At 71.9% G+C, this 56,259-nt stretch carries 51 protein-coding genes and 1 tRNA gene (1 of these 52 running past the window's edge); 21 read left to right on the top strand and 31 right to left on the bottom strand.

The window, feature by feature from the left end:
• Positions 1-762 precede the first annotated feature (762 nt).
• Entirely contained in the window at positions 763-2,484 is a 1,722-nt protein-coding gene (locus BXA11_RS44405) for a trypsin-like serine peptidase (RefSeq protein ID WP_244303579.1), read from the bottom strand.
• A 503-nt stretch (positions 2,485-2,987) separates the two neighbouring features.
• Positions 2,988-3,512: a MarR family winged helix-turn-helix transcriptional regulator gene (locus BXA11_RS08800; protein ID WP_076434033.1), complete on the bottom strand. Its 525-nt coding sequence runs from the start codon at positions 3,510-3,512 to the stop codon at positions 2,988-2,990.
• An 83-nt stretch (positions 3,513-3,595) separates the two neighbouring features.
• On the opposite strand from BXA11_RS08800, the gene BXA11_RS08795 reads away from it, so the two are divergent.
• Positions 3,596-4,354 carry a trans-aconitate 2-methyltransferase gene (locus BXA11_RS08795; protein ID WP_208865555.1) on the top strand — a complete coding sequence of 253 codons (759 nt, stop codon included), beginning with the start codon at positions 3,596-3,598 and terminating at the stop codon, positions 4,352-4,354.
• Between the two features lie 59 nt (positions 4,355-4,413).
• Positions 4,414-5,871 carry a CYTH and CHAD domain-containing protein gene (locus BXA11_RS08790; protein WP_076434032.1) on the top strand — a complete coding sequence of 486 codons (1,458 nt, stop codon included), beginning with the start codon at positions 4,414-4,416 and terminating at the stop codon, positions 5,869-5,871.
• Between the two features lie 12 nt (positions 5,872-5,883).
• Here the strand turns inward: BXA11_RS08790 and BXA11_RS08785 are convergent, their stop codons facing one another.
• The 4 genes from BXA11_RS08785 to BXA11_RS08770 all read right to left on the bottom strand — a co-directional run bounded on the left by BXA11_RS08785 (position 5,884) and on the right by BXA11_RS08770 (position 11,488).
• Complete coding sequence (locus BXA11_RS08785; protein ID WP_076434031.1) at positions 5,884-6,813, bottom strand: NUDIX hydrolase; 930 nt, start codon at positions 6,811-6,813, stop codon at positions 5,884-5,886.
• Positions 6,814-6,836: 23 nt separating this feature from the next.
• A complete protein-coding gene (locus BXA11_RS08780; RefSeq protein WP_076434030.1) occupies positions 6,837-8,933 on the bottom strand; it encodes an RNA degradosome polyphosphate kinase in 2,097 nt (698 codons plus the stop codon).
• Positions 8,934-9,207: 274 nt separating this feature from the next.
• On the bottom strand, positions 9,208-10,227 hold the full coding sequence (locus tag BXA11_RS08775; protein WP_083744077.1) for a TetR/AcrR family transcriptional regulator: 1,020 nt from the start codon (positions 10,225-10,227) through the stop codon (positions 9,208-9,210).
• Between the two features lie 322 nt (positions 10,228-10,549).
• Positions 10,550-11,488 carry an acyl-CoA desaturase gene (locus tag BXA11_RS08770; RefSeq protein WP_030507648.1) on the bottom strand — a complete coding sequence of 313 codons (939 nt, stop codon included), beginning with the start codon at positions 11,486-11,488 and terminating at the stop codon, positions 10,550-10,552.
• Between the two features lie 459 nt (positions 11,489-11,947).
• On the opposite strand from BXA11_RS08770, the gene BXA11_RS08765 reads away from it, so the two are divergent.
• The 3 genes from BXA11_RS08765 to BXA11_RS08755 all read left to right on the top strand — a co-directional run bounded on the left by BXA11_RS08765 (position 11,948) and on the right by BXA11_RS08755 (position 14,933).
• Positions 11,948-12,018 (top strand) — tRNA-Gln (locus tag BXA11_RS08765).
• A 182-nt stretch (positions 12,019-12,200) separates the two neighbouring features.
• On the top strand, positions 12,201-13,670 hold the full coding sequence (gene glmU, locus BXA11_RS08760; RefSeq protein ID WP_076434028.1) for a bifunctional UDP-N-acetylglucosamine diphosphorylase/glucosamine-1-phosphate N-acetyltransferase GlmU: 1,470 nt from the start codon (positions 12,201-12,203) through the stop codon (positions 13,668-13,670).
• A gap of 285 nt (positions 13,671-13,955) precedes the next feature.
• Complete coding sequence (locus BXA11_RS08755; RefSeq protein ID WP_030507646.1) at positions 13,956-14,933, top strand: ribose-phosphate diphosphokinase; 978 nt, start codon at positions 13,956-13,958, stop codon at positions 14,931-14,933.
• A 69-nt stretch (positions 14,934-15,002) separates the two neighbouring features.
• On the opposite strand, the gene trpS is transcribed toward BXA11_RS08755, so the two are convergent.
• A complete protein-coding gene (trpS, locus tag BXA11_RS08750; RefSeq protein WP_076434027.1) occupies positions 15,003-16,082 on the bottom strand; it encodes a tryptophan--tRNA ligase in 1,080 nt (359 codons plus the stop codon).
• A gap of 362 nt (positions 16,083-16,444) precedes the next feature.
• Between trpS and BXA11_RS08745 the strand changes: the two genes are divergently transcribed.
• Both BXA11_RS08745 and pth read left to right on the top strand, forming a co-directional pair.
• Positions 16,445-17,032, top strand: coding sequence for a 50S ribosomal protein L25/general stress protein Ctc (locus tag BXA11_RS08745; RefSeq protein WP_076434026.1), 588 nt, complete (start codon positions 16,445-16,447; stop codon positions 17,030-17,032).
• A gap of 126 nt (positions 17,033-17,158) precedes the next feature.
• A complete protein-coding gene (gene pth, locus BXA11_RS08740; protein ID WP_076434025.1) occupies positions 17,159-17,770 on the top strand; it encodes an aminoacyl-tRNA hydrolase in 612 nt (203 codons plus the stop codon).
• On the opposite strand, the gene BXA11_RS08735 is transcribed toward pth, so the two are convergent.
• On the bottom strand, positions 17,745-18,413 hold the full coding sequence (locus tag BXA11_RS08735; protein ID WP_204053742.1) for a 3'-5' exonuclease: 669 nt from the start codon (positions 18,411-18,413) through the stop codon (positions 17,745-17,747). The genes pth and BXA11_RS08735 overlap by 26 nt on opposite strands.
• A gap of 114 nt (positions 18,414-18,527) precedes the next feature.
• Between BXA11_RS08735 and BXA11_RS08730 the strand changes: the two genes are divergently transcribed.
• The 4 genes from BXA11_RS08730 to cysN are packed head-to-tail and all read left to right on the top strand — an operon-like array spanning position 18,528 to position 22,917.
• Positions 18,528-19,952 (top strand): sugar transferase, encoded by a 1,425-nt coding sequence (locus tag BXA11_RS08730; RefSeq protein WP_143734159.1) that lies wholly within the window; start codon positions 18,528-18,530, stop codon positions 19,950-19,952.
• Between the two features lie 3 nt (positions 19,953-19,955).
• A complete protein-coding gene (locus BXA11_RS08725) occupies positions 19,956-20,729 on the top strand; it encodes a 3'(2'),5'-bisphosphate nucleotidase CysQ (protein ID WP_076434024.1) in 774 nt (257 codons plus the stop codon).
• 11 nt (positions 20,730-20,740) lie between these two features.
• Positions 20,741-21,655, top strand: a complete 915-nt coding sequence (gene cysD / locus BXA11_RS08720) for a sulfate adenylyltransferase subunit CysD (protein WP_076434023.1) — start codon at positions 20,741-20,743, stop codon at positions 21,653-21,655.
• Positions 21,655-22,917 carry a sulfate adenylyltransferase subunit CysN gene (cysN, locus tag BXA11_RS08715; RefSeq protein WP_030507638.1) on the top strand — a complete coding sequence of 421 codons (1,263 nt, stop codon included), beginning with the start codon at positions 21,655-21,657 and terminating at the stop codon, positions 22,915-22,917. The genes cysD and cysN overlap by 1 nt, the downstream gene beginning before the upstream one ends.
• 100 nt (positions 22,918-23,017) lie before the next feature.
• On the opposite strand, the gene BXA11_RS08710 is transcribed toward cysN, so the two are convergent.
• The 4 genes from BXA11_RS08710 to BXA11_RS08695 are packed head-to-tail and all read right to left on the bottom strand — an operon-like array spanning position 23,018 to position 25,850.
• Complete coding sequence (locus BXA11_RS08710; RefSeq protein ID WP_076434022.1) at positions 23,018-24,235, bottom strand: NAD(P)/FAD-dependent oxidoreductase; 1,218 nt, start codon at positions 24,233-24,235, stop codon at positions 23,018-23,020.
• Positions 24,236-24,252: 17 nt separating this feature from the next.
• Positions 24,253-24,852 (bottom strand): GTP cyclohydrolase I FolE, encoded by a 600-nt coding sequence (folE, locus tag BXA11_RS08705; protein WP_076434021.1) that lies wholly within the window; start codon positions 24,850-24,852, stop codon positions 24,253-24,255.
• Between the two features lies 1 nt (position 24,853).
• Positions 24,854-25,282 carry a hypothetical protein gene (locus BXA11_RS08700; protein WP_076434020.1) on the bottom strand — a complete coding sequence of 143 codons (429 nt, stop codon included), beginning with the start codon at positions 25,280-25,282 and terminating at the stop codon, positions 24,854-24,856.
• Between the two features lie 34 nt (positions 25,283-25,316).
• Positions 25,317-25,850, bottom strand: a complete 534-nt coding sequence (locus tag BXA11_RS08695) for a DUF2231 domain-containing protein (RefSeq protein WP_076434019.1) — start codon at positions 25,848-25,850, stop codon at positions 25,317-25,319.
• Positions 25,851-25,977: 127 nt separating this feature from the next.
• Here BXA11_RS08695 and BXA11_RS08690 point away from each other — a divergent pair, with 127 nt between their 5' ends.
• The 4 genes from BXA11_RS08690 to BXA11_RS08675 all read left to right on the top strand — a co-directional run bounded on the left by BXA11_RS08690 (position 25,978) and on the right by BXA11_RS08675 (position 29,651).
• Positions 25,978-26,667: a helix-turn-helix transcriptional regulator gene (locus BXA11_RS08690; RefSeq protein WP_076434065.1), complete on the top strand. Its 690-nt coding sequence runs from the start codon at positions 25,978-25,980 to the stop codon at positions 26,665-26,667.
• Between the two features lie 175 nt (positions 26,668-26,842).
• On the top strand, positions 26,843-27,766 hold the full coding sequence (locus tag BXA11_RS08685; RefSeq protein WP_239105058.1) for a sulfotransferase family protein: 924 nt from the start codon (positions 26,843-26,845) through the stop codon (positions 27,764-27,766).
• Complete coding sequence (locus BXA11_RS08680) at positions 27,763-28,734, top strand: glycosyltransferase family 2 protein (RefSeq protein WP_076434018.1); 972 nt, start codon at positions 27,763-27,765, stop codon at positions 28,732-28,734. The genes BXA11_RS08685 and BXA11_RS08680 overlap by 4 nt, the downstream gene beginning before the upstream one ends.
• Positions 28,735-28,877: 143 nt before the next feature.
• Complete coding sequence (locus BXA11_RS08675) at positions 28,878-29,651, top strand: WecB/TagA/CpsF family glycosyltransferase (protein ID WP_239105059.1); 774 nt, start codon at positions 28,878-28,880, stop codon at positions 29,649-29,651.
• Here the strand turns inward: BXA11_RS08675 and BXA11_RS08670 are convergent.
• From BXA11_RS08670 to BXA11_RS08635, 8 genes are all read right to left on the bottom strand, one after another.
• Positions 29,648-30,022 carry a DoxX family protein gene (locus BXA11_RS08670; protein WP_076434063.1) on the bottom strand — a complete coding sequence of 125 codons (375 nt, stop codon included), beginning with the start codon at positions 30,020-30,022 and terminating at the stop codon, positions 29,648-29,650. The genes BXA11_RS08675 and BXA11_RS08670 overlap by 4 nt on opposite strands.
• Before the next feature lie 210 nt (positions 30,023-30,232).
• The gene (locus BXA11_RS08665) at positions 30,233-33,631 is read right to left on the bottom strand and encodes a phosphodiester glycosidase family protein (RefSeq protein WP_159454750.1); all 3,399 of its coding nucleotides are present in this window, start codon (positions 33,629-33,631) and stop codon (positions 30,233-30,235) included.
• A gap of 158 nt (positions 33,632-33,789) precedes the next feature.
• Complete coding sequence (locus tag BXA11_RS08660) at positions 33,790-34,929, bottom strand: magnesium transporter (RefSeq protein WP_076434015.1); 1,140 nt, start codon at positions 34,927-34,929, stop codon at positions 33,790-33,792.
• Between the two features lie 68 nt (positions 34,930-34,997).
• Positions 34,998-35,318, bottom strand: coding sequence for a hypothetical protein (locus BXA11_RS08655; RefSeq protein ID WP_030507626.1), 321 nt, complete (start codon positions 35,316-35,318; stop codon positions 34,998-35,000).
• Positions 35,319-35,493: 175 nt separating this feature from the next.
• The gene (locus BXA11_RS08650) at positions 35,494-35,850 is read right to left on the bottom strand and encodes a hypothetical protein (protein ID WP_076434014.1); all 357 of its coding nucleotides are present in this window, start codon (positions 35,848-35,850) and stop codon (positions 35,494-35,496) included.
• On the bottom strand, positions 35,847-36,293 hold the full coding sequence (locus BXA11_RS08645) for a hypothetical protein (protein WP_204053743.1): 447 nt from the start codon (positions 36,291-36,293) through the stop codon (positions 35,847-35,849). The genes BXA11_RS08650 and BXA11_RS08645 overlap by 4 nt, the downstream gene beginning before the upstream one ends.
• Positions 36,294-36,511: 218 nt before the next feature.
• A complete protein-coding gene (locus tag BXA11_RS08640) occupies positions 36,512-37,756 on the bottom strand; it encodes an RNA polymerase sigma factor (protein ID WP_076434012.1) in 1,245 nt (414 codons plus the stop codon).
• Positions 37,753-38,067: a YciI family protein gene (locus tag BXA11_RS08635; protein ID WP_076434011.1), complete on the bottom strand. Its 315-nt coding sequence runs from the start codon at positions 38,065-38,067 to the stop codon at positions 37,753-37,755. The genes BXA11_RS08640 and BXA11_RS08635 overlap by 4 nt, the downstream gene beginning before the upstream one ends.
• A gap of 232 nt (positions 38,068-38,299) precedes the next feature.
• On the opposite strand from BXA11_RS08635, the gene BXA11_RS08630 reads away from it, so the two are divergent.
• Entirely contained in the window at positions 38,300-39,526 is a 1,227-nt protein-coding gene (locus BXA11_RS08630) for an MFS transporter (RefSeq protein ID WP_159454749.1), read from the top strand.
• A gap of 28 nt (positions 39,527-39,554) precedes the next feature.
• Here the strand turns inward: BXA11_RS08630 and BXA11_RS08625 are convergent, their stop codons facing one another.
• The 3 genes from BXA11_RS08625 to BXA11_RS08615 all read right to left on the bottom strand — a co-directional run bounded on the left by BXA11_RS08625 (position 39,555) and on the right by BXA11_RS08615 (position 42,188).
• On the bottom strand, positions 39,555-40,436 hold the full coding sequence (locus tag BXA11_RS08625) for a bifunctional 5,10-methylenetetrahydrofolate dehydrogenase/5,10-methenyltetrahydrofolate cyclohydrolase (RefSeq protein WP_076434009.1): 882 nt from the start codon (positions 40,434-40,436) through the stop codon (positions 39,555-39,557).
• Positions 40,433-41,053, bottom strand: a complete 621-nt coding sequence (locus tag BXA11_RS08620; RefSeq protein WP_076434008.1) for a cyclodeaminase/cyclohydrolase family protein — start codon at positions 41,051-41,053, stop codon at positions 40,433-40,435. Before BXA11_RS08620 ends, BXA11_RS08625 begins: the two co-directional genes overlap by 4 nt.
• Positions 41,054-41,240: 187 nt before the next feature.
• On the bottom strand, positions 41,241-42,188 hold the full coding sequence (locus BXA11_RS08615; protein ID WP_143734154.1) for an EamA family transporter: 948 nt from the start codon (positions 42,186-42,188) through the stop codon (positions 41,241-41,243).
• Between the two features lie 110 nt (positions 42,189-42,298).
• Here BXA11_RS08615 and BXA11_RS08610 point away from each other — a divergent pair, with 110 nt between their 5' ends.
• Positions 42,299-42,799 carry a MarR family winged helix-turn-helix transcriptional regulator gene (locus tag BXA11_RS08610; protein ID WP_076434006.1) on the top strand — a complete coding sequence of 167 codons (501 nt, stop codon included), beginning with the start codon at positions 42,299-42,301 and terminating at the stop codon, positions 42,797-42,799.
• Positions 42,800-42,886: 87 nt separating this feature from the next.
• On the opposite strand, the gene BXA11_RS45285 is transcribed toward BXA11_RS08610, so the two are convergent.
• The 6 genes from BXA11_RS45285 to BXA11_RS08580 are packed head-to-tail and all read right to left on the bottom strand — an operon-like array spanning position 42,887 to position 49,874.
• Positions 42,887-43,903, bottom strand: a complete 1,017-nt coding sequence (locus BXA11_RS45285; RefSeq protein WP_083744064.1) for a sulfotransferase — start codon at positions 43,901-43,903, stop codon at positions 42,887-42,889.
• Positions 43,900-45,357, bottom strand: coding sequence for a lipopolysaccharide biosynthesis protein (locus tag BXA11_RS08600; RefSeq protein WP_239105060.1), 1,458 nt, complete (start codon positions 45,355-45,357; stop codon positions 43,900-43,902). The genes BXA11_RS45285 and BXA11_RS08600 overlap by 4 nt, the downstream gene beginning before the upstream one ends.
• Positions 45,324-46,181 (bottom strand): sulfotransferase domain-containing protein, encoded by an 858-nt coding sequence (locus BXA11_RS08595; RefSeq protein WP_076434004.1) that lies wholly within the window; start codon positions 46,179-46,181, stop codon positions 45,324-45,326. The genes BXA11_RS08600 and BXA11_RS08595 overlap by 34 nt, the downstream gene beginning before the upstream one ends.
• Positions 46,182-46,219: 38 nt before the next feature.
• Positions 46,220-47,197: a hypothetical protein gene (locus BXA11_RS08590; protein ID WP_076434003.1), complete on the bottom strand. Its 978-nt coding sequence runs from the start codon at positions 47,195-47,197 to the stop codon at positions 46,220-46,222.
• Entirely contained in the window at positions 47,194-48,582 is a 1,389-nt protein-coding gene (locus tag BXA11_RS08585) for a hypothetical protein (RefSeq protein ID WP_239105061.1), read from the bottom strand. The genes BXA11_RS08590 and BXA11_RS08585 overlap by 4 nt, the downstream gene beginning before the upstream one ends.
• A complete protein-coding gene (locus BXA11_RS08580) occupies positions 48,579-49,874 on the bottom strand; it encodes a YveK family protein (protein ID WP_076434002.1) in 1,296 nt (431 codons plus the stop codon). Before BXA11_RS08580 ends, BXA11_RS08585 begins: the two co-directional genes overlap by 4 nt.
• A gap of 323 nt (positions 49,875-50,197) precedes the next feature.
• Between BXA11_RS08580 and BXA11_RS08575 the strand changes: the two genes are divergently transcribed.
• Entirely contained in the window at positions 50,198-51,229 is a 1,032-nt protein-coding gene (locus BXA11_RS08575) for a glycoside hydrolase family 26 protein (RefSeq protein WP_076434001.1), read from the top strand.
• Positions 51,230-51,239: 10 nt separating this feature from the next.
• Here BXA11_RS08575 and cysC read toward each other — a convergent pair whose 3' ends face one another.
• Positions 51,240-52,529 (bottom strand): adenylyl-sulfate kinase, encoded by a 1,290-nt coding sequence (gene cysC / locus BXA11_RS08570; protein WP_275409718.1) that lies wholly within the window; start codon positions 52,527-52,529, stop codon positions 51,240-51,242.
• Positions 52,530-52,583: 54 nt separating this feature from the next.
• Here cysC and BXA11_RS08565 point away from each other — a divergent pair, with 54 nt between their 5' ends.
• Together BXA11_RS08565 and BXA11_RS08560 are read left to right on the top strand one after the other, a co-directional pair.
• A complete protein-coding gene (locus tag BXA11_RS08565) occupies positions 52,584-53,114 on the top strand; it encodes a SigE family RNA polymerase sigma factor (protein WP_308441059.1) in 531 nt (176 codons plus the stop codon).
• Positions 53,111-54,370: a WD40 repeat domain-containing protein gene (locus BXA11_RS08560; protein WP_143734153.1), complete on the top strand. Its 1,260-nt coding sequence runs from the start codon at positions 53,111-53,113 to the stop codon at positions 54,368-54,370. The genes BXA11_RS08565 and BXA11_RS08560 overlap by 4 nt, the downstream gene beginning before the upstream one ends.
• Positions 54,371-54,374: 4 nt before the next feature.
• Here the strand turns inward: BXA11_RS08560 and BXA11_RS08555 are convergent, their stop codons facing one another.
• Positions 54,375-55,106, bottom strand: coding sequence for a methyltransferase domain-containing protein (locus BXA11_RS08555; protein WP_030507608.1), 732 nt, complete (start codon positions 55,104-55,106; stop codon positions 54,375-54,377).
• Positions 55,107-55,332: 226 nt separating this feature from the next.
• Here BXA11_RS08555 and mfd point away from each other — a divergent pair, with 226 nt between their 5' ends.
• On the top strand, positions 55,333-56,259 hold the 5' end (the start) of the coding sequence (mfd, locus tag BXA11_RS08550; protein WP_076433998.1) for a transcription-repair coupling factor. 2,571 nt of this gene lie beyond the right edge of the window; the window shows 927 of its 3,498 coding nt (coding positions 1-927); it begins with the start codon at positions 55,333-55,335; its stop codon lies beyond the right edge, outside the window.

Here is a 56,259-nt window from a genome sequence, read left to right as displayed (position 1 = left end):
GTTCATGATGTGGTCTCATCCGAGGGACCGGCGAGTGGGCTCCCGGAAGGTTGGCGATACCGGGTCGTTGCTCGTTTTCCGGAGGTTCCTCGTCACTTTGTCGTCGGTTGATCTCTGCAATTGGATTTACCGTGTGGTCAGGGGTGATTGTTCTTGATGGGTGGAATTTCCCGTGACCCCCTCGCTCTTTGTTCGGGTGGTTTCCCCTGGGCTCTCTCGGCGGCGTCGGGAAGGGTGCCCCTGACCCCGAGGAAGTGCGTTCCGTAATGCCGATGTGCGGAGTAAAGCCCCGACACCGTGGCTCCGCGAACTCGGCCGGCGATCGGCTGGCTCCACCACGGGCGCGCGGGAAGCCGTGCAGGAAGCAGTGCAAGAAGCGCCAGGAAGCGCCAGGGGGCGCGCTGGAAGCGTCGCGGTCGCGGCGGTGGCGTGCGGGTGGTTCGCCGCGACAGTCGCGGCGTGTTCCAGTACGCGGGGCCGAGGACGCCGCAGAGGACGGACGGTACGGAGGACGGCACGGAACGGCGGTTCCACGGCCGTATTGAGGTAGATGTCGATGCCGCAGGACAGTCGGCCGGCGGCTTCCGGCCGGGCCGCCGAGGCCGGACCGCGGCCGTCGCGACCATGCGAACAGGGCGCTGCCCGCTCTCGTCGCCGATGGGCGAGTGGCCGCCTTTGCTGGACAAAAGGATCTTTAGTGGGCAAAAGGAAAGGGCCCGGCTGCGGACAGCCGGGCCCTCCTGAACGTCAGGAGTCGGAGACTCAGACGATCTTGCCGGACCAGTTGGCCGCGGCGGTCTTGTAGACGGCCAGCGTCTCACCGTCGAAGTACGGCGAGATGCTGGTGTCGATGCGGCCGTTGCCGTCGGTGTCGGCGACACCGATGGTCACACCGTTGAGGTAGCCGAGCCGCTTCGCGTTGCTGTAGCGGTACAGCCAGGACGAGCCGATGGCGCCCTCGCCCGTGAAGGAGGACTTGACGCCCACGAGCTCCTCGCCCTTGACGGCCGCGGCGCTCGCCTTGAAGGTCTTGCCGTAGGCCCACTTCTGGGTCTTGCCGGTGAAGGCGTAGTTGCCGTCCGGGTGCGACCCGCTCGGGTAGCCGAACATGAAGATCGAGGTGCCGATCTTCTGGTTGTAGGCCAGACCCTGACCACCGACGTTGGACCCGAGGGCGCCGACGTCCTTCAGCGTGATCTTCAGGGTGCCGTGCGGCCGGTGGTCGTCGCGGCTCTGCGCCCAGAACGTCCGGGCGTAGTACTTGTACTTCGCCTCGTGGTGAGGCTTGCCCGTCGGCCTGTAGGTGGGAGTGGCGGTGACCGTCGCGGTCGCCGTGACGGTCGCGGTCGCGGTCGTCGTGACCGTGGCGGTCGCGGTGACGGTGGCCGTCGCGGTCGTCGTGACCGTGGCGGTCGGGTGCGGCGGCTTCGGAGGCCCGGGAGGCGTCTGGGGCCCGGGGGGCGCCAGACGGTTGTTCTCGCCGCTGGGCGCGGCCTTCGGCGTGAGCTGCTTGTCGTCGTGCTTCGGACCGCTGTGCTCGTCGTGGTCCCAGACCTTCTTACGGAAGTAGAGGGTCTTCCCGTCACGGCTGACGTACGAGTCCGAGTGGCTGAAGTAGGCGCGCTCGCTGATCTCGTGGGTCTGGACGCCGGTGCCCTTGGCCCAGGGGCCGTTGCCGGTGAGGTCCCTGCCCCGGTTCAGGGCCTGGAACTGCCGGACGGAGACGGGCGCCACGTGCCAGCCGTGCTCGTCGTGGTCACGCCCGCCACGGTACTTGCCGTGGTCGTCGCGCCCGTGGTCGTCGCGCCCGTGGTGGTCGTCACGACCGTGGTGGTCGTCGCGGCCGGGCTTGTCGTAGCGCACGTCCGTGACCTGGACGCCGTTGTAGACCGTGACGAACGCGTAGTCGCGGTCGCCGTCCTCGTACACGCTGTAGTCGTAGTGCGTGTAAGCGGTCTTGCCGACGTAGATGCCCCAGGGGGTCTTGCCCTCGTAGTAACCGGGGATGAAGACCCACTTGTCGAGGGTGGTCGCGTTGGACTTGGTGTCGTACACGCAGTGACCCGCGGTCGCCACCAGGTTCTTGTACTGCGACTGCACGGCGGTGGCGGAGCACCAGTGCGGCTTGTGGTCGGCGCCGATGAAGAACACCTTGCCGGTGGTCTTCGGCAGGTTCACGTTCTTCAGGGTGCCGGTGGCGGCCTTCTGGTCACCGCTGGAGCCCACGACACCGGCCTTGGTGTCGGCGGACGCGCCACCGGTCGACACGTGCTTGGCGGAGATCTTGGTCTCCACGCCGTACGGCGTGGCCTTGATCAGGTTGGCCCGCGCCTCACCGAACCAGAACGCGGCGATTTCCTTCGCGGCGAAGTTGGTCTTGGCGAGGTTGATGGACGGGACTTGGTCGGCGTGAGCCGGGGCGGCGATCGCCGCGGAGGCCAGTAGGCCGGCCGCGACCCCGCCGAGAGCGAGAGTGCGCTTCAACTGGATCTCCCTGGTCTGTCGTGGGGCGTCACTTGCGCCCCATGCGTCAGTGAAGGAACGGTGGGAAGTTATAACGAGAAACCCTCTGAAAACAGAAATTTCAGAGTTTCCCCTCCGTGCCCGCAGGGTCTTCGCCTCGGCGCGAGGGCCGCACCACCGCGGCGATGGGCGCCTCGTCTCTGCTGATCACAGACCATTCGGCCGGGCTTGGGCCGCGACCGGTGCTGGACCGATCCAAGAGACTCGTGTGACGAAAATCACACTTATATCGCCATATTCATGCCGGATGCGAATGAGTCAATGGCGGGTTGACGTGGCGTGCGGTGTGTCGTTGAAAGCGCCAAAAGCGACAAATAGTAAAAATGAGCAGGTCGTGACCTTGATGGGGGCGTTTGTCAGCCTGAAACTCCGCCGAAGTCCGGCCGGTTTCCGTCTCTACCGTGACGTCATCGAGCCTCGGCCTCCCTGCCGCTTCGACCGGGGGTGACAACGGCTCGGCCGGATCAGTGAGCGGGCGCGTCGGAGGCGTCGAAGGGGATCAGAAGCCTGCGCAGCAGGGCGGCGAGGGCCTGCTGCTCGTGCTGTTCGAGGCCCGCGAGGAGTTCGCGTTCACGGCGCAGCAGGTCGGCGAAGGCGGCGTCGACGCGGTGCATGCCGGCCGGGGTCAGCCGCACCAGCACGCCGCGCCGGTCCTCCGGATCCGGGCGCCGGACTACCAGTCCGGCGGCGGCCAGCCTGTCGATGCGGTTCGTCATCGTGCCGGAGGTCACCAGAGTGGCGCGCAGCAGCGCGCCCGGACTGAGCTCGTACGGCTCTCCCGCGCGGCGCAGGGCCGTCAGCACGTCGAACTCCCACGACTCCATGTCGTGCGACGCGAAGGCCGCGCGGCGCTCGCGCTCCAGGTGCCGGCTCAACCGGGAGACCCGGCTCAGCACTTCGAGAGGCGTCACGTCCAGGTCCGGGCGCTCCTGTCTCCAGGCCGCGACCAGCCGGTCCACCTCGTCCTCGACGGGCCTCGAGAAGGTCATGGGCCGAGTCTAGCTTCTCTTGACATCGAGATATCTCCCGCGATATCGATTTATCTCGACGTCAAGATAATGGAGGTGCCGGCATGGGCACGGACATCTGGGATCCGGAGGTCTACGAGCGGTACGCGGCCGAGCGTGGCCGCCCCTTCCACGAGCTCGTGGCCCGGGTGGGCGCCAGGTCGCCCGAGTATGTCGTCGATCTCGGCTGCGGCACCGGGGAACTCACGGCGACCTTGTGTGGTCGATGGCCGGGCGCTCAGGTGCACGGCGTCGACTCCTCGCCCGCGATGATCGCCAAGGCGCCGGCCGGGCCGACGTTCGAGGTGGCCGACGTCCGCGAGTGGCACCCGCCGCGGCCGGTCGACGTGATCGTCTCGAACGCGCTCCTGCAGTGGATCCCGGAACACCCCGACCTGCTGCGCCGGTGGAGGGGCCACCTGACCGAGGGCGGCTGGCTCGCCTTCCAGGTGCCCGGCAACTTCGACGCGCCGAGTCACGCCGTCGTGCGCGAGCTGTGCCGTACGACCTGGCGAGAGGAGCTGGGCGACGTGCCGCGGGGCGCGCCGGTCGGGGAGCCGGCCGACTATGTGGACCTGCTCGCCGGTCTCGGCTTCACCGTGGACGCGTGGGAGACGACCTACGTCCACGTCCTGCCGGGGGAGGACGCCGTGCTGCACTGGATCAAGGGCACGGCCCTGCGGCCCATGCTCGACCGGCTGCCGCCCGAGCGCCACGCCGGCTTCCTCGCCGACTGCGCCCGGGCCCTGCGCGCCGCCTACCCGCCCAGGCCGTACGGCACGCCGTTCCCGTTCCGCCGGATCTTCGTGGCCGCGCACCTGTGAGGGTCTGCGTTCACCTTGGGGTGGCAGTATGACGCCAACCGGGACATTCGGGGGTAACGGTGGCGCTGGAGATCGAGGACAAGTTCGACGTTCCTGAGGGCTTCGCCCTGCCCGACCTGGGCGGTGTGCCGGGGTGTGAGGGGGTGTCCGAGCCGCTGTCCCACCGGCTGACCGCGGTCTATTTCGACACCTCCGATCTACGGCTGGCGGCTCGGGGCGTCACCCTGCGCCGGCGGCGCGGCGGGGACGACGAGGGCTGGCATCTCAAGCTGCCCAAGGCCAAGGGCGCCCGTCAGGAGATCACCCGGCCGCTCACCCGCGGCGCCAAGGTGGTGCCCGCCGAGCTGGCGAGCCTCGTCCTCGCGTACACGCGGGGCGCCGCGCTCGCGCCGGTGGCCCAGCTGGAGACCCGCCGGGGAATCACCCGGCTGCTCGGTCCCGGCGGCACGGTGCTCGTGGAGATCGCCGACGACCGCGTGAAGGGCACGGTGCTCGGGGACGAGCCGGTGGTGCGGCGCTGGCGCGAGGTCGAGGCCGAGCTCAAGGAGGGCGAGCGCGACCTCCTCAAGAAGGTGGCCAAGCGGCTGCGCAAGGCCGGCGCCGCTCCCGCGGACAGCGCGAGCAAACTCGCGCGCGTCCTCGGAGACCGCGTCCCCGCGCCGCCGCCGAGGACCCGGCCCGAGCCCGGTTCTGCCGGGGAGGTCGTCGTCGCCTACCTCCGCGATCACGCCGACGCGCTGATCGCGCAGGACCCGCACGTGCGCCTGGCCGAGGAGGACGCCGTCCACAAGGCCAGAGTCGCCTGCCGCCGCCTGCGCAGCGCGCTCAAGGCGTTCAAGCGGATCGTCGCCGGCACCGAGGACCTTCAGGAGGAGCTCAGGTGGCTCGGTGAGGTGCTGGGCGAGGCCCGTGACCTGGAGGTCATCAGGGCCCGCTTCACCGCCCGGCTCGACGACCTCGATCCCCGCTTCGTCACCGCCGACGCGCGCCGCAGGCTGGGCGACGACCTGATGGCCAGGGAGCACGACGCGTACGAGCGCATCCGGCGCGCGCTCAGCGAGAGCCGTTACTTCGCGCTGCTCGACTCCCTCGACGCGCTGGCCGCCGACCCGCCGTTGACGGCCGCGGCGGCCAAGACTGCGGACAAGGCGCTGCCCAAGATCGTGGACAGGAACTGGCGGCGGGTGACCGACGCCTACGAGGCGGCGCGGCGCATCGAGGAGGGCGAGGAACGGGAGGCGGCCATGCACGACGTGCGCAAGGCGGCCAAGCGGGCCCGATACACGGCGGAGGCCGCCGGCATGTCCGGCGCGGCCGAGCGTGCCACGGAGGTGCAGGAGGTGCTGGGACGGCACCAGGACGGTGTGGTCGCCCAGGGCGTGCTGCTGGAGGAGGCGGAAAGGGCTCGGCAGGCGGGGGAGGACACCTTCACTTACGGTGTGCTCGCGGGCATCGAGAGCGCCGAGGCGGCCCGGGCCCAGGAGGAGTTCCCCGCCGTCTGGTCCCGCCTCTCCTGATCACGCGGGGGGTTAGGTGGTGTAGCGCTCAAGGCTTAGCACGTGCTCGGCCGCGTCGTCGTCCACGTCGTCCACGTCGTTGTCGACGGCGCCCGTGCGGTCCGCCGCCCGGTGGAGTACGGCGAAGCCGCCCTTGGCGAGGGTGCGGTCGGCCGTCCGCACGCCGCGCAGTGCCCCGCCCGCCATGCCCAGCAGCTCGGGCAGGATCTTGCCGTGGCTGCACAGCACCGCCGGCTCGGGCGCGGCCGACAGATCGCGCACCAGCCGCTCCGCCTCCCGCGGGTCGTAGCCGCTCTCCGACAGCGCCGTCTCCTCCCGCACCTCCAGCCCGTGCCGCTCGGCGTACGGCTTGAGCGTCTGCGTGCAGCGCCTGCTGTGCGAGCTGACCAGCACGGCCGGGCGGTAGGCCCCCAGCACCGTGGCCAGGACCTCGGCCTGGGCGCGGCCGCGCTCGTCCAGCGGGCGCAGGTCGTCGTCGCCCTTCCACTCCTGCCGGGAGCCCGCCAGCGCGTGGCGCAGCAGGATCAGCGGCGTGGTCACGAAGGGAGCGGCGCCGGCGGCGCGCAGCAGGCCGCGGTCCCACGCGTAGGTGAGGCGCCGCCGTGCCTCCTGGATCGGCAGCCACGCCACCTCGTCGACCTCGTCGCCGTCGACCGCGACCTGGTCGTCGAGAGCGTGGGCGAGCCAGTAGTCCACCCGCTTGAGCCGGCCGCCGTGCATGTAGTGCACGGGCGGCAGCGCACGGCCGAGCACGACCCGCAGGCCGGTCTCCTCCCGCACCTCGCGCAGGGCTCCCGCGATCACGTGCTCGCCGCGCTTGAGCTTTCCCTTGGGGAGGCTCCAGTCGCCGTACGCCGGGCGGTGCACGAGAGCGACCTCCGGGTCGTCCTCGTTCCCGCGCCAGACGACCGCGCCGGCCGCCCTGATCATGCCCGTGGCCATACCTCTGACCCTGCCCTCGGCCGTCAGTCCGTCACGTCGTCCACGGTCCGCCAGCGCCTCCCCGCGATCAGGTGGTGCTGGAGATCGACCTCGCCCCGGTGACGCAGCCACTTGCCGTCGGAGTGCAGCGTCCAGGCGGTGGTGGTGTCGCGGAACGCCAGGTCGAGCAGGTCGGACAGATACCGGCGCTGCTGCGGGCTGGTGACCTTGACCAGCGCCTCGACCCGCCGGTCCAGGTTGCGGCGCATCAGGTCGGCGCTGCCGATCCAGATCTCCGATCGGCGCCCTCCGCCGAACTCGTACACGCGGGAGTGTTCGAGGAAACGGCCGAGCACGCTGCGTACGCGGATGTTCTCCGACAGGCCGGGAACGCCGGGGCGGAGGGTGCAGATGCCGCGAACCCACAGGTCCACCGGCACCCCCGCCTGCGAGGCGCGATACAGCGCGTCGATGATCGGCTCGTCCACGATCGAATTGGTCTTGATCCGGATCCGGGCCTGGCGGCCCGCTTCGCGATGGACGATCTCCTGCTCGATCCGGGCGAGCAGGCCCTGGCGCAGCGAGTTGGGCGCGACCAGCAGCCGGCGATACTCGGACTGGCGGGAGTAGCCGGTCAGATGGATGAACAGGTCGGTGACGTCCTCACCCACCTGCGGATCGGCGGTCAGCAGGCCGAAGTCCTCATATTGCCGGGCCGTCTTCGGGTTGTAGTTGCCGGTGCCGATGTGGCAGTAGCGCCGCAGTTCGCCGCCCGCCTCCTGGCGGACCACCATCGACAGCTTGCTGTGCGTCTTGAGGCCGAGCACGCCGTAGACCACGTGGCACCCGGCCGTCTCCAGCTTGCGCGCCCAGGAGATGTTCGCGTGCTCGTCGAACCTCGCTTTGATCTCCACCACGACCACGACCTGCTTGCCCGCCTCGGCCGCGTCGATCAGCGCGTCCACGATGGGCGAGTCGCCGCTGGTGCGATAGAGGGTCTGCTTGATCGCCAGTACGTCCGGATCGGCCGCCGCCTCCTCCACGAACCGCTGCACGCTCGTGGCGAACGAGTCGTACGGGTGGTGGATGAGGATGTCGCGCTCACGCAGAACGGTGAACAGGTCGTCCTCGGCGCTGATCGCCTCCGCCGGGACGAACGGCCGGTAGTGGAGCTCCGGGCGGTCGAGGTCGGCGATGGCGTGCAGCCCCGTTAAGTCGAGCGGCCCGGGCAGGCGGTAGATCTCGTTGTCGGACACGCCGAGCTCGTCCACGAGCAGTTCCAGCACCTGGGGGGTGATGGTGTCCTCGACCTCCAGCCGCACCGGCGGCCCGAAGCGGCGGCGCAGCAGCTCGCGTTCCAGCGCCTTCATGAGGTTCTCGGTGACGTCCTCGTCGACCTCCAGGTCCTCGTTCCTGGTGACCCGGAAGACGTGGTGCTGCACGATCTGCATGCCCTTGAACAGCTCGCCCAGGTGGGCCGCGATCACATCCTCAAGCGGGACGAACCGGTTGGGCGAGGCGGTCACGAACCGGGGGAGCTGCGAGGGGACCTTCACCCGCGCGAACACCGTGTGGCCGTCCTCCGGGTTCCGCACGGTCACGGCCAGGTTCAGCGAAAGACCCGAGATGTACGGGAACGGGTGGGCCGGATCGACGGCCAGCGGCGTCAGGACCGGCCGGATCCGCTCACGGAAGAGCTTGCGCAGCGCCGTCCGCTCGTCCCTCGCGAGGTCGTCCCAGCGGACGATCGCGATGCCCTGCTCGGCGAGCTCCGGGCAGATGCGATCGTGGAAGATCGCCGCGTGCCTGCGCACGAGCTCGTCGGCGACGGTCGCGATGCGCGACAGCGCCTCGCTCGGCTTCAGCCCGCCCGTCGTCCGCAGGAGCAGGCCGGTGGCCATCCGCCGTTTGAGCCCGGCCACCCGCACCCGGAAGAACTCGTCCAGGTTGCTCGCGAAGATGGCGAGGAACCTGAGCCGTTCGAGCAGCGGCACCGAGGAGTCCTCCGCCAGCTCCAGGACGCGCTCGTTGAACAGGAGCCAGCTCTCCTCCCGATTGAGGAAGCGCTCGTTGGGCAGCGGGGCGTGCGCGGGGAGGTCGGCCTCTTCGGGCTCATGGGCAGGGGAGCTTTGGGCGGACATATAACGAAATATGCCCCAAGTCGTTGAACAGAACGTTAACTTAACCGCAACGAAAGCGTCAGACCGGCTCCGGCGGGCGCGTCGTCCCTGATCCCCGCACCTCCGGCACGCCCCGGCACCCCCCGGCGCTGCCGTCCGGCGACCGCCCGCGCGCACCCTGGACGCGTTCCGTGGGCTCGGGGCCGCGCCTCCCGCGCTCCTGATCCCCCGCGCACGCCCCACGTGTTGCCGGCGCGCCGCCCGGCGACCGCCCCGCGGGCCGCCGGCGGGAGGGTCAGATCTCCCCGTGCTGCTGCTGGCGGTCGAGTCCCTTGGTCCGCTCGCGCTGCAGGCGTTCCAGTTCCTTGGCCCGCTCGCGCTGCTGGCGTTCGACTTCCTTCGCGCGTTCGCGCTGCTCGCGCTCCTGCGTCTTCTCCTGCTCACGGCGGAGCTTCTCCTGCTCCTTCATCTGCCGTTCGAGCTCCTTGGCCCGTTCGCGCTGCTCGCGTTCCTTGGCCTTCTCCAGCTCGCGCTGCTGGCGTTCGAGCTGCTTGGCGCGTTCGCGCTGCTCGCGCTCGCGCGTCTTCTCCTGCTCGCGGCGGAGCTTCTCCTGCTCCTTCGACTCGCGCTCGCCGGGTCTCGCCGTACGGGTCTCCACGGTGGGGGACAGGACCAGGCCGCGCGTCGCGGCGGTGAGCATGGGATTGGAATCGAGGCCGGTCAGGCCGTTCCAGGACAGGTTCACCAGGTGGGCGGCGACCTCCTCGCGGCGCGGCTTGCGCACCTCCAGCCACCACTGTCCGGTGAGGGCGGTCATCCCCACGAGCATCTGGGCGTACATCGGCGCGAGCTTGGGGTCGTAGCCGCGCTCCTTGAACTCGTCGGCCAGCACGTCCTCCACCTGGCTGGCGATGTCGCTGATCAGGCTGGCGAAGGTGCCCGTGCCCGAGGCGGCGTGGGAGTCGCGGACCAGGATGCGGAAGCCCTCGCTGCTCTCCTCGATGTACTGGAGGAGGGCGAGGGCGGCCCGCTCCAGCTTGATGCGGGCATGCGAGGCCGACAGGGCCTGGGTGACCAGGCTGAGCAGGCGCTGCATCTCCCGGTCGATGACGACGGCGTAGATGCCCTCCTTGCCGCCGAAGTGCTCGTACACCACGGGCTTGGACACCTTGGCGCTGGCCGCGATCTCCTCGACCGAGGTGCCGTCGAAGCCCTTGTCCGCGAACAGGGCACGACCGACCTGGATCAGCTGCTCGCGCCGTTCCGCGCCGGTCATGCGTCTTCGGGATCGAGAGGACTCGCTCACGGGTTCCATCATGGCGGGTGTGGCGGCCCGGACCCGGTTCGGGCCGGTTCGCCTCTGCTTGGCGGAAGTAGCCGGACGCGCCGGTACGACCACCGCGGAGGCGGGGGCCGTACGAGTGCCGCGTCTGGCCGGTGCCGGGAGGGCGGATGTGGCGCGCGCTTCCGGAGAAGAGGGCACCGCTGCGGGGGACGTCGGCGTGAGAGACGTCGATGTGTGGGACGTCGGGGTGAGGGACGTCGGTGTGAGGGACGTCGGGGTGAGGGACGTCGGTGTGAGGGACAGGGCCGCCGCGTTCCGCGGAGCGGCCCTGCCGTCAGCGCTGACTGAATCGTCAGGCAATTCGCTTCGCCGCCAGCCGCTCGGGGGTCGGCCAGCGCACGTCGTAGGCCCATCCGGCCTTCTCGAACCAGCGGATCATACCCGCGCTGAGGTCGATCTGGCCCTTCAGGGCGCCGTGCCGGGCGCAGGTGGGGTCGGAGTGGTGCAGGTTGTGCCACGACTCGCCGAACGACGGGATGGCCAGCCACCACACGTTGCGGGACTTGTCGCGCGACTCGAACACCTCCTCGCCGAACACGTGGCAGATGGAGTTGATCGACCAGGTCACGTGGTGCAGCAGCCCGATCCGGATCAGCGTGCCCCAGAAGAACGCGGTCAGCGCGCCCTGCCACGACCAGGTGATGAGGCCGCCCAGGACCGGCGGGAGCAGCAGGGAGGTGATCGCCAGCGTCGGGAACCACCGGTGCAGCTTCATGATGTCCGGGTCCTTGAGCAGGTCCGGGGCGTACTTGGCGCGGTTGACGCGCTCGACCTCGAAGAGCCAGCCCACGTGGGCGTACAGCAGGCCCTTGCACATCGACTTGAAGCCGGGCCCGAACCGCCACGGCGAGTGGGGGTCGCCCTCCTTGTCGGAGAACTTGTGGTGCTTGCGGTGGGCGGCCACCCAGTCCAGCACGGACATCTCCAGCGACAGGCTGCCGGCGATCCCGAGGGCGATCTTCAGACGCCGGTTGGCCTTGAACGAGCCGTGTGTGAAATAGCGGTGGAACCCGACCGTGACCCCCAAGCCGGACACGACGTAGAAGACGCCGGCGATCGCGACGTCCGTCCAGCCCAGGCCCCATCCCCAGAGCAAGGGCACTGCGGCGATGACTGCGAGGATCGGAAGGCCGACGACGAGCGCGAAGACGACCAGGTCGGCTTTGCTCTTGCCTTCCGGTTCGAACTCAGGCTTCGGCTGTGGTGAGGGACGTTCGGTCAGGACGGTCATGGGCTACCTCACGAGATGGGGAAGAATGTCTGGCTACGGAACCGTAACCTACGCCATCGTAAGTTAGGAATCCCTAAGAGCGAATGTGTGGAAGGTGACGGTCCGGGCCGCATCTGGTGGCGAATCCACGCCTTGCACCAACGGTCGGCCATCTGGTAATGCCTCGTGCTCGCTTCCGGCCGCGTCGCCGATGCCGCGGCGTCGACGGCGATCTGCCCGGAAAGTCCTCTCGGTAACATCCCCGGCCGCCGTGCTTCGCGCGTGCGCGAGTCCGCTGGCGCGGGGTGAGGCGTGGGCCTGCGCCCGGCCTGCTCGTCGCGGGACGTCCTGGCGTTCTTCCGCTTCCTGTGACGATTTCCTCGCGCCGGATTTTGGGGGCGCGCGCCGGGGGGACGGCTCTGTATCCTGAGTGCGGATTCCGGGGCTGCCGGAATCCGGCAAAACGGCACTTTGCGCCCATCCCGGGTCGTCTAGGGGCAAGACTACAGATTTTGGTTCTGTCAACGGAGGTTCGAATCCTCCCCCGGGAGCCTGTTCATCAGGCCGTCAGAGCCCGAGGGGGGCTGGTTCCCTCCTGGGGTACGGCAGGTAAGCTCACCTTGTCGAGCGGGTGACCGTGCGGTTCCTGGGTAGTGGACGCGTGGGAAGCCGCCCTCGATTCGTACAGTCACGATCCGTGTAGTGAGCCGCGACGCCGAGGGAGCCTCAATCCGTGAGTGTGCCGCGCCCGGCAGCCGTGATCGTCCTCGCCGCGGGCGAGGGCACCCGGATGAAATCGAAGAACCCCAAAGTCCTCCACGAGGTCTGCGGCCGAGCGCTCGTCGACCACATGCTGGCCGCCGCGCGCGGCCTGTCGCCCGAGCGGCTGATCGTGGTCATCGGGCATGCGCGTGAGCTGGTCGCCGCCCATCTCGCGACGAGCGCCGCGGACGCCCGCACGGTCGTCCAGGAGAAGCAGAACGGCACCGGCCACGCCGTGCGCACCGCGCTCGAAGCCGAGGGCCCGTTCGACGGCACCGTCCTGGTGACGTACGGCGACACGCCGCTGCTGCGCACCGAGACCCTGGTGGCCCTGCTGGAACGGCACGCCGCGGACGGCAACGCCGTCACGGTGCTGACCGCCGTCGTCCCCGACCCGACCGGCTACGGCCGGATCGTGCGCGACGAGGACGGCGCGGTGCTGGAGATCGTCGAGGAGAAGGACGCGACCCCCGAGCAGCGCGCGATCGCCGAGATGAACTCCGGCGTGTACGCCTTCGACGGCGCGTTGCTGGCCGACGGCCTGAAGCGCATCGGCGCCGCCAACGCCCAGGGCGAGGAGTACCTGACCGACGTGCTGGCCATCCTCCGCGAGGACGGCCACCGGGTGGGCGCGCACGTGGCGGCCGACCACGCCGAGGTCGAGGGCGTCAACGACCGCGTCCAGCTCGCCTTCGTGCGGCGCGTGCTCAACGACCGCATCCTCCAGGCGCACATGCGCGCCGGTGTGACCGTCGTCGATCCGGCCAGCACGTGGGTCGACGCCGGGGTCGAGATGGAGCCCGACGCCGTGATCCACCCCGGCACCCAGCTCAAGGGCGCCACGAGGATCGGGGCGGGAGCCGAGGTCGGGCCGGGCAGCACGCTGACCGACACGGTCGTCGGCGAGGAGGCCGTCGTGCGCAACACCGTCTCCGACGGTGCGGAGATCGGCCCCGGCGCCGTCGTGGGCCCCTTCTCCTACCTGCGCCCCGGCACCGTGCTCGGCCCCAAGGGCAAGATCGGCGCGTTCGTCGAGACCAAGAACGCGCGGATCGGCGAGGGCTCCAAGATCCCGCACCTGACGTACGTCGGCGACGCGACGATCGGGGTCGGCTCGAACATCGGCGCCGCCTGCGTCTTCGTCAACTACGACGGCGTCGCCAAGCACCACACGGTCGTGGGCGACCACGTGCGCGTGGGCAGCGACAACATGCTCGTCGCCCCGGTCACCATCGGCGACGGCGCCTACACGGCCGCCGGCTCGGTGATCACGTCCGACGTGCCGCCCGGGGCGATGGCGGTCGCCCGCGGCAAACAGCGCAACATCGAGGGCTGGGTGGAGCGCCGCCGCGCCGGCACCCGGTCCGCGGAGGCCGCCCGGCGGGCGAGCGAAGCCCGCGAGGAGGCCGCGGCGAACGGCGGGAACCCCGCCGATGACTAGTGCCGACGTCTGGTGCCGGTAACCAGTGCCGGTGACCAGGGCCGGCGATCAGGACCACCTGCGGCCCGCTTCCCCGCGGGCCGTACGGGGACAGGAAAGAGTACGAGGCGCGGTCTGACCGCGTAGCGCCGAAGGGCCAGGCCAGGAGGACACCGTGACCGACCACATCGACCGGGTGAAGGGGTTCGAGGGCCCCGGGCGAGGCGGGGGGACGGCGTTACGGCCGGCTCGGCCCCAGCACCATGCCCGGTACGGCGAACAGGCTCGACACGCGAGGAGCGCGGCATGAGCGGCAAGAAGACGACCGGTGAGCGGAACCTGATGTTCTTCTCCGGCAGGTCCCACCCCGAGCTGGCCGACGAGGTCGCGAACGCCCTCGGCGTCGAGATCACGCCGACGGCGCTGCGTGACTTCGCCAACGGCGAGATCTACGTGCGCTACCTGGAGTCCGTGCGCGGCTGCGACGCCTTCGTCATGCAGAGCCACACCGCGCCGATCAACCAGTGGATCATGGAGCAGTTGATCATGGTGGACGCGCTCAAGCGGGCCTCCGCCAAACGGGTCACCGTGATCATGCCGTTCTACGGCTACAGCCGGCAGGACAAGAAGGGCCGCGGCCGCGAGCCGATCACCGCCAGGCTGATGGCCGACCTGTTCAAGCAGGCCGGCGCCGACCGCATGATGTCCATCGACCTGCACACCTCGCAGATCCAGGGCTTCTTCGACGGTCCGGTGGACCACCTGTTCGCCCTGCCGGTTCTGATCAACTATCTGCGCGGCAAGCTCGACCCGGCGACCACCACGATCGTCTCTCCCGACACCGGCCGCGTACGGCTGGCCGAGCGCTGGTCCGACACCCTGGGCACGCCGGTGGCGTTCATCCACAAGCGGCGCGACCTCGACGTGGCCAACCAGGTGAAGGTGCACGAGGTGGTCGGCAAGGTGCGCGGCAGGACCTGCGTGCTGATCGACGACATGATCGACACGGGCGGTTCGATCTGCAAGGCGGCCGACGCGCTGTACGAGCACGGCGCGACCGACGTCATCGTGGCCGCCACGCACGCCATCTTCTCCGACCCGGCCGTGGACCGGCTCAAGAACTCCCGCATCTCCGAGGTGGTCGTGACCAACACGCTGCCCATCCCGGAGGAGAAGAGGTTCGACAGCCTCACGGTCCTGTCCATCGCCCCGCTGATCGCCCGGGCCATCGAGCAGGTCTTCACCGACGGCTCGGTCACCAGCCTCTTCGAAGGCGACAGCTGAGCGGTGCGGGCCCCGGCCCGGTCGGCCGGCCGGGCCGGGGCCCGCACCCTTCAGCAGAGGATCTTCTCTTCAGTAGAGCGCCTTCATCGCCTCCCGCACCTCCTTGAGGGTGTCGTCGGCGATGGCGTTGGCCCACTCGTTGCCGTCGCGAAGCACCCGGCGGATGTGGGCCCGATCCAGGGCCAGCTCGGCGCGCCGCGCCCGGATGGGCGCGAAGTAGTCGTTGACCGCGTCGGTGACGACGGCCTTCAGCGCGGCCGCTCCCCGGCCGCCGATCTCTCCGGCCACCTCGTGCGGGTCGCGGTCCAGGCACAGCGCGGCCAGGAGGACGAGGCTGGAGACCTCGGGCCGGGCCACCGGGTCGTACGTGACGTGGCGGTCCGCGTCGGTCTTGGCGCCGCGGATCATCCGCGCGGTCTCGTCGGCGGTCGCGGCGAGGGCGATGGCATTGCCCCGGCTCTTGCTCATCTTGCCTCCGTCGGTGCCGAGCAGCAGCGGGGCCGCGGACAGCAGCGCCTCCGGCTCGGGGAACACCGGACCGTAGCGGCTGTTGAAGCGGCGCGCGACGGTGCGGGCGACCTCCAGGTGAGGCAGCTGGTCCTGGCCGACCGGCACGAGGCCGGCCTTGCAGAACAGGATGTCGGCGGCCTGGTGGACCGGATAGGTGAACATCAGCCCGCTCACCGCCGACTGGGTCGAATGGGCGATCTCGTCCTTGACCGTGGGGTTGCGCCCCAGCTCCGCGACGGAGACCAGGCTGAGGAACGGCAGCAGCAGCTGGTTCAGCGCGGGGACCGCACTGTGCGTGAAAACCGTGGCCCGGTCCGGGTCGACGCCCACGGCCAGGTAGTCGAGCACCAGGTCCTCCACGTGCTCGGCCAGCCGGTCGGCGACGTCGCGGTCGGTCAGGACCTGGTAGTCCGCGACGAGCACCATCATGTCCACGCCCAGGTTCTGGAGGCGGACGCGGTTGTGCAGGGTGCCGAAGTAGTGCCCCAGGTGCAGCCGGCCGGTCGGGCGGTCCCCGGTCAGCGCGCGGAACCGTCCTGGCCGCTCATGGATCTGTCTCTCCAGCTCGGCGCTGCGGAGCCGGGCGGCCGGCACGCCGAGCTCGTCGTCGTCCGGAACGGCGTCGAGAATCGTGGTCATGGTTTCTCCCTTGGCAGGTGGTCCGCCGTCCCGACGGCGACCCCTCGTCCAGGGAGCACGAAAAAGGGCCGTCCATCCGAACGGCCCGGTCGTACGCGTGTGAGATGGCCGCTCCTACGTGGAGCGCCACCAGCCCTGACACAACGTACGAATCACGCGGCCAGTGTAACGGCCGGCAGCGAACCGGGGGAGCCCCCGCCGCGACGCGGGGAGTGTTCATTGCGCGCCTCCGGCACGACACTGACGGCGTGGCTCCGGCACGACACACGGTAGGGTGGTGGGGTTGCGCTCGTAACGCCTTCCGCTAGGGCGGGTGAGGGGGAGCGCGCCAATCCGATCGAGTCATCCCTAGGAGATGTGCCGTGTCCGAAGTACGCATCGCCGCCGAGCTTCGCAACGAGTTCGGCAAGGGCGCCGCCCGCAAGATCCGCCGGGCGAACAAGGTCCCCGCCGTCCTCTACGGCCACGGCACCGACACCAAGCACCTGACCCTCCCCGGCCACGAACTGCTGCTCGCGCTGCGCACGCCGAACGTGCTCATCCGCCTGCAGGGCGAGGGCGTGGACGAGATCGCGCTGCCCAAGGGCGTCCAGCGTGACCCGATCAAGGGCTTCCTGGAGCACGTCGACCTGCTGCTGGTCAAGCGCGGCGAGACGGTCACCGTCGAGATCCCGGTCACCGTCACCGGCGACCCGATCGGCAGCGCCATCGTCGAGCAGCAGCTCGTCACGATCTCGGTCGAGACCGAGGCGACCCACATCCCGACCGGCGTCGAGGTCGACGTGGACGGCAAGGACGCCGGCTTCACGGTGCACGCGAGCGACCTGAACCTGCCGGCCGGCACCACGCTGGCGGGCGACCCCGAGGCCCTGGTGCTGCAGGTGATCGGCGCCCCCGTCGCCGAGCTGCCCGAGGGCGAGGCCGCCGAGGGTGAGGCCGCCGCCGAGTAGGACCCCGTTCGTGAGAGAGTCCTCCACAGAATGCCTGTGGAGGACTCTTCCATGTGAGCCGTCGGCGGAGTCGTCGGCGGGTCGGCGGCGGAGCAGGCGACGGGAAAGACAGCGGAGGAGACAGCGATGTCCGACACGTCCGCGCAGCGGTGGCTGGTGGCAGGCCTGGGCAACCCCGGGCCGGAGTACGCCGGAAACCGGCACAACGCGGGCTTCATGGTGCTCGACGAGCTGGCGGCCCGGGTGGGCGGCCGGTTCAAGGCGCACAGGTCGCGGGCCGAGGTGGTCGAGGGCCGTCTGGCCGCGCTCCCTGTCGTGCTCGCCAAGCCGCTGTCGTTCATGAACCTGTCGGGCGGCCCGGTCAAGGCGCTGGCCGACTTCTACAAGGTCACCCCCGACCGGGTGATCGTGATCCACGACGAGCTGGACATCCCGTACGGCGCGCTGCGCGCGAAGATCGGCGGCGGGGACAACGGCCACAACGGCCTGAAGTCGATCACGAAGTCGCTCGGCACGCGCGACTACCCCCGGATCAGGTTCGGCATCGGCCGCCCGCCCGGCCGCATGGACCCGGCGACGTTCGTGCTGCGCGACTTCGCCACGGCCGAGCGCAAGGACCTGCCGTTCCTCGTGGACCGGGCGGCCGACATGGTGGAGTCGCTGATGACCGCTGGTCTCGAGACGACGCAGAACCGCTTCCACGCCGCCGACCTCAATCCGGCGAAGCCGCCCCGCTGAGATCCGGCGAAGCCGCCCCGCTGGGATCGGGCGCGACCGCCCCGCCGGCATCGCCGGCCTCACGGTGCGCCGAGCCCGGCCACTCCATGAGGTTCTGCAGCAGCTCCGCCTGCTCGATGGCGTCGTCGAGCGCGTTGTGGGTGTGGGGGCGCCGCGACCGCACCTCGCGCGGCATCTGGCGCTTGGTCGCCCAGGCCACCGGCACCACGGCCTTGGCGGCGTACAGCGTCTTGATGTCGATGCACCGGGAGTGGCCGAAGGGCGACTCCCCGGTGAAGCGGAGGAAGTACCAGTACATCCACATCCAGTCGTACGACAGCGGGAAGGCCGCGAGCACCGGCAGGTCGTCGCCGCACACCTCGCGTACCCAGGCCGCCGCCTCGGTCATCGCCTCGGCCGGGTCGCGTCCCTCCCGCAGCAGCGTCGCCCGGTCGAGGCCGCTCACCGCCAGCGCCTCCGGCACGTGGTCGTCGCTGATCGGCCGTAACTCGGCGTAGAACGTCCGAGACTCCGGGTCGGTCCGCTCGAACCGCCGCCCGGTCATCCGGCCTGCCACGGTCATGCCGAAGCTGACCATCGAGTACGGCCCTGGAATGGGGCCGTCCGCCTCGACATCGACCGATATGTACGTTTCGGCTTTCAACCAATCTCCCTGAGACGCCGGGGTGAGGCCGCTAGCATTCCATCACCGTCGGTAGTGGCAGGATTGCGGGGGGCGACAGTGCTGGACGGCGATACGGCCGCGCTCGCCGTCGGCATGTCCCGGGACTCGCCGGCCCATCCGATGCCGAGGCCGCCCGCGTGGGCCGTCCGATATCGGCTCGCCGCGGCCGTCTGCGACATCGTGGGCGCCCTTCTCGCTGGGGTCACCGCCGTGGTGATCCGGTTCGGCGAGGTTACTCCGTACGTGGTGCCCTATGTCATGGCGAGCGGCGTGCTGCCCGCCGGCTGGGCGGTGATCCTGGTCCTGAGCCGGGCGTACGAGCCGCGCCTGATCGGCGTGGGAGCCGAGGAGTTCCGCCGGGTCGCGCGGGCCGGCTTCACGCTGATCGCGGGGGTCGCGATCGCGGCGTACGCGTCGAAGACCGAGATCGCCCGGGGCTACGTGCTGATCGCGCTGCCGCTCACCACCGTGCTCACCCTCGCGGCGAGGTACGGCCTGCGGCAGCGGCTGCACCGCAGGCGCGCCAGGGGCGAGGGGTGCATGCGCAGGGTCGTGGCGGTGGGCCACCGCGCGGCGATCGCCGAGCTGGTGGGCACCTTCCGCAGGGAGCGCTACCACGGGATGGAGGTGGTGGCCGCCTGCGTCCCGACCGGCGCCGCCGGACGGATCGCGGACGTGCCGGTGCTGGGCGACTTCACCGACGTTCCGCTGGTGGTGGAACAGGTCCGGGCGGACACGGTGGCGGTGCTGGCCTGCCCGGAGCTGGACGGCACGGCGCTGCGCAGGCTGGCCTGGCGACTGGAGCGGACGCGCACCGACCTCGTGGTGGCGCCCGCGCTGATGGAGGTGGCCGGCCCGCGGATCGCGATCCGCCCCGTCGCCGGGCTCCCGCTGCTGCACGTGGAGCATCCCGAGCTGGCGGGAGGGCGCCGGCTGGTCAAGGGCGTGTTCGACCGGCTGGTCGCCGCCGCGGCGCTGATCGTGCTCGCCCCGCTGCTGGGCGCCGTGGCCGTGGCGGTGCGGGTGACCAGCCCGGGGCCCGCCCTGTTCCGCCAGCGGCGGGTCGGCAGGGACGGCGCGGAGTTCACGATCCTGAAGTTCCGCACGATGCGGCGGGACGCGGAGGCCCGCAAGGTCGAGCTGGTCAGCGACGCCGACGGCGTGCTGTTCAAGGTGCGGAGGGACCCGAGGGTGACCCCGCTCGGCGCCGCGCTGCGGCGTTACTCCGTCGACGAACTGCCGCAGCTCATCAACGTCCTGCGGGGCGACATGTCGCTCGTCGGGCCGCGGCCGCCGCTGCCCGAGGAGGTCGCGCGGTACGGCGACGACGTACGCCGCAGGCTCGTGGTCCGGCCCGGGTTGACCGGGCTGTGGCAGGTCAACGGCCGGTCCGACCTCTCCTGGGAGGAATCGGTACGGTTGGACCTGCGTTATGTCGAGAACTGGTCTCTCATGCTGGATCTGCAGATCCTATGGAAGACGTGGTCTGCGGTCGCACGCGGGGCGGGAGCGTACTGAGAAATGACGATACGGGACGACGACACCCTCGCCGGCGAGCTGGCGACGGAGGCGGGGGAGCGGCTCCTCGAGCTGCGCGCCCGCCTCGGGTTCGAGGACGGCCGGGCGCTGAAGGACGCCGGAGACCGCGCGTCCCACGAGTTCCTCATGGACGCGCTGAGGCGGCTGCGGCCGGACGACGCCGTGCTGTCGGAGGAGGCGACCCGCGAGGAACGGATGGACCCCCGGCGGCTGTCGGCCGAGCGCGTCTGGATCGTCGATCCTCTCGACGGCACCCGTGAGTTCTCCGAGCAGGGCCGCGCCGACTGGGCTGTCCATGTGGCGCTGTGGCAGCGCGGCGCCCTCACGGCCGGAGCGGTCGCCCTGCCCGCCCAAAGCCGTACGCTCACGACGGCGTCGCCGCCCGAGCTGCCGGAGAAGGTGCGCGAGCCGTTCCGCATCGCGGTCAGCCGCACCCGGCCGCCCGAGTTCGTCCGCGAGCTGGCCGCCCGTCTCGGCGGGGAACTCGTCCCCATCGGCTCGGCCGGCGCCAAGATCGCCGCCGTCCTCACCGGAGAGGTCGAGGCGTACGTGCACGCCGGGGGGCAGTACGAGTGGGACTCGGCCGCGCCGGTCGCGGTGGCGGTCGCGGCGGGGGCACACGCGAGCAGGATCGACGGCTCACCGCTGACCTATAACCAGGGGGACCCGTGGTTGCCGGATATCCTGGTCTCCCTACCGGATCTGGCGCCAACGTTGCTCGCCGGAATCCGTGACCTGCATCGCCAGACTCCGTGAAGGAAGTCCCTATGCTTCAGCGTGACTACACCACGTCACAGCTCGACGTGCTCGAGGCCGAGGCGATCCACATCATGCGTGAGGTCGCGGCCGAGTTCGAGCGCCCCTGTCTGCTCTTCTCCGGCGGCAAGGACTCCATCGTCATGCTGCGGGTCGCCGAGAAGGCCTTCTGGCCCGCGCCGATCCCCTTCCCCCTGATGCACGTCGACACCGGGCACAACTTCCCGGAGGTCATCGAGTTCCGCGACCGGCGCGTCGCCGAGCTGGGCGCGCGCCTGGTGGTCGCGTCGGTCCAGGCGTCGATCGACGCCGGGCGGGTGGTCGAGCAGACCGGGCGGCGGGCCTCCCGCAACCGGCTGCAGACCACGACGCTGCTGGACGCGATCGAGGAGCACGAGTTCGACGCGGTGTTCGGCGGAGCCAGGCGCGACGAGGAGAAGGCCCGGGCGAAGGAGCGGGTGTTCTCCTTCCGCGACGAGTTCGGCCAGTGGGATCCGAAGAACCAGCGCCCCGAGCTGTGGAACCTCTACAACACGAAGATCAGCAGAGGCGAGCACATCCGCGTGTTCCCGCTGTCCAACTGGACCGAGCTGGACGTGTGGCACTACATCCGGCGCGAGGGCATCGAGATCCCGTCGATCTACTTCTCCCACACCCGGGCGGTCTTCGAGCGTGACGGCATGCTGCTGTCCGACTCCGAGGTGGTCCAGCGGGGCGAGGACGAGCCCCCGTTCGAGGCCGTCGTCCGCTACCGCACGGTCGGCGACATGACCTGCACCGGCGCGGTCGCCTCGACCGCCACCACGATCGACCAGATCATCGACGAGATCTCCGCCACCCGGATCACCGAGCGCGGCGCGACCCGCGCCGACGACCGGGCCTCCGAGGCCGCCATGGAAGATCGCAAGAAGGAAGGCTACTTCTGATGGACATCCTTCGTTTCGCGACGGCGGGCAGCGTCGACGACGGCAAGTCGACGCTGATCGGGCGGCTGCTGTTCGACTCCAAGGCGATCTTCGAGGACCAGCTCGAAGCGGTCGAGCGCACCTCCCGCGATCGGGGCACGGAGTACACCGACCTGTCGCTGCTCACCGACGGACTGCGGGCCGAGCGCGAGCAGGGCATCACGATCGACGTGGCCTACCGCTACTTCGCCACGCCCAAGCGGAAGTTCATCATCGCCGACACCCCCGGGCACATCCAGTACACCCGGAACATGGTCACCGGCGCCTCCACGGCCGACCTCGCGATCATCCTGATCGACGCGCGGAAGGGCGTGCTGGAGCAGTCGCGGCGGCACGCCTTCCTGACCACGCTGCTGCGGGTGCCGCACCTGGTGCTGGCGGTCAACAAGATGGACCTCGTCGACTACTCCGAGGCCCGGTTCGAGGAGATCCGCGAGGAGTTCACCGCGTTCGCCAGCAAGCTGAACGCGAGCGACCTCACGTTCATCCCGATCTCGGCGCTGCACGGCGACAACGTGGTCTCCCGCTCGGAGAACATGCCCTGGTATGAGGGATCCTCGCTGCTGCACCACCTGGAGAACGTGCACATCGCCTCCGACCGCAACCTGGTCGACGTGCGTTTCCCCGTGCAGTACGTCATCCGCCCGCACAGCGCGACCAGCCAGGAGCTGCACGACTACCGGGGATACGCCGGGCAGGTCGCGGGCGGCGTGCTCAAGCCGGGTGACGAGGTGCTGCACCTGCCGTCCGGCCTGACCACGACGATCACCGGGATCGACACCTTCGAGGGCCCGGTGGAGGAGGCGTTCGCGCCGATGTCGGTCACGCTGCGGCTGGCCGACGACATCGACATCTCCCGGGGCGACATGATCTGCCGGCCGAACAACCAGCCGGAGGCCGCCCAGGAGATCGACGCGATGATCTGCTGGATGGCCGACGGCCTGAAGCTCCAGCCGCGCTCCAAGCTGATCATCAAGCACACCACCCGTACGGCCCGGGCCCTCGTGCGGGACCTGCACTACCGGCTCGACGTCAACACCCTGCACCGGGACGAGTCGGCCGCCGCTCTCGGCCTGAACGAGATCGGCCGGGTGTCGCTGCGGACGACCCAGCCGTTGTTCGTGGACGACTACGCCCGCAACCGCCTCACCGGCGGGTTCATCCTGATCGACGAGGCCACCAACGGCACCGTCGGCGCGGGGATGATCGTCGACGCGCGCTGACCGGCGCTCGCCGAGAGCCCGGAAAGGACCTGCGGGGACGGGCACGGGACAGTGATCCGAGTGCCCGCCCTCAGGCCCCCGGGGAGACCGCCGGCGGAACCTACGGGGCGGCGAGCTTCTCCAGGGGCCGGCCGGGGTCGGCCAGTGCCTGGGGAGTGACGGGTGTTCCGGTGCGGATCAACGTCTTGATCGGCTCGACGACGTCCCAGACGTTGACGTTCATGCCGGCCAGGACGCGATCGCCGCTGAGCCAGAAGGCGATGAACTCCCGCGCCGCGACGTCGCCCCGGAAGACGACCTGGTCGTAGCCGCCGGGCTCGGCGTGGCCGACGTACTCCATGCCGAGGTCGTACTGGTCGGTGTAGAAGTAGGGCAGCTCCTCGTAGGCCGCCTCCCGGCCCAGCATGGTGGCGGCGGCGACCTTGGGCTGTTTGAGCGCGTTGGCCCAGTGTTCGACCCGTACGTGCGTGCCCAGCAGCGGGTGGTGGGCATTGGCGACGTCCCCGGCGGCGACGATGTCCGGGTCGTCGGTTCGCAGGGCCGCGTCCACCACGACGCCGTTGTCCACGGTCAGCCCGGCGCGCACGGCGAGCCCCACCTCGGGCTCGGCGCCGACGCCGACGACGACGGCGTCGGCGGCGATCTCGTCGCCGTCGCCCAGGCGTACGCCCGAGGGCGTGATCTCGCTGACGGTGACCCCGAGCCGGAGATCGACGCCGTGGTCGCGGTGCAGGCCGGCGAAGACCCGGGCGACCTCGGGCCCGAGCACGCGCAGCAGGGGCAGCGGCGCCGCCTCCAGCACCGTGACCGCGACGCCGGCCTGCCGGGCCGCCGCGGTGACCTCCAGTCCGATCCAGCCGGCCCCGATCACCGCCAGCCGGGACACGCTCCCCAGGACGTCCTTGAGCGACTCGCAGTCCTCGATCCGGCGCAGGTAGCGCACGTGGGGCGCGTCCGCGCCGGGGATCGGCGGCGTTCGCGGGCGGGCCCCGGTGGCCAGCAGCAGTTTGTCGTACTCGATCGCACCGCCGTCGGTCAGCTCGACGCGGTGCGCGCCGCGGTCGAGGCCGCTCGCGGCCGTCCCGAGTCGCAGCTCGACGTCGTGGTCGGCGTACCAGCCTTCCGGGTGGACGAAGACGGCGGACCGGTCGGTCGTGCCCATCAGGTAGCCCTTGGACAGCGGGGGCCGCTCGTAGGGGCGGTGCGGTTCGGCGCCGATCAGCGTGATCCGCCCGTCGAATCCCTGCTCGCGCAGGGCCTCGGCGGCTTTCGCACCGGCCAGACCGGCTCCGACGATCACGAACCTCTGTGGTGTCACGGCGATGGTCTCCTTGCTCAGGGTCGGGTGCCGGTGAGGGCGAAGAACTCCTGACGGGATCGGGCGTCCTCTCTAAGGATGCCCAGCAGCGTCGAGGTGACCGTGGTCGAGCCGACGGCCCGCACTCCCCGCAGCGTCATGCAGGTGTGCTCGGCCTCGATCACGACGCCGACCCCCGCGGGCCGCAACCGGTCGGCGAGCCAGTCGGCCACCTGTTTGGTGAGCCGCTCCTGCACCTGCGGGCGGCGGGCGAAGTGCTCGACGACGCGGGCCAGCTTGGACAGCCCGAGGATACGGTCGCCGGGAAGGTAACCGACATGGGCGACTCCGGCGAAGGGCAGCAGGTGATGCTCGCAGACCGAGCGGACCGGGATCGACCGGGCCAGCACGAGCTCGTCGTAGCCCTCCTCGTTGGGGAAGGTGGTCAGGTCGAACGGGCGGGGCGTGAACAGCTCGGCGTACGCCCGAGCCATCCGCGCCGGAGTCTCCCGCAGGCTCTCGGAATCGGCCGAGACGCCCAGCGCCTCCAGGAACTCGCGGGCCGCCCGCTCGGCGGCGGCCAGGTCCACGCCGTCGCGCGGCTCGTCGATCATCCGCAGGGTGGTGCCGGGACGCATCTCAGCCGCCGTTCACGCCGAGCGCGGTCAGCAGCACCAGGACCACGGTGACCACCGCCAGCAGACCGTGCCCGGCCACGACCGCGACCGGGAAATGCCGCTCGGGCGGTCCCGCCGTGCCGGTGGCGCCGGGCCCGCCGGCGACCGCCGTACGGGAGCGGTAGGCGGGGATCCACCGGGCGAACATCGCGAAGCCCAGCAGGGCGACCGGGACCAGCAGGACCAGGGCGACCCATGCCAGAGCGGCGACGCCGGCGAACAGGAACACGATCCACACGACCAGCCCCGCGGCGGCCAGTGCGAAGTGACCGAAGATCAGGCCTGGTGAGAAGCGGCTGGTGCGCCGGCCGCCTCTGGCGATCCAGATGCCCAGCATCACGAAGCCGCCCACCGCGGTGAGCAACCATGTGACCAGTGCCGCGATACCCATGATGATTTCTCCTCCTGTGCAGGTGGGATGAGGGTCAGCGCCGGAAACCGCCGGCCTGGGTGGCCTCGTCGGCCACCCGTACGCCGTAGCGGTAGGCGAGCTTGCCGCCGAGATAACCGGAGACGACGAGCAGCGCCAGGCTGCCCGCCGACAGCAGCAGCGGGCCGAGCGCGACCTCGCCCGCCGCCGTGCCTGCCGCCGTGCCTGCCGCCGGGCCGGTCTGACGCCACAGGAAACCGGCGGCGTACGCGGCGGTGATCACGAGGTTCAGCCCCATGTGGAGCAGACCCGTGCGGAACGCCGGAGTGCCCGCCGGGATGGCGAACAGGTCGAGGAACCCGGCCATCGCCGCGGCCAGCGCGCCGAGCACGCCGATGGCGATCAGCCACTTCGAGCCCTCGGCCAGAAAACCCGGGTCGGGTGCGAACCGGGACGCCAGGTCGAAGACCATGCTCGCCACCCAGGCACCGATGGGCACCGCGACGAGCATGGGGTGGAACGGATGGCCGTACGGCCCGGCGAGCACCGCGCTCACCGGTCGTTTCGCCTCGTGCAGTTCACCGGTCATCCGGACCTCCGCGTATGACGTATTACGCCAATGAATGTTGGTCTTATTCAGTCTGACGGTCAAGGTGTACGCGTACATCGAGGGGGTGCTGGTTTTCGACCGTGGAGGCGGGCGTTATCGTGGCAGGGTGACGACGGATCGCGCGATCGGTGCGGTGGCCGCGCTTGACGACGCGCTGCGGCAGGGCATGTACGCCTACATCCGCAGGGCGCGTCGCCCGGTGACCCGGGACGAGGCCGCCGCCTCGGTCGGGATCTCCCGCAAGCTGGCCGCCTTCCATCTCGACAAACTGGTCGACGCCGGCCTGCTGCGCGCCCGCTACGAGGCGGTCGGCGGCATCCGCAAGGTCGGCCGCACCCCGAAGGTCTACGAACCGACCGAGACCGACATCCGCGTCACGATCCCCGAGCGCCGGCACGAGGTGCTGGCCGACATCCTCATGGACGCCGTTCTCGCGGAGAGCGAAGGGGAGAGCGCCCGCCGGGCGGCGGTCCGGGTGGCCTCTCGGCGCGGCGAGGAGATCGGCGCCGCGGAGCGCGCCAGGACCAAGCCCGGGCGGCTCGGCGCCGAGCGCGCCCTCACCCTGCTCGAAGGCCTGCTCGCGCGGCACGGCTTCGAGCCCGGCCGCGAGTCCCCCACCTGTGTGCGGCTGCGCAACTGCCCGTTCCATCCGCTGGCGGCGCGGGCCCCCGATCTGGTCTGCGGGGTCAACCACGCCTTCCTCGACGGCATGCTCACCGGTCTGGAAGCCGCCAAAGTGCAGGCCGTCCTGGTGCCGCGGCCGGGAGAGTGCTGTGTGGAACTGCGCTCCTCCTGAGGCGCTTTCCCGGCGGACGCGTGCTTCCGTGCGGCGGCGCCCGCAGTTCCACCCGCCCCCGGTTATCGCGTTTCCGCCGCCGCAGGCGGGCGCGTAGATCCTTTGGCGATTGGGGGTCGCCCGATTACCCTGCGCGCTAGGGTCGTCACGTTTCGCATCCATCCGTGGAGGACACGTGGCCGACACTCAGCCGGTGATCTTCGTGGGCGGCCTGGGACGCAGCGGTAGCACTCTGCTCGAACGCCTCCTCGGCGAGGTGCCCGGCGTGGCACCGCTCGGCGAGGTCGTCCACCTGTGGGACCGCGGCGTACGCGCGGACGAGCCGTGCGGCTGCGGGCAGCGGTTCTCCCAGTGCCCGTTCTGGACCAAGGTGGGTGCCCGCGCGTTCGGGCAGTGGCGGCAGAGCCAGGCGGGGTGGCTGCCCGGCCTGCGGGCCCGCGTGGACCGGACCCGCCGCGTGCCCGTCCTCGCGCTCGGGCTCGCGACCCGCGAGGCCGAACTGGCCGAATACGTCCGGTCGTACTCCCGCATCTACACGGCGGCGGCGGAGGTGGCCGACGCTCGGGTCGTCGTCGACTCCAGCAAGCACGCCTCCCTGGCGTACTGCCTGGCGGCCATCATGGACATGCGGGTCGTGCAGGTGGTGCGCGATCCGCGGGCGGTGGCCGCGTCATGGCGGCGCAGGGTGCGCAGACCCGAGGACGGGCGGCCGATGACCCGCTGGACGCCCGTGCGCACCGCCGTCCACTGGCTGGCCCAGAACCTGGCCTTCGAGGTGCTGCGCCGCAAGGGCGTCGACGTCGTCCGGGTGCGTCACGAGGACCTGGTGCGCGATCCGCGCGCGACTTTGGGACGCCTGGCCACGCGGCTCGGCCTGCCGAGCGGCGGACTCGACTTCCTGGACGACCGCGAAGCGCTGCTCGGCGTCGCGCACACGGTCTCCGGCAACCCGATGCGTTTCTCGGTGGGACCGATCGAGATACGCCACCGTCCTGCGCCCCTTCCCCGGACCCAGCGGTGGCTGGTCACCGCGATCACCCTTCCCCTCCTGCTCTTCTACGGCTATCGCCTCGCCTATCGCCCGGGACCTCGGCGATGAGGCCGGCCGTCGGCGTCGTCATCCCCACCCGGGGCGACCGGCCCGGCCCGCTGCGGGCCGCGCTGACCGGCGTGCTCGCCCAGGAGTACGCCGGCCGAGTCGAGGTGGTGGTCGTGGCCGACGGCGTCCCCGCCTCCGTCGTCACCAGGCAGGTGTCCGGCGTCTCCGGTTCCGCGCCCGGTTGCGCTGCCGGTTCCCTGGCCGGTCTCGTGGCGGGCGTGGAGGCGGGTGGCGCGGACAGGAGCGTCCGGGTGCTGGACAACCGGCGGGCCGCCGGCCTGCCGGGAGCGCGCAACACCGGGATCTCGGTGCTCGGCACGGATCTCGTCGCCTTCTGCGACGACGACGACCTCTGGCTGCCCGGCAAGCTGGCCGCCCAGGTCGCCGCGCTGGCGGAGGAGCCCGACGCCGGCTTCGCGAGCTGCGCCGTCGAGGTCGAGTACGGCGACCGCCGGGTGCCGCGGCTGGCCGGCATCGGCCACGTGACCCATCGGCACCTCACCCGCTCGCGCATGATGATGGTGCACTCCTCGACGTTTCTGTTCCGCCGGGGCTGGACCTGGGTGGACGAGAGCGCGCCGGCCGGCCAGAACGAGGACTGGGACCTCGCGCTGCGGGCCGCGTGGCGGCATCCGATCGTCCACGTCGACCGGCCGCTCGTGCGGGTGCGCTGGGGCTCCTCGCACTACGCGGGGCGCTGGGCCGACCGCATCGCCGGGCTGGAGTGGATGCTCGCCCGGCATCCCGGGCTGGCCGCGGAACCGCGGGGCGCGGCCCGCGTCTACGGACAGCTCGCCTTCTGCCACGCGGCCCTCGGCCGGCGGCGCGAGGCCGCCCGCTGGTCGCTGCGCGCCTTCTCCACCCGGCCGGGTGAGCCGAGGGCGGCGGTGGCGCTGGCGGTCGCCGGAGGGCTGGTCAGCCCGCGCGCCGTGCTGCACGCCCTCCACCGTCGCGGCCACGGCATCTGATGGCCGAGCCCGTGCAGGCACGTACGGCGGCGGTGGGCCCGGCGACGCCGGTGCGGCCATGGCTGGAGGCGGTCCCGGCCCCGGCGGCCGGAGCAGGGATGGCCGGAGCAGGGGCGGCCGCTGCACGATCAGGCAGGGTTCGCGTGGGCGGCGTGTTGCTCGACCGGCTCACCGAGGCCCAAGTGGTCGCGCGGGTGACGGCCGCGATCGAGTGCGGCACGGGCGGCCACGTGGTCACGCCGAACGTGGACATCTGCCGCGCCGCCGCCTGTGACCCCTCGCTGCGCGCGCTGATCGACACGGCCGAGCTCGCGGTGGCCGACGGCATGCCGCTGGTCTGGGCGTCCCGCCTGCTCGGGCGCCCGCTGCCGGAGCGGGTGACCGGCGCCGATCTGATCTGGTCGCTGACCGGGGCCGCCGCGGCCCGCGGCCTGCCCGTCTACCTGATCGGGGGACCGCCCGGCGTCGCCGAGGCGGCGCGGGACGCGCTGCGCGGGCGGTATCCGGGCCTGGTCGTGGCGGGCGTCCACGCTCCGCCGTACGGGTTCGAGACCGACCCGGCGGCGCTGGCGGAGGTGCGGGGGCGGCTCGTCGCCGCGCGGCCGTCCCTGGTCTTCGTGGGTCTCGGGTTCCCCCGGCAGGACCGGCTCATCGCACAGTTGCGGGCCGACCTGCCGGGCGCCTGGTTCGTGGGGTGCGGCGCGGCCATCGCGTTCGCCGCCGGATCGGTGCGCCGGGCCCCGGGCTGGATGGGCGACCACGGGCTCGAATGGCTGTTCCGCCTGATCAGCGAGCCCCAGCGGCTCGCCCGCCGCTACCTGGTCGACGACCTTCCCTTCGCCCTCCGCCTCCTGCCGGGAGCCCTGCTGCGCAGGGTCTACGGGCGCGCGAGGCAAAGGTGGGGAAGCCGGAGCTAGAAGGCGTACGGGCCGAAGCGGCCCCACGCGACCACGGCGGCCAGCACCAGGAGCACCAGGTTGACGACGATCACCGGGGATTCCGCGCGGCGGGCGTGGACGACGACCGCTCCGGCCATGAGCAGGGCGATGCCGAGCGCGGCGAGCGGCGTCAGCACCGGAACGACGCCCGTGACGGCGGGCAGGACGAGCCCGAAGGCGATCAGCACCTCGAGAGCGCCGAGGCCCTTGATCGCGCCCGCGGAGAAGTCCTCGGTCCAGGCCATGCCTGACGCGGCCAGCCTGTCCTTCGGCTGGGCGAGCTTCATCACCCCGGCGAGGAGGAAGGCGAGGGTGAGCAGGCCGGCGATGACCCATAAGGCGACGTTCATCAAGATTCCGTTCTTGCGGCAGCAGAGCGAAATGTAGCGGATGAGCGCGCCGCGGCCGTCGCCGCGGATCGCCGCCACGCCTGCCGCGGCCGCGAACGCGGGAACGGCGGGCCGGTCGCCCCAGGTGAGGGAGACCGGCCCGCCGCTCTCATCGGGCCGCGTGCCGGACTGCTGCCGCCGGGCCGGCCCGCTCGGCTGTTCCTATCGGGCCTACTTGGCCACGGTGATCGTGGCCGAGGCGGTCTGCCCGCCCGACGTGACCGTGAGGGTGGCCTGGCCGGGCCGTACGCCGGTGAGCGTGTGCGTGGACAGGTCGAGGACCGCGACGACGTCGTGGCGGCGTGCCGCCTTCTCCGCGTCCGCGGCCGACTCGGCCATGGCGAGGGCGCGGTCGCCGCTCCACGTCACGCTGGCCGGATACGCCAAGGGGAAGGTCAGGTTCGCGGCACTGTTGCCGCCCGTCGCCGAGACCTCCGCCGAGGCGCCCGGGGCGAGCGTGCCGGGCGCCGTCAGGGAGATCGCGTCGATCAGCGGGTTCGTCCGCGCCGCGACCCAGTCGCGGGTCTGCGGGCTGGGACGGCCCGCCTCGACCTGACCGGGCCGGGGGTCGACGCCGACGAGGTCCCACCCGAAGAACCCGCCCTTGTCGGGGGAGCTGTAGGGCGTCTTGCCCACCGGCGGCGTGGTGACCTCCAGCACGCCGTCGGACCTGGTGGCGGCGGCGGTGTGGGCGTGGCCGGTGAACAACGCGACCGGCTTGCCCGACGACTCACGCCAGCCGGCGAGCCACTTCTCGACGAGGTCCGCCTCGCGCTGGTCGGAGAACTGCGACGCGCCCGCACCCGAGGGATCGCGGAGAGGGTGGTGGAAGACGACCGCGAGGGACTTCACGGCCATGTCCTTCGCCGCCGCGTCCAGGTCCTGCCGCAGCTCCGGCACCTGCGACCAGTCCGACGCCCGCAGCCCGCCCAGCGTGGTGTTGAGCAGGACGAAGCGGGTGCCCTTGTGGTCGAACACCTGGTGGGCAGGCCGCCCGGTGGCGAGGAAGGCGTCCAGGGTCCCCGTCGCCGTGGCCCCGGACTCGTGGTTGCCCGGCGTCCAGTAGACCGGCAGGTCCGCCGGCACGTTGGCCTTGAGGATCTCCTGGGCGAGTGCGAAGTCGGCCGGCGTGTTGTTATCGACGAAGTCGCCGTTGATCACGATGAAGTCGGGCTTCGCGGCGACGGCCTGCTTCAGCGCGGCGGTCGCCTGCTGCGCCGCGAACGACGTCGTGCCCCCGGCCGCGCCCACGTGCAGATCGGACATGATCGCGAACCGCCAGCGCGAACGGTCGATGTCGGCCTGCTCAAGGACGAACGGATCGGGGGTCAGGGCGTCGCCGGTGGCGAGATCCTGTCCGACCAGCGCGGTGAGCCCGTCGAACCTGAGCTGTCCCGCGTCCTTGGCAAGGTTGGATGTCTCGACCACGTAGACGTTGAGCAGCGTGATCGGCTCGGTGAAACCGGTGGGCAGGGTGCCCTCGACCCACTTCCACCCGGTCCAGTCGACGACGGTGGCGAAGGTGAAGGGGACGTTCGTCGTGCCCTGCGACCGCAGCGTGGCCCGCAGCCAGTGGCCGCGGCCGTCGCCGTACACCCACAGGCCGAGCCGCCTGGTGCCGGTCGGCAGGGTGATCGGCCCGGGCTTGGCCACCGCGTACGCCGCCGAGGTGCCGGAGGTGCCGGTGAAGTCGTAGGTGAGCGCGAGGGCCTGGTTGCCGGCCGCCGCGCCGGGACGGTCCGCGGCGTCGACGCCCGCCACCGACGCGGTGGCCTTGGCGGTCGAGACGCCCCAGGGCTCGCCGCCGTCGAACTCGGCCAGCGACCCGCGCTTCAACCCGACGGCGACGGACAGGTGTGCGACCTTGCCCTGGACGGTCGCGGTGATCACGGCGCCGCGGCCGTCGGCCGCCTCCAGCCCGGTGACCGTGAACGACCCGTCGTCGCGGGGCTCCACCTTCACCACGGCCGTGTCGTAGTCCAGGTCGACGTCGCGGGCGGCGATCGGCGCGTCGAAGCCGTCGGCGTCGGCGCCGGTGACCCCCACGACGGCCGAGCCGCCGGCGTCCAGGGTCAGGCTCGTCTCGGTGAACGCGACGGTGGACAGGGCATCGAGCACGCGGACGTCCGCCGCGCCGTGCACCTGCTTCGAGCGGGCCTCGATCTCGCCCTCGCCGGAACGCTCGGCGTGCAGCACACCATCGCGCACCGTGCCGAGCTTCCCGGCGTTCCACCGGACGGGGTCGCCCTTGCCGGCCGTGTCGCCGTCGAGGGCGACCGGGGCGTACGACTCGTCGTACCCGGCGGCGGAGACGCCGAGGGTGAGCCCGGGGAAGACGCGCGGCGCGCTCGTCCGCACCGCGATGCCCTTGAGTGCTCCCGATCCCTTCGCGGCGAACAGCCCGACTCCGCTGGGGATGAGCCGTTCGCCGCCGTCCGACGGGGTGTTGACCACGCTCACCCCGGCGTCTCCGGGCGTGCGGGCGACGAGATCGGACGAGCCGCCGCCGTCGAGCATGAACGCCTCGTCGGCGCCGAGCCGTACGAGGAGCTTGGCCGTCTCGTCGAAGCTCAGACCGGCCGAGAAGTTGGCCGAGCCGTCGACGGTCACGAGCAGGAGCCGCCTGCCGCCGTCGCGCCAGCCGATCGCCGTACGCGGCTTCGGCGCGTCGTTGCCCGTCGAGGGCGGGAAGTCGACGGCCTGGCCGTCCCGCACGAGGACCTCTCCGCTGCCCAGCGCGGTGCGCAGCTTCGCGGGGGAGTCGGTGCGCAGGCCGGTGGTGAGTGTCACGGGGTCGCCGGCCTTGGCGGCGGCGAGCGGGGCCGCCGCGCTCCCCACGCCCACGACCACCAGGCCTCCGGCGGGCACGGCGGTCGTGGTGACCGTGTCGTTGACCGCCGTGACGACGCCGCCGGAGACCACCAGCTCGGTGACGGGCGCGCCGTGGCCGATCAGCGTACGCAGGCCCGGCCCCCACTGATCGGTGAAGACCGAGACGGCGTTCGCGGGCAGTGACGCCGAGTTGAGCGAGGCGACCGGATGGTCCGTGCCGCCCACGGTCACCGTGCTCTCCAGCAGCGCGCTCGCGAGCCGGGCGACCTTGTCCTCGCCCACCGAGGCGACCGTGGCGGGCTGGGTGGTCGCCTTGCGCACCTGGCCGTCCCTGACCTCGGGACCGATGACCGCGTTGGTCTGGTTGATGTCGTAGTAGTCCCCGTTGACCGCGGCCACGGCTCCCGCGGCGTCCGCCGACTTCGACAGCGCCCGGGTCTCGGTCAGCGTGCCGCCGACCATGCCCACGTCCACCCGGTCGTCCGCCAGGTCGGCGTCGAGCACGTGCGTGCGGGTCCAGCCCGTACGGCCGAAGGTGTCGAACGAGGTCAGCGTGATGCCGGGGGCGATCACGCGGTCGGTGCGGGCCGCCTCGACCGACTCGCCGGGGACGGTGGTCTGGTAGCCGGGCGGTTCGGCCGGCCTGTCACCGGGGGGCGCCTCGGCCCATGCCGTCCCGCCGGCGGCCACAGTGCCCGCGGCGACGACCGCCACGGCGATGTGCGCAAATTTGCGCATTTTGTACCTCCAAGCAATAACGGGCCTGAAGGTAGACAATCTCCAAACCGATCTTCCGTCCACGGCATGACGCCACCATGACCACCCCATGAACGACGGATCTTCCCGGCCTGGCGGCCGCGTCCGTGGCGTGAGAACGACAGACGGCCGTGCGGGGCTCAGTGGAGCGCGATCGCGACCACCAGGGACAGCAGGAGTACGACTGTCGACAGGGCGAGCTGGTTGCGCTGCTTGCGGTAGTAGTCACCGTCCTTCACGGCGTGCGAGGTCGCCGCTCGCCAGATCTCGTGGACTTCGTGCCGGACTTCCGTAGCGGGAAGACGCCTGCCGCCCCTGTCCGCGAGCCGGGTCAGAATCGGAGCCGCATACGTGAGCAGAGTCAGGCAGGCATCGATCCACAGCCAACCCGTCGTCCAGCCGTCGAGCGCTCCCGCCCTGGATCTCGCCGTCGGCGACATCTGCCCGAGCAGGGCCGCCGCCATCGGCCGAGGCAGCTTTTCGAGTATCTCCTCGTATCTGTCCGTGTAGTCGGCCGACACTTTGTGCAGTATCCGGCGGGCGAACGTCATCCGAATGTGCCTGAGACATGCCGCGATCATGGCGGCGTCGAGCGGGATCAGTATCGCGGTCACTCGTTCCGCGTCCAGCGTCACCAACTGCTCGAGCAACCGGGGGGCCTCTTGGGTCGGGCTCGCGATGAGCTGTCTTCCTCCATCCGGAGCCGCGGGCCCGTATCGAAACAGAAGTGACTTCAGGAGGATCGTGGCGGCGTCGTCCCGCAGCTCCAGGATGAAGCCCGGGCCGGGAAGCAGCCTGACGGTGGTCGTGGTGCGGCCTCGCTCAGGGCCGGTGTGCAGTCGCGACATGTAGACCAGCATCTGGGCGGTCCGGCCGCGACTGGCCGCGGCGTACTCCCTGACGCGGGCGGGGGCTCCCTCGGTGTCCGCCGCCAAGCGCGTGGCCAGCTGTTTCAGAACCTCGGTCCTGTGCTCCTGCTGGAGTTGTCCGAGCCGCTGCATCAGGCGATCGGCCGCCATGCCGTAGAGGAGGTCGGCGCACTGCTCATAGCCGGCTCGCGTGCAGATGAGGTTGAGGAGCTCGTCCGATCTCGGATATTCCGACAACAGCCAGAGCTGTCTGCCGCGATCCCGCTTGCAGAACTCGTCGAACGCGCTCTCGATATCGCGCACGTTCAGATTGCGAAGGTCGTCCTTTAGCGACGGCTGCCCGAAGTTGTTGACCTGCGAGTTTCCCGAGCCCTGGTTGACCTGCAGGCCGCGTGCGTCACGGGCGTCCACTCCGGGGCCGCCCTCCGGAGGCGTTCCGGACGCGGTCCCGCCGATGTTCCCCTCGTGCTGCTCACGCATCACGACGCGAAGTTGTTGTGCTGCGTGTTGCCGCCGGACTGGTTGATCTGCACGCCTTGAGCGTGACGCGCGTCGATCTGACCGTGCGAGGCATTCCCCGCGGATGACGTCGAGCCTCGTCCACCATCGCCGGAAGAGACGGAGAACAGGTGTGGCACGACCAGAGCGGCAAGCGCCAGAAGGAAACCGAGGACGCTGGCGAGTTTGTCGGCCTTGTCGAGCCCGGCCGCTGAGAAGTACGCCACGATCCCGATGACGATGAGGCCGAAAGTCAGCCGTCCCACCCAGATCCAGATGCGGTTTCGGTGCGGCATCGACATGAATCGCCTTCCGGTGGACCGATTGGTGATCGTCCCAGTCTCTGGAGCAACTCGACGAGGCACCTCCACTTTACGATGACGGGACCTTGCGGCGCCTGCCTTGTGATCGCCGCCGGCCGATCGCTCCCGCGCGCCACCGCCCGGCGGTTCGCCTGACCTGTCGGGCACGGTGCCGTCAGACGTCGGTGTCCCTGGGGTGGCGTGTGGAGGCGTAGACGAGATGGACGGTGCGCCGGGACTCGTCGACCAGGTAGCGAACGCGACCACCCGCGGTGACCTCGTACTCCCACTGGGTGTGCTCACGGCCGCCGAGCGAGCCGGTGGCCAGGCGGCCACGAAGCCGGTGTTGCCGGTCCGGGTCCTTCTGTGACAACGGGTCCGCGCGTAACGCCTCGAAACAGCGCTGAGTGTTCCCGGCAGCCTCGGCGCAGAGGTCGCTCCAGCCCTTGGCGGCCTCGCTGGTGGCGAACCGAAGATGCCACTCGTCGCCGACGGCGGGCGGGGCCACGGCGTCGCCGCGCTTCGGGCTCATGGCGCGAACACCTCGCCGTGGTCCTCGTCCGGCAGTGCGCGCGTGAGCTGTTCGGTCAGTGCCGGATCGGCCAGGATCCGGGCCGTGGCCCGCCATTCGACGACGACCCGGTGCAGCGTGGCGTGAACGTCCAGATCGATCGCGTCGTGAGTGGCGTCGACAAGGTCCCGCACGAACTGCTGCTTCTCATCGTCGTTCAGGTGCCGCACCCAGGGAAATACGACGGGAAGGGCGTGCAGCACGGCACGGATGCCCTCGTCGTCGGCGAGGAGCGCCGCGACCATGCGGGCGGCGACTTCGGTGGTCTCCTCCCGTTGCCGGTCATGCCGGGCGGTGGAGATGAACAGGTCCTCTCCGTCGCGGCGCTTGATGTGCACGCGGTGAACACGCTCGACCGTCTCGGCGACGCGCTTCGAATGCTTCGACAGGTCGGAGAACGGCACAGTGGGCATGGTCATGCCTCATAGTACTTCGGAACACGTTCCGAAGTGAAGGAGCCGTTTCCTCGCCACCCACACCGGCGCCCACAGCGTGTCGCTCGCCCTGGACGCCTACGGCTCGACCGCCGGACAGGCGTCGGCCCGCACGGCCGGGCCGTCTCTGGGGCACGGTCCCCAGCGACCGGGGGTAGGCGCCCGGTCGGCAGGGGCCGCACGGCCTGTCAGGTCCCGTCGGTCTCGGCACGTCTGCGGCTGAGGTACCGGCGCTCCGCGTCGGTCGGCGCGAGCGCCAGGGCCTCCTCGTAGGCCTGCGCCGCGTCCGCCGTACGGCCCAGCCTGCGCAGCAGGTCGGCACGGGTCGCGGCGAGCAGGTGGTGCCCGGCCAGCGCGCCGCCCGCCCGCAGTTCGTCGACCAGCCGCAGACCCGCGAGGGGGCCGTCGGCCATCGCGACGGCCACCGCCCGGTTCAACTCGACCACCGGAGACGGCGCCAGCCGTGCGAGCTGCGCGTAAAGACCGGCGATCTGCGGCCAGTCGGTGTCGTCCGGGTCGAGGGCGGTGGCGTGACAGGCGGCGATGGCGGCCTGCACCTGGTAGGGCCCGGGGCGGCGGCACGCCAGCGCGTCGTCCAGCAGCCGCAGCCCCTCGTCGATCTCGTCGTGGTCCCACTGCGCGCGGTCCTGGAACTCCAAGGTGACGATGTCGCCCGCCGCGTCGAACCGGGCCACGCGCCGTGAGTCCTGCAGCAGCATCAGCGCGAGCAGCCCCTGCGCCTCGGGCTCGCCCGGCATCAGCCCGGTGAGCACCCGGGCCAGCCGGATGGCCTCGGCGGTCAGCTCCGGCCGGGCGGGGCTCGGCCCGCCGCTGGCCGAGTATCCCTCGGTGAACAGGACGTACAGCACGCCGAGCACCCCCGCCGTCCGCTCGGCCAGTAGGTGCGCGGGCGGCACCCGGTAGGGGATGCCGGCGTTGCGGATCTTCTTCTTGGCCCTGACCAGCCGCTGCGCCATGGTCGTCTCCGGCACCATGAAGGCCGCGGCGATCTCGGCCGTGGTCAGCCCCGCGAGCGTACGGAGGGTGAGGGCGACCTGCGCCTCCAGCGGCAGGGCCGGGTGACAGCAGGTGAACATCAGGCGCAACCGGTCGTCGGGCACGTGATCCTCCTCCACCGGCTCCGGATCGGGACCGGCCGGCGTGGCCGCGATCGAGCGCAGCCGTGCCGCCTCGGTGGCGCCGCGGCGGAACCGGTCCAGCGCGCGGTTGCGGGCCGCCGTGGTGAGCCACGCCCCGGGGCGGCGCGGCACGCCGTCCCGGGGCCAGCGGGCGAGTGCCTGGGCGAAGGCGTCCTGGGCGCACTCCTCTGCCAGGTCCCAGTCGCCGGTCAGCCGGATGAGCGTGGCGACGACGCGGCCCCACTCCTCGCGGAACGCCTCCTCGACGACCCGGGTGACGTCGGCGCCGCTCACTCCGGCCAGAACGGCCTCACCTCGATCGAGCCGAACGACGCCACGGGATGCTTCGAGGCGATCTCGATGGCCTCGTCCAGGTCGGCGCACTCGATGATGTCGAACCCGCCGATCTGCTCCTTGGTCTCGGCGAACGGCCCCTGAGTCACCAGTCCGGCTCGCACCGTCGTGGCGTCGCTGACCGGGCACAGGCGATGGCCGTCGAGGCGCACTCCGCGGCGCTCCGTCTCCTCGATCCACGGCTCGGGGTCGGCCTGCTCGGGGGTGACTTCGACCGACTCCTCGACGCAGATCAACAGCAGGTATTTCATCGGCTTCCTCCTCCGGACGCGGGCCGCCCCGCGCGGCCGCTCTCCTCTACGACGCGGTGAGTCTCCGAAATCGACATCCGGTCCCGCTCGGATGTCGAAAATCCGCGTCGGCGCCGTCGTCCTTCCGGGAGGCGCCCGTCGGGAGGCGCCGTACGGGAAGGCGGGACGCATGTCCGAAGTGGCTCGGGAAGCCGGCCAGGAGCGACGACGAGAGGGCCGGGAGGTGAGAGCCGTGCGACGGGCACGCGCGGCGGTGACGGCGGTGTTCGCCGTGAACGGCGCGCTGATCGCCTCGCTCGCGGTCCGCACGCCGTCGCTGAAGACGGATCACGGACTGACGGCTGGGCTGCTCGGGCTCCTGACCGCCCTGGTCGGCGTGGCGGCGCTCGCCGCCACGCAGGTCGCCGGGCGCCTCGCGGCGCGGATCGGCAGCGCGTGGGTCGTGCGGATCGCCGCGGTCGCGCTTCCCCTCGCCCTGCTCGGGGTGGGCCTCGCCGGCGGGCCCGTCCACCTGGCCGCGGCCATGCTGCTCGTCGGCGCCGCGAACGGGCTGCTCGACACGGCGATGAACGCGCAGGCGGTGATGGTCGAACGGGCGGCGCACCGTCCCATCATGAACGGCTGTCACGCGGCATGGAGCATCGGCTCCGTGGCCGGGTCGCTCACCGGTGGGGCCGCGGCGCAGGCGGGCATGTCCCTCACCACGCACTACCTGATCCTAGGAGCGGTCGTGATGGCCGTCGTCCTGATGGTGGGCGGGCGGCTCTCGGCCGAGGAGCCTTCCGCGGGGCCCTCGACCACGCGTACGGACGACGGCGCCGGACGGCGAGGATGGCGAGGATGGCGGGCGGGCTGGACACGCCGCGTCCTGCTCCTCGGCGCGCTGGGCGCGGCGGTGCTGGCCTGCGAGGGGGCCGTCATCACCTGGAGCGGCGTGTTCCTGCACGAGGACCTCGGCGCCTCGCTGGGCGTGGCCTCGCTGGGCCTCGTCGCCTTCACCGCCTGCCAGACGGCCGGACGGCTGGTGGGCGACCGGTTGTCCGCCCGGCACCCGGCACGCGTCCTGGTGCGAAGCGGCACCGCGCTGGCGGCCGCCGGCCTGACGGCGGTGGTCGTGGCCCCCACGCCGATCCTCGCGGTCGCCGGGTTCGCCCTCGCCGGTCTCGGGCTGGCGACACCGCTGCCGCTGATCTTCAGCGCGGCCGGGCACGCGGGCACGGAGGAGGGCGGCACGGGAGCGACCGCCGCGGTCGCCCGGCTCACCACCATGACGTACTCCGCCATGCTGCTCGCTCCGGCGCTCGTCGGCCGCGTCGCACAGGCGCTCGGGCTGGCCTGGACGCTGGCGCTGCTGGTGCCGCTGCTGGCGACGGTGGCCTGGAAAGCGCCGGTGGTGGCGCGCACCCCGTCATCGACTCCACCTGTCGTTCCGGCCGGTGTACCGGACGGGGCACTCTGACGGGGCGGGGCCGGGGCAGGGCGCGCGCTCAGCCGCGGCCGGTGGCCTGCACGCTGGCATTCCCGGTGGCATTCACGGCGGCATTCACGGTGTGCCGCAGCAGCAGCGCGGTGGTGACCGGGCCGACCCCGCCGGGCACGGGCGTGAGCGCCCCCGCCTTGTCCGCCACCGCGACCGCGTCGACGTCGCCGACCAGGCCGCCGTCCTCGGTGGGGTTGGTGCCGACGTCCACGACCACCGCCCCGGCCCGCACGTGCTCGGCCGTGATCAGTCCGGCGCGGCCGACCGCGGCCACGACCACGTCGGCCACGGAGGTGACAGCGGGCAGTTCCCGCGTACGGGAGTGGCAGACCGTCACGGTGGCGTTCCTGTCGAGCAGGAGATGAGCGGCGGGTTTGCCGACCACGGTGGAGCGGCCGACCACGGCGACGTGGAGGCCGGTCAGGTCGACCTCGTGGTGGTCGAGGATCGCCACGACGGCCTCGGCGGTCGCCGGAGCGAACGCGGGCAGGCCCGCGGCCAGGCGGCCCAGCGACAGCGGGTTGGCGCCGTCGACGTCCTTCTCGAACGCGATCGCGCCGGCCAGGTCCTCCAGCTTCGCGCCCTGCGGCAGCGGGGTCTGGAGGATGATCCCGTGCACCTCGTCGTCGGCGCTCAGCGCCGTCAGCGTGTCGCGGATCAGGCCGGGGGCGGCCTCCGCCCCGAGGTCGACGATGTCGCAGGCGATGCCGGCTTTCTCGGCGGCGCGGGCGATCGAGCGTACGTACCAGGCGCTGGACTCGTCCGCCGTGGCGACGACGACCGCGAGTTTCGGCGGCCTGCCGTCCGCGGCGAGCGCGGCGGCCCGCTCGGCGGCCTCGGCCCGGATGGACGCCGCGAGCTCCTTGCCGGACAGCACGCGGGCGCTCATTTGGCGATCTCCTCGCGGACGGCGGCGGTGACCCGTTCGGCCCGAGCGGCGACCTCGTCCACTCCGGCCGCCTCGGCGGCGAGTTCGGCGCGGGCGCGCTCGTCCTTGATCCCCCCGAGGTTGATCTCGATGTTCACCCGGGCGGTGGTCGCCGCGGCCCGGGCGGCCTCGGTGGCGGCGGCGATGTCGGAGACGACGTTGCGGTTGCCGATGGGCAGCAGTTCCTCGGCGACGCCGACTGCCTTCCTCGCGACGGCGACCACCTCGGCCGGGACCCGGCCCGCCCCCACCAGCGCCTCGGCGATGGCGGCCGATCGGGCCGCCTTGGCCTCGTCGGTGTCCTTGGGCAGCTTGTACGCCTCGGTGACCGCCGTGAACGCCGCCTCGTCGTCCTCGGCCAGGCGCAGGGCGCTCGACCGCAGTTCGTCGGTCTCGCCGATGATCCGTTCGATCACGGCCGCGTGCTCGGCGTACTTCTCGCCGGTGGTGTAGCGCGCGACCATGCCCAGCAGGGCCGCGGCCTGTGCGGCCTGCAGGGCCGCGGCGGCGCCGCCGCCCGGCGCGGGCACCCGATCGGCGAGGCGGGACAGGAAATCGCTGATCTTCTCGTCACGCATCGCGCTCGTCCTCCGGTCGTCCTGGTTCGCGCGTCACCACGCGTGGCACCGCTCGCGCGTGGCACGGTTCGCGCATGGCATGGTTCGCGCGTGGCATGGTTCGCACGTCACCACAGCTCGCGCATGGCACGGCCGGGAAAATCCTCCCACGTCCCTCTCGCCGCTCCGTGTATGGGGCGCGTTCGTGTCAGCGGGACGGGCAGGCCGTCCGGGCCTCGGGCCGTACGGGCTCGGGCGGGGCCTCGGCGCGCCGGGAGGGCCCCGCCGGGGCCTGACCGAGGAGGGTGCCCCCGAGGGCGAGGGCCATGCCGAGCAACTGGATCGGGCTGAGGGACTGCCCGAGCGCCGCCCAGCCGATGACGGCCGCGGAGACCGGGCTCAGCAGCGCGAGGAAGGCGACCGACGTGGCGGGGAGCCGGGAGATGCCGCGGAACCAGATCCAGTAGCCGACGGCGGTGCCGACGACGCCCAGGTAGGCGTAGCCGAGTAGGTTCTCGCCGCTCAGGGCCGGGGGTGCGCCCTCGATGAGCAGGGCGACCGGGACGAGCAGCAGCCCGCCGGCGGTGAGCTGCCACCCGGTGAGGGCGAGGGCCCCGACCCCCTCCGGACGGCCCCAGCGCTTGGTCAGCACGGTCCCGGCCGACATGGACGCGGCCCCGGCCAGCCCGGCGAGCACGCCGACCATGTCGAGCCGGGCCTCGGCGCGCAGGACGACCAACCCGACGCCGAGCAGTCCGAGGAGTCCGGCGAGCACCTTGCGCGCGGTGGGACGCTCGGCGAGCAGCAGGGCGGCGAAGGCGAGCGCGAACAACGGCCCGACGGCGCCCAGCACGGCCGCGACACCGCCGGGCAGCCGGTACGCCGCCAGGAACAGCAACGGGAAGAACGCCCCGATGTTCAGCACGCCGAGCACGGCGGCCCGCCAGATCCACACGCCGCGCGGCAGCACGCGGCCGATGACCAGCAACGCCAGCCCGGCGGGCAGCGCTCGCATCACCGCGGTGAACATCGGGCGGTCGGGCGGCAGGAACTCCGTGGTCACGGCGTACGTCGAGCCCCAGGCGAGCGGCGTGAGCGCGGTGAGGGCCAGCGTTGCGGCGGGTGGCGCGGAGCCGGACCGGGATGCGGCGGACATGCCCATGGAGATTGCTCCTCATTGATAATCTCAACGTTGAAATAACACCACGCGATTTGCATCGACGTCAAACTGATGAACGTTGAGATACTTAGTGCTTAGGGGTCGCCATGGGTGACGCGGTCGACCTGCTGCTGGCGCAGTGGGCGCGGGAACGTCCTGACCTGGACGTATGGCCGATGGGGATCATGGGCAGGATCAGCCGGCTGTCGCGGCTGCTCGACCGGGAGCTGAAGGAGTTCTTCGCCGCGTACGACCTGGAGCGCTGGGAGTTCGACGTCCTGGCCACGTTGCGCCGGTCCGGCCCGCCGTACGAGCTGACGGCGGGAGCCCTCAACAGGGCGGCGATGGTGACCTCCGGTGCGATCACCAACCGCATCGACCGCATGGCGTCCAAGGGACTCGTCGAACGGGTCCCCGACTCCGGTGACCGGCGGTCGATCCGGGTGAGGCTCACCGAGCGCGGTCTCGCGCTCGTGAACGAGGTGCTGGAGCCGCACATCGCGAACGAGGCGCGCCTGCTGGCGTCGCTGGACCCCCGGGAGCGCGACCACCTCGCCGCCGCCCTGCGCACCCTCCTCGCCTCCCTCGGCGACACCACCCTCGGTTAGGCCGGCTTCTCGAGGAGACGTGGCAGTGTGCTTCAGCCGCGCTGCAGGGTGCAGGAAATGGGCCGGCTCCGCCGTCCGCGGAATATGTCATTTCCCGAACGGAGGCGGTGGCGGACAGTCGAGCGGGTGCCGGACGAGGGCGACCGGCGTTCGGTCCGAGTGAGGCTCGCCGACCGCGGCCTCGCGCTCCTGGACAAGGTGCTGGACGAGGTGCTGGACGCGGGCGGCGTCCTCGTGGGGGAGCGCGGCCGCTGTGATTGCCCGGCGGGAGTCCATCGGGCGGTAGGCCGTACGGGACAGGCCCGACCAGGTGAACGGGGAACGGGCCGGTTTCCGGGAGGACGTGCTGGCCGTGGTTATCCGACGGACGGCGCGGTCGGTCCAGGGCAGGCCGCACCAGTCGTAGAGGTCGCGGAAGCCGTCGAGGGGCGCGGCGCACAGGTCCTCGTAACGCACGACCCTGATGCCGGGCGCCCGCCGGGCCACCGTGCCGGTGACCCGCCAGGCGACCCGCCACAAGACGGCCGCCGCGGTGATCACGTCCCGCTCGCCGGCGAAGGGCTCCAGCTCGGCCACGTACGGATGATCGCGCATCAGGAGGGGCTGGCCGAGCAGTTCGCGCACGTCCACCCTCCAGCCGAGCCGCCGCCAGCTCCCGGCGAACGACACGGGGTCGCGGACCACGACGACCACGCGGCACCCGAGGCGTTCGGCGAACCACTGGGCCGACAGGAGCGCGAACGGATCGTCCAGCAGCGCCCTCCTGGCCAGCAGGCGGCCGAGGGTGAACGCCGTGCCGTATTTGGCCATCCGCGCGAGGTCGCCCGGGCCGTGGTTGCGGCGCAGCTCGGCCGCCCACCCGTACCGCAGCGCGACCGTACGGGAGAACGCGGCCAGCCAGGGCGTCTCGTTGTCCGGGCAGATGTACTGGAAACGGTGGGTGACGGACGCGTCGAGCACGCCGGGAGAGCGGCCGGGCGGGCGCTGCGGGTTCAGCGGCTCGTTGACGTAGACCAGCCGCCCGCTGGCGGTGAGCATCCGGCCCACCCAGCTCGTGCCGCTGCGCGGCAGGCCGGTGACCAGCACAGGCGGTTGCGGTGTCACGACGCCGCCTTCATCCGGGCGGCCGTCGCCGGGGCGGGACGGCGCAGGCCCAGGGGGAGCAGGCCGTAGCGGCGATGGACCTGGACGGCGGGCAGCAGGTTCTTCACAAGCACGCCGCCCGACCAGCCCAGCACCGCCCCCAGCGCGCCGTACGCGGGGACGAGCAGCACGTCGAGGGCGATCGTCACGGCCACGGCCGCGGCCACGTTGGCCAGGCTGGCGGCCGTGCGCCCGCCGGCGACGAGCACGACGTCGACCATGCCGCAGGCGGTCGCCACCATCATCGTGGCCGAAAGGACGAGCGCGATCACGCTGCCGCCGGCGTAGGCGGGGCCGAACAGCGGCAGCAGCCACGGCGCGAGCGCCGCGTATCCCAGCCAGAGCGGCCAGGTGAGCGCGATCAGCCACCTGGTGGTGGTGCGATACAGCGCGCGGGCGCCGTCCAGGTCGCCCTCGGCGAGGGCCCTGACCAGCCGTGCCTGCGCGGCCTGGGCGAGCCCCTGACCGGCGAGCTGTCCCAGCACCTTGAACCGGGTCGCCGCCGTGTAGACGGCCGCCGCCGCGGGTCCCGCGAGCAGCGCGACGATCACCACGTCGAGCCGCTGGAACACCGATTGCAGGGCCGCCGCCACCGACCGAGGGGCGGTGTGCCGCCAGAAGGCGCCCACCTCCCCCACGTCGCACGGCCCGAGCCCGCGCAGCCGTACGGCGGCCAGCACCGCCCCGGCCACAGCGGGAAGCGCCCAGGCCGCGGCCAGCACCGGCGGCGGCGCCGCGCAGAGCACGGCGGCGGTGACGAGGGCGAGCTGCCCGAGCGGCTGGACGGCCCCGGTGAGCAGCAGTGTCGGCCGCATGGTGCCGAGGCCGCGGGTGGCGCAGATCAGCACGTCGGACAGGACGACGAACGGCAGGGAGGCGGCCAGCACGACCCAGACGCCGCCGGGCACGCCGGTGAGCCCGGCCAGCGGCCCGGCCGCCACGGCGACCCCGGCGCCCGTCACCGACGCGAGCGCGGCCACCGGGGCGAGGACCCCGCGGACCAGCCGGTGGCCCCCATCCCGGCCGGCGTCGCCGGCGGGCCTGTTACGGGCCAGGGCGTGGACGAGGCCGTTGCCGGTGTCGAGGCGGACGACGCCCGCGAGCATCAGGCACAGCGCCGTGGCCGTGAAGAACGCGCCGGCGGCCTGAGGGGACAGCGACCGCGTCACCACGAGCACGAGCGCGAACTGCCCGCCCGCGGCGGCGGCCGCCGTGGCCAGCCCGGCGGCTCCGTGCCGGAGAAGGCCCCTGCGCTCCGGAGGACTCCCGTGCGCGGACGGGCCCTCCCACCCGGACGGATTCCCGGGACCCTCCAGACCTCCGGTCGCGGACTGGTTCCCGTGCTCGGGGCGATCGCGTCCGGGACCCGCGGGAGGTCCGGTCAGCGCCGCCACGAGGGCACCGCTCCCAGCCACGGGACGAGCCGCGCGTCCCAGGGCTCGAAGTGCTCCCGCAGCCGCCGGTAGACGGACGCGGGCATGGTCTCCCGCGGCCGGGCGTTGTGCCGCTCGAACCTCACGCCGCCGAGCCGGGGCAGTCCCAGGAACCCCAGCACCCGGTCGTACGCGGCGCCGGGATCGCGGAACAGCAGCCCGCTGTCGAGGACCAGGATCCGGTCGCGCCCCACGAGCGGCTCCAGCCGGGCCAGCTGCTCGGCGTACCGTCCCCGGGCCAGGTAGGCGTGGTGCCGGTGCTCGTGGCTGGCGTAGCCGGGGACGGTCCGCAGCCGTTCCGCCTCACCGGCGAGGCGCTCGGGCTCCAGCGCGAGGGCGCGCTCGAAGCACGGCTCGGTCTCGAACCCCCGCGCCAGCTCGTGGGCGTGCGCGGAGCAGGCCCGCTCGACCGGGTCCCGGACCAGGACGATCAGCTTCACCCCGGGAAGGTCGTCGGCGATGCGGGCTCCCGCCAGGGGATGGAACAGGTAGTAAGGGGCGGACTCGAACGCCTGGGGGGCATGGCCCCACCGAAACCGGAGCGCCTGCGCGCTGGACGTCAGCGGGAAGTGGGCGCGATACCAGGGCAGGCCCCGCTCGTAGGCCATGTCGAAGTAGTGGACGCCCTTGCGCAGCACCGGCTTCATGACCAGCGGATGCCGGGACAGCGCGCGATACAGGGAGGTCGTGCCGCACCGCTGCGCCCCGATGATCAGGAACGACGGCAGCACCCTGCCCGCGCTGGTCGCCCTTCCGGCGGCGAGCGAGACGGCGTGCGCCGAGTGCTTCAGCGCCGGGTGCTTCAAAGCGGAATCCTTCAGAGCGGGGGGTTTCGGCGTTGACCTCACAGCAGGCACTCCAGGTGATCGACCAGGGGGTTCAGCCAGACGGCGGGGGGACCGAGCGGCTCGTGGCCGTCGCGGCGGTGCCGCTCGGCCAGGGTGACCAGGTAGTGGACCGCCGTACGGCGTGCCTGGGCCACGTCGACGCCGAACGGCTCCAGGAGCCCGCCCGCCTGGGCGAGACAGGACCGGGCGGCGACCGGAGGCGGCATCCGGCGCAGCGCCCGGTGGAAGAAGTGGTGCAGGGCGTCGAGGCCGGGCGGCACGCCCACCGCGAACCGCTCCCAGTCCCACACGAGCAGCCGCCCGTCCGTCCCCGCGGCGATGTTCCAGGGGGTGAAGTCGCCGTGCCAGGCCGCGGCCTCCCCGGAATCCGCCTCCTCGCCGTACGGGCGGATGGCGGCGATCTCCCGTACGGCCGACGCGAGCAGGGGAGCGGGCACGCGGCGGGAGCCCACGCGGAGGGAGGGCACGGGCAGCGGCGACAGCATCAGCACCTCCAGGCCCCGCCACTGGCCGTGGTACAGCACGTCGGGCGGCACGACGACCTTCAACGGCCGCCCGGCGAGCATGCGCAGCACCTCGCTCTCGTATCGCACCAGCCGCCTGGCCCGAGGCGTGTCGCCGACCTTCACGAACCCCGCGAGGCCCGACTCGTCGTACGCCTCCAGGATCGGCTTGCGGTTGGCGCGGCGGGCGGGCCTGACGTGGACGACGACCCGCATCCTGCGGCCGAGGACGTCGCTGAGGTGCGTCTCGATCGTGTCGATCCCGCCGCCGACGGGCAGGCCGCGCCCCAGTGCGCGGTGCCACCACGTGCGCGGGACGACCCGCCGGGGGACGAGGCGGTGCGGCAGCACGCTGCGGGCGCCGGTCCGTACGCCGGTCTGTACGCCGGGCCGGACGCCGGGGTGGGAAGGGGGGAACAGCAGGTCCATCACCTCGTCCAGGTAGTGGAGTCGATCGGCCGCGTCCCTCATCGGGCCTCCCCGAGGTCGGATGTCCTGGCGGCGTTGCGCCAGAGCAGGGCGAAGGAGATCAGATACAGGGTCAGAGCGCTGACCAGCCCGTCGTAGACGACCATGTAGAGCAGCACGAGGATCATCACGAGCGTCCCCGCCTTGCCGATGGGCGTCCGGTCGGCCCAGTAGCGCCGCACCGCTCCGGCGAAGAAGGCGACGTAGAGCAGGGCCCCCGCGAAGCCCTGGCTGATCAGCAGTAGCCACAGTTGCCCGTCGCTGCCGAGCGGGGGGTGGCCGCACTCCACACACCACGCGCTGCGGCCCGTCGTCACCGTGCGGTGGCTGCCGTACGCGTTGCGCGTGTTGCCGTACCCGACGACCGGTGAGGAGGCCGCGACCCGGGCGGTCGCCGCGATCGTGAACGCGCGGATGCCGTTGCTCTGCGGGTTGTCCAGCCGTTGCCCGACGATCGCGCTCAGCGGCGACAGCAGGAACGCCGCGGCGGCGACGGCCGCGACCGCTCCGGCCAGCAGGGGACGTGCGCCCCGGATCAGCAGATAGGCCGCCGAGATCCCGAGCCCGATCCACAGGCCCCGGTTGAGCGAGTAGACGACCGGGACCGCGGCCGCGGCGAGCGCGAGCACGGCCGCCACGCGGCGGTACGGCCCCCCGTAGGTCCACCAGCCGACCACGAACCAGATCACCAGCACTGAGATGTCGGCGCCCCAGGCGTTGGCCCACTCGAACGGCGCCTCGGGGCGCGGCGCGGCGTGCCCGAGCACGTGCTGCATCTGGGCCGCCGTCGGGTGGATCAGGTTGTTGACGAAGGGGTTGCCGCCGATCCACGACGGCAGCGCCATCTCCAGCGGCGAGGTGAACGCGAAGCCCGGGGCGAGCACGCCGAGCAGCCCGCCCGCGACGGCCGTCAGGAACAGCACGCCGAGCCACCTGACCAGGGTGCGCTGCGGCAGCTCGTCATGGGTGAGGTTGCCCAGGTAGAGCACCATGATCAGGAGCGAGACGTAGACGGCCAGCCGCATCAGGTAGCCGAGGACCCGGCCGGCGGCGAGCTCGCCGTACGTGCCGTCCGGCGTCTCGGCCAGCATGAGCGCGCTGATCAGGTAGCCCGCCAGCAGCAGCGCCCACAGGCCGAAGCCCTTCGGCGCGCGGATCGGCCGCCTGCGCCACAGCACCACCGTCATCGGCACGGCCAGCACCACTATCGACAGCCCGCCGAAACCGAGCGCCCACCAGACCGGATAACCGAGCAGGAACGCCGCGATCGGCCAGGCCCCCCGCCCGGCCCTGTGCCGGTGCCGGTGCCGAGGACGGGAAAGGTCCACCGGCGGCAGGACGGCGAGAGGGGCGGCGCGAGGGATGGTGCGCGGGGCGGGGAGGCTCACGCGCCCCACTCCGCCGTCTCGGGCACGGGCGCGACGAACCCCGGCGGCACGGCGACGGCGCCGAGCACGCGGGCGCCCTGCCGGGCGAGTTGCCGTACGGCCCGGGCGACCTCCGGGGAGGTCGTCCGCCGCAGGCCGACCAGCAGCACGGCGGCGTCGGGATGGGCGGACCGGCCGGTCACGACCGTCACCGGCACCAGATGCGCCAACGCGGGGCCGAGGCTCTTGGCGAGCAGTCTGGCCGTGCTCTGTGTCCCCGCGCCTTCGGAGTGCTTCGCCCTTGAACCTTCCGAGCGCCCTGCGCGCCCGCCTCCGAGGGTTCCCGTTCCCACGCCTTCGAGGAGCAGCCGGTGGGGCCCGCCGCCCAGCGACGTGGCGACGGCGGCGGCCATCTCGTCGAGGGACGCCGCGTCCGGCCTGGCCGGGAGCTCGGCGAGCAGCGGCAGGCCGCACAGCCGTTCGATGTCGTTGCAGGTGCGGATGCGGGTGTCCAGCCGGTCGCGGCCGAACGCGGCCCCGGCTCCGGCGAGCACGCCGAGGAACAGGCCGCTGCCGAGGAAGAGCGGCGGGCTCGGGTGGGCCGGCCGGGCGGGCGGCCTGGCGGGGCTGATCACCGTGCCCGGCGTCACCGCGACGGTCTTGAGCGCGTCGTAGCGCAGCGTGAGGTCCGACGCCTGACGGGCGAGCACGGCCTGCCGCCTGGACGTTCCCTGCCCCGCCGCGGTCTGGGTGATCGCGGTCTGGGTGGTCGTGGTCTGGGCCGTGCCGGCCTTGTCGAGTTCGTGTTCGACCTCGCGCAGCCGCGCGGCGATCAGCTTGAGCTGGCCGCCGATCGCGTCCTCCGCCGCGCGGGCGCGGTTGCGCAGATAGGCATCCGCGTACGCCTGGGCCCCCGCGGCCGCGGCCCGGGGATCGGACGCCGAGTAAGAAATGGAGAGAATGGCGGAATTGGGAGGGACGTCCACGGTCAGGTGCTCCCGCAATTCCTCCGGATCCGGATATTTCAGGGTCGCGGCGGCCATGGCCGAGACGACCGCCGATCGGGCGATCTGCGATTCGGTGTCGAGGTTGAGCGTTTCCCGCTGCCGGGAATTCGGCACGTTGAACTGTTCCTGCGCGCCGGTCGGCAGCACCTGCACCTGGGCGACCGCGGTGTAACGCGCGGGGGTCGTCGCGAGCGCCGCCGCCCCGCCGCCCACTCCCGCGAGCAGGAAGGTGACGGCGACCAGGCGCCTGCGCCGGAGCACAGAGCCGTATTCGGCAAGGTCGCGACTGTGCGGCGGCAGGCTCATCGAACTCCCCGTGCCCTCGGTTCGTCACGCGGCCGCGGCCGGCGGTGGGGCCACCGGTGCCCCTCCGGAGGGGGAGGGGAAGCCGGGCGCGTTCGCGGTCCCGGCGGCGGTCCGGCGGGATCCGGTCTCGAACTATAAGCCGCTGCGGAGTTTCGTCCCCGGCTATTGCCGAATTCGCGTCGGGTAATGGCCGTTCAATTAGCCGATGAAAACGGAAATATCCGTACACGTGAGATGGGGAAACGGCCCCCAAAGCCACGGGGATTGATGGGATGGTGTTTGCCCATCCGTTCAATGCGTGGTCTGCCGAGGAAGGGGGCGCGATGAGACTCATCGCCGGCTTGGCCGTACTGGTGGCGGGGGCGTGCGCGACGGCGTGCACGGGCACCGCCACGAGCGGGCGGGTGCCGGGCGGCGGCGCCGGGACGACGCCGGGCGCCTGCGCGGTCACGGACAAGCTCATCCCGACGTGCGGGGCGTGGTGGGGGATCGCGCCCGACGTCTTCTCCGGACGCGGCCCGATCCGCGCGGTGGACATGGCCGAGCGGCGCATGGGCCGCCGGGCCGACATCGTGCACGTCTACCACCGGGGCGGGGAGCTCTTCCCGACCGCCGAGGAGCGGGAGATCGCCAAGGGGCCCCGCCTGCTGCTGGTGAACTGGAAACCGGCGCTCGACCACACCTGGGCCGAGGTCGCCCGCGGCGATGTGGACAAACGCGTCGACCGGCTCGCCGAGCACATCCGGCGCACCTTCCCCGGCCGGTTCTTCCTCACGATCCACCACGAGCCGGAGAACGACGTGCGCGAGGGCGGGGGCTACTCGCCCGCCGACTACGTCGCGATGTACCGCCACGTGGTGACCCGCCTGCGGCAGCAGGGGGTGCGCAACGCGGTGACCGTGATGACCTACATGGGCGCGCCCAACTGGGCGGCCAAGCCGTGGTTCGGCAGGCTCTACCCCGGTGACGACGTGGTCGACTGGGTGGCCTTCGATCCGTACGCGGACGACCGGGTGCGCGACTTCGCCGGGCTGGTCGACAAGACCCGGCCCGACGCGCCGGGCTGGCCCGGCTTCTACCGGTGGATGCAGGCCAGGTTCCCGGCCAAGCCGATCATGGTCGCCGAGTGGGGCGCCTTCGAGCGGCGCGGGGCGCCGGGGTTCAAGCGCGACTTCTTCGAGTCCGTCCAGCGCCAGATCGCGGACTACCCGCAGATCAAGGCGCTGGTCTACTTCGACTCGCCGCTGGCGCCCCGGGGCGACACCAGGTTCGACACCACGCCGGGCGCCACCCGGGCGTTCGCGCAGCTCGGGCGGCTGCCCCGCTTCACGTCGACGCCGGTGCCGCCCTCCTAGAACCCACCCCTCAGCGGACCCAGCCGCCCGAGGAGACCACGTTCAGCACGGCGCCGACCGCGCGCTCGATCGTCATGTCCGTGGTGTCGAGGACGAGGTCGGCGTCCTCCGGCTCCTCGTACGGGTCGGAGATCCCGGTGAACTCCGGGATCAACCCGGCCCGCGCCTTGGCGTACAGGCCCTTGCGGTCGCGGCGCTCGCACTCCTCCAGCGGCGTGGCCACGTGGACGAGCAGGAAGTCGCCGCCGACCTCCTCGACCATCGCCCGCACCTCGTCCCGGGTCGCGGCGTACGGCGCGATGGGCGCGCAGATGGCCAGGCCGCCGTGGCGGGCGACCTCGGCGGCCACGAAGCCGATCCTGCGGATGTTGCGGTCGCGGTCCTCGCGCGAGAACGTGAGCCCCGCCGACAGCATCCGCCGCACGACGTCGCCGTCCAGGTAGGTGACCGCGCGGCCGCCCCGTTCGAGCAGCGCGTCGCGCAGGCCCCGGGCGATCGTCGACTTACCCGAGCCGGACAGGCCGGTGAAGAACACCACGAGCCCCCGCTTGTGCGGCGGCCCCGGGATGCTGACCGGCGCGGGACCGGCGTAGTGCTCGGTGGCGCCGTAGTTGCGGGCCACGTGCTCGCGGAGTTCGAGGTCGATCTCGGTGTCCTCGCGCGGCGCGAGCGGCACCGCGACCACCGTCGCACCGGGAAGCCGCTCGGCCGCCTTGAGCGCGGCGCGCACCACGGCAGGGCCGCCCTCGCCGAAGACGAGGGGCATGAGGAGCACGGTCGCGTCCAGTTCCTCGGCGGTCGCCGCCACGTCGTCGAGCGCGGCGCCGTCGAGCGGCCCGCGCATCGTCACCGCGAGAACCTCGCCGTCCGGCAGGTCCTTGCGGACCTCCTCCGGGGCGCGGCGCAGCCGGGAGAACGGGCCGTACACGGGGGCGTCGAGCGCCTCGACAGGTCCGGCGGCGTGGTGGCCGTCCCGCTCCACGACGGTCAGCACCGCGACCGCCGCGCCCTCCGGGTCCCGGAGCGTCACCCGGTCGCCGGGCCCGAACTCGTCCGGCAGCGCGATCGTGATCGGGTCGGGCCAGGAGGCCCCTCCGGGCAGCCGCCCGCGCTCGACGACGCTCTCCACCTCGGCCGAGGTGAGGAAGCCGGTCAACGGCGCGTACGCCCCGGACAGCAGCAGCTCCAGGTCGGCCAGCTCACGCGCGTCGGGCGTCCACTCGGTCATGGCATCCGTTTCCGCTTGATCGATCGGACCTCGATGGGGTCGGATACGCACCCTACTGGCACCGGCACGCATAGCGCGCCCGTGCCCGGGGCGTCTACAGGCAGACATTAATCCGAGGAGGTGCCCGTGGACGCCATCCGCGACCACGCGGAAGAGCGGCGATTTCGCGAATTCGTGTCCGCCCGCGCGCCGGCGCTGATGCGACTGGCCTATCTGCTGACCGGAGGGGACCAGCACTCCGCCGAGGACCTGGTGCAGACCGCCCTGGCCAAGGTCGTCACGCGGTGGGGGCACGTCGACGAGCCCGAGGCGTACGTGCGGCAGGTCATGTACCGCCAGCAGATCAGCTGGTGGCGGCTGGCGTGGCGGCAACGGGAGACCAGCATGGCCGACGTGCCCGAGTTCCCGGCCGGCCGCGCGGGCACCGACGAGGCCGAGCTGAGGATCATCCTGCGCCGGGCGCTCGCCAGGCTGACGCCCCGCCAGCGCGCCGTGCTCGTGCTGCGGTATCTGGAGGACCTGCCCGAGAACGAGGTGGCCCGCATCCTCGGCTGCTCGGTCGGGACCGTGCGCAGCACCGCGCACCGGTCCCTCGCCCGGCTGCGGGCGACCGCGCCGGAACTCGCCGACCTGCGCCTGAGTGAGGTGATCTCATGACGCCCCGAATGCTGAAGCAGACGCTGGAGGAGTGGTCGCGGGAGGTTCACGTCCCCGCCGACCTCGCCGACCGCGCGCTGCACCGCCGGTCGCGGCTGCGCCTGACGAGGTTCGCGGGGGTGGTCGCGTGCGCGGCCGTCGTGGCGGCCGTGGCCCTGCTGGTGCCGCTGGTCGTGGTCCCCCTCCTCGACAAGGCGCCGGTCTCGCAGGTCGGCGGCCCGCCGGTGGTCGTGCCCGTCCAGCCGTACCGGCAGACGACCCCGGCGCAGGACGTGCTCGCCGACACGGAGAACTCCCCGCCGAAGACGATGATCGCGGCGGGCAGGGTGGCAGTGTCCGCCTACTACACGCGGCGGGTGCGTACGGTCGCCGGGCGCAAGATGCTCGACCGCACGTGGTATCTCCTCGACCAGGTGACCGGGAGCTACGAGAAGACGGAGTGGGGCTGGGTCGAGGTCGCACCCGGCCTGCGCTGGGCGGCGGTCCTGGAGAAGGAACTGCCCGTGCGGAGGATAGGCATCTTCGACATGGAGACCCGGCGGGTGCGGGCGTGGGTGCCGGTGGACCAGCCCGTGGGCGGCGTGTCCTGGTCGCCCGACGGCACCCGGCTTGTGGCCACCGCCTACGACGAGTCCCCCGACCTGGACCGGACGTCCGTCGACGAGCAGCGGTGCCCGGCACGGGTCGCGGCGACGCCGGAGGACCCCCGGCTGCCGCCCCAGATGATCTCCACCAGCCGCACCGGCTTCTACGTCGTCGACGCGGCGACCGCGACGGCGGGGGACTTCCACGCCGTCGATCCCTGCTTGACCGACAACAGCAACATGCGGCGCGATTTCGGCTGGAGCGACGACGGCACGCTGGTCCGCGAGGCCAGCAACATCTGGAAGCGGCCCGACGCCTTCTACGACCTCGACGGCAGGCCGCACGACGCGCCTGCCGGCTACGTCGTCACGGAATCGAAGGCGGGCGTGTCGCCGGACGGCACGCTGCTCGCCGGCCCCGACGGCATGCCCACCAAGGTCACCGAGCTCTCGACAGGCAAGGTCGTGGGCCGCCAGCAGGTGCTCCAGCTTCTCGCCTGGGCCGACGACCGCCGCCTGGTCGCCCTGGGCTGCGCGGACACGTGCGGAAGCGAGTTCCACAACGGCCTGGTCCTGGTGGGCGTCGACGGCGAGGACATGGTCCAGCTCTCGGTCTACCGGAAGAACAGCCAGGAGGCCGGAACGTGGCAACCGGCCCTGACGCCCAGGTAGCGGCTCAGATGAGGCGGGCGAAATGGTTCTGCGGACGGCGGATCACCATGGTGATCTCGTCCTCGGTGCCGTTGAGCCCGCCTCGCGAGAACGCGGCCACGGCCCGGCAGACCACGGCGACCAGACCGCCGTGCGGACCCCGCCGGGCCGGGCCGCTCACCGCCGAGTAGTCCTCCGCGATCATGAGCCCGCGCATCAGGCAGTACGCCTGGATGGCCTCGCGGGAGGCCAGCGGCTCGTAGACCGCGGGAAGCGGCCCCACCGATCCGGCCGGGGTGAGCGTGCGCCACAGCGCCCGGCGCAGCCAGCGGGGGGTCACCCGGTCGCAGAAGCCGTACGCCGACTTGCGGTCGCGCATCTTCAGCAGCAGCAGCCCGCCGGGGCGCAGCCCGGCGACGAGCCGGTCGAGCACGAGCTCGGCGTGGCGGATGCGTTCGAGGAGGAACGACACGTAGACGACGTCGAAGGAGCGCGGCGGGATCGGCACGAGACGCAGGTCGCCCAGGTAGGACGCCTCCAGGTCGTCGCGGTTTGCGGTGTGGGTCCGCAGCGCCGGCAGATCCTCGTCCACCCCCGTCATCCTCGGCTCGTAGCGCCCCACGTCGAGGACGCCTCCCCGGCCGCATCCGGCGATGAGGATGTCGAGACGCCGGCCGAGCTGGTCGGTCCACTGCTCGCGAATCCGTTGGCTGAACACGTCGTCCTGGTCGGCGGACGACAACCGAACCTCTGTCATACGACTGAGAGTAATCATTTGACGACTCTACGTTGCGCATTTGCCGTCGTCCCTCATGTCCCGGCCGCGGAGCGAGCGGAGCGAGGCGGAGGGACAGGGCGTAGCCTTGGTAGCCGCGGCCCGGTTGGGAGCGTCTCGCGGATCTCCTCCGTCAGGGGGTCGGCCGGATGAACGGGGTCGCGTCCGCACGCCTGCTGTCTTTGTCACGGGGCTTTTGAAGGCATCGATGTCTCTTTCCGGACTGCTCGATCTCGTATCCGCCGAACCCAGGCTGGCCGCCGCGCTCGACGCCGCCGGCCATGCCGCCCACCCGGGCGCCGAGCTGCTGGCGCCGCCCGCGCTGCGGCCGTTCGCCGTGGCCGCGCTGTCTCGCGTACGGCCGGTGCTCGCCGTCACGGCGACCGGGCGCGAGGCGGAGGATCTCGCCGCCGCGCTCACGAGCCTGGTCGACGAGAACTCCGTGGCCGTCTTCCCCGCCTGGGAGACGCTGCCGCACGAGCGCCTGTCGCCGCGCAGCGACACCGTCGGCCAGCGCCTCGCCGTGCTGCGGCGGCTGGCGCACCCGATCGAGGGCGACCAGACCGCCGGCCCGCTGCGGATCGTGGTCGCCCCGATCCGCTCGCTGCTCCAGCCCATCGTGGCCGGGCTCGGCGACCTGGCGCCCGTACGGCTGCGCGCGGGCGACGACGCCGACCTGGACGACGTGGTGGCCCGGCTGGTCGAGAACGGCTACCACCGGGTGGACATGGTGGAGAAGCGCGGCGAGGTGGCCGTGCGCGGCGGCCTGCTCGACGTGTTCCCGCCCACCGAGGAGCACCCGCTGCGGCTGGAGTTCTGGGGCGACACGATCGAGGAGATCCGCTGGTTCAAGGTGGCCGACCAGCGCTCGCTCGAGGTCGCCCAGGACGGGCTGTTCGCCGCGCCCTGCCGTGAGCTGCTGCTCACCGACGACGTACGGCGGCGCGCCCGCGAGCTGGGCGAGGAGCACCCGGCGCTGAAGGACGTGCTCGACCAGCTCGCCGAGGGTGTGCCCGTGGAGGGCATGGAGGCGTTCGCACCCGTGCTCGCCGGGGAGATGGACCTGCTGCTCGACCACCTGCCGATCCGGTCGGCCGTGTTCGTCTGCGACCCCGAGCGCATCCGCGGGCGGGCG

This window comes from Microbispora rosea (genome assembly GCF_900156315.1).
In the GTDB taxonomy this organism is placed as follows: Bacteria; Actinomycetota; Actinomycetes; order Streptosporangiales; family Streptosporangiaceae; genus Microbispora; species Microbispora rosea.
The sequence above is the reverse complement of the archived record's forward strand: the minus strand, read 5'-3'. Positions and strand labels throughout refer to the sequence as shown.

What these genes read in the sequence shown, in the direction of transcription:
- cysN (WP_030507638.1), top strand. Translation starts at nt 21,655, where the DNA reads ATGGACATCCTTCGTTTCGCGACGGCGGGCAGCGTCGACGACGGCAAG.
- BXA11_RS08695 (WP_076434019.1), bottom strand. Translation starts at nt 25,850, where the DNA reads ATGACCGGTGAACTGCACGAGGCGAAACGACCGGTGAGCGCGGTGCTC.
- BXA11_RS08755 (WP_030507646.1), top strand. Translation starts at nt 13,956, where the DNA reads ATGAGCGGCAAGAAGACGACCGGTGAGCGGAACCTGATGTTCTTCTCC.
- trpS (WP_076434027.1), bottom strand. Translation starts at nt 16,082, where the DNA reads ATGACCACGATTCTCGACGCCGTTCCGGACGACGACGAGCTCGGCGTG.
- BXA11_RS08730 (WP_143734159.1), top strand. Translation starts at nt 18,528, where the DNA reads ATGTCCCGGGACTCGCCGGCCCATCCGATGCCGAGGCCGCCCGCGTGG.
- BXA11_RS08620 (WP_076434008.1), bottom strand. Translation starts at nt 41,053, where the DNA reads ATGCGTGACGAGAAGATCAGCGATTTCCTGTCCCGCCTCGCCGATCGG.
- BXA11_RS08635 (WP_076434011.1), bottom strand. Translation starts at nt 38,067, where the DNA reads ATGAAATACCTGCTGTTGATCTGCGTCGAGGAGTCGGTCGAAGTCACC.
- BXA11_RS08670 (WP_076434063.1), bottom strand. Translation starts at nt 30,022, where the DNA reads ATGAACGTCGCCTTATGGGTCATCGCCGGCCTGCTCACCCTCGCCTTC.
- BXA11_RS08615 (WP_143734154.1), bottom strand. Translation starts at nt 42,188, where the DNA reads ATGTCCGCCGCATCCCGGTCCGGCTCCGCGCCACCCGCCGCAACGCTG.
- BXA11_RS08700 (WP_076434020.1), bottom strand. Translation starts at nt 25,282, where the DNA reads ATGGGTATCGCGGCACTGGTCACATGGTTGCTCACCGCGGTGGGCGGC.
- cysC (WP_275409718.1), bottom strand. Translation starts at nt 52,529, where the DNA reads ATGCGTGCCGGTGCCAGTAGGGTGCGTATCCGACCCCATCGAGGTCCG.
- BXA11_RS08770 (WP_030507648.1), bottom strand. Translation starts at nt 11,488, where the DNA reads ATGACCGTCCTGACCGAACGTCCCTCACCACAGCCGAAGCCTGAGTTC.
- pth (WP_076434025.1), top strand. Translation starts at nt 17,159, where the DNA reads ATGTCCGACACGTCCGCGCAGCGGTGGCTGGTGGCAGGCCTGGGCAAC.
- BXA11_RS08785 (WP_076434031.1), bottom strand. Translation starts at nt 6,813, where the DNA reads ATGGCCACGGGCATGATCAGGGCGGCCGGCGCGGTCGTCTGGCGCGGG.
- BXA11_RS08580 (WP_076434002.1), bottom strand. Translation starts at nt 49,874, where the DNA reads ATGAGCCTGCCGCCGCACAGTCGCGACCTTGCCGAATACGGCTCTGTG.
- BXA11_RS08555 (WP_030507608.1), bottom strand. Translation starts at nt 55,106, where the DNA reads ATGACAGAGGTTCGGTTGTCGTCCGCCGACCAGGACGACGTGTTCAGC.
- BXA11_RS08780 (WP_076434030.1), bottom strand. Translation starts at nt 8,933, where the DNA reads ATGTCCGCCCAAAGCTCCCCTGCCCATGAGCCCGAAGAGGCCGACCTC.
- cysD (WP_076434023.1), top strand. Translation starts at nt 20,741, where the DNA reads ATGCTTCAGCGTGACTACACCACGTCACAGCTCGACGTGCTCGAGGCC.
- BXA11_RS08560 (WP_143734153.1), top strand. Translation starts at nt 53,111, where the DNA reads ATGACGCCCCGAATGCTGAAGCAGACGCTGGAGGAGTGGTCGCGGGAG.
- BXA11_RS08725 (WP_076434024.1), top strand. Translation starts at nt 19,956, where the DNA reads ATGACGATACGGGACGACGACACCCTCGCCGGCGAGCTGGCGACGGAG.
- BXA11_RS08625 (WP_076434009.1), bottom strand. Translation starts at nt 40,436, where the DNA reads ATGAGCGCCCGCGTGCTGTCCGGCAAGGAGCTCGCGGCGTCCATCCGG.
- BXA11_RS08590 (WP_076434003.1), bottom strand. Translation starts at nt 47,197, where the DNA reads ATGAGGGACGCGGCCGATCGACTCCACTACCTGGACGAGGTGATGGAC.
- BXA11_RS08575 (WP_076434001.1), top strand. Translation starts at nt 50,198, where the DNA reads ATGAGACTCATCGCCGGCTTGGCCGTACTGGTGGCGGGGGCGTGCGCG.
- BXA11_RS08680 (WP_076434018.1), top strand. Translation starts at nt 27,763, where the DNA reads ATGAGGCCGGCCGTCGGCGTCGTCATCCCCACCCGGGGCGACCGGCCC.
- BXA11_RS08650 (WP_076434014.1), bottom strand. Translation starts at nt 35,850, where the DNA reads ATGAGCCCGAAGCGCGGCGACGCCGTGGCCCCGCCCGCCGTCGGCGAC.
- BXA11_RS08665 (WP_159454750.1), bottom strand. Translation starts at nt 33,631, where the DNA reads ATGCGCAAATTTGCGCACATCGCCGTGGCGGTCGTCGCCGCGGGCACT.
- BXA11_RS08610 (WP_076434006.1), top strand. Translation starts at nt 42,299, where the DNA reads ATGGGTGACGCGGTCGACCTGCTGCTGGCGCAGTGGGCGCGGGAACGT.
- BXA11_RS08795 (WP_208865555.1), top strand. Translation starts at nt 3,596, where the DNA reads ATGGGCACGGACATCTGGGATCCGGAGGTCTACGAGCGGTACGCGGCC.
- BXA11_RS08775 (WP_083744077.1), bottom strand. Translation starts at nt 10,227, where the DNA reads ATGGAACCCGTGAGCGAGTCCTCTCGATCCCGAAGACGCATGACCGGC.
- BXA11_RS08800 (WP_076434033.1), bottom strand. Translation starts at nt 3,512, where the DNA reads ATGACCTTCTCGAGGCCCGTCGAGGACGAGGTGGACCGGCTGGTCGCG.
- folE (WP_076434021.1), bottom strand. Translation starts at nt 24,852, where the DNA reads ATGCGTCCCGGCACCACCCTGCGGATGATCGACGAGCCGCGCGACGGC.
- BXA11_RS08655 (WP_030507626.1), bottom strand. Translation starts at nt 35,318, where the DNA reads ATGTCGATGCCGCACCGAAACCGCATCTGGATCTGGGTGGGACGGCTG.